The organism is Geomicrobium sp. JCM 19037, assembly GCF_000698105.1.
Classification (GTDB): Bacteria; Bacillota; Bacilli; order Bacillales; family Marinococcaceae; genus Geomicrobium_A.
Genome location: NZ_BAWZ01000020.1, coordinates 1 through 56,235 on the forward strand (window position 1 = coordinate 1; position 56,235 = coordinate 56,235).

A 56,235-nucleotide genomic window follows, 5' to 3' on the forward strand; every position below is an offset into this window, starting at 1 on the left:
CCAGAAGCGCCGTCTGAAGGCAACGAAGAAGAGCAACCAGAACCAGAAGCGCCGTCTGAAGGCAACGAAGAAGAGCAACCAGAACCAGAAGCACCATCTGAAGGCAACGAAGAAGAGCAGCCAGAACCAGAAGCACCATCTGAAGGTAACGAAGAAGAAGGAACGAATGATGAGGACACAGAGACAGGCAATGACTCTATGTCTCAGTTTGAGCAAGAAGTTGTAGATTTAACAAACGAAGAGCGTACATCAAGAGGTCTTGAGCCACTTGAAGCGTACACAGACTTAAGCGATGTTGCACGTGTTAAATCAGAAGATATGAGAGATAATAATTATTTCTCACATGATAGCCCTAGATACGGTTCACCTTTTGATATGATGAATGAATTCGGCATTGATTACAGAAGTGCAGGAGAAAACATCGCAGCAGGGCAGACGAGTCCTGAACAAGTGGTGAACGGCTGGATGAATTCCGATGGACACCGCGCGAACATTCTTGATCCACAGTATACGCATATCGGTGTCGGACACGCTGAAGGCGGAAGCTATGGACAATACTGGACGCAAATGTTTATGTCTCGCTAAAACGATTAGAATATGAAAAAAGGCGTAAGGATTATCAACCAATCCTTACGCCTTTTTTAGAAGTAGATTAAACGTTGTCCGTGTACCCGTAAGACCGCAAATCATTCCATAGAGCAGGCTATCGCATGATTTGCGGTCCATTAAGTAGGTGAGTCGGTAAAATCTTGCCATAGAAGCTAGAAATTCTCCCATAGAACGGCAAAAAAGCATCTCGATTATTTTAAAAATGGACCATAGCTAGGCGCGTCATCAGCGTAAACGACTTCAGCGCATATGTATTACCCTTCAATTAGCGCTTGATAAATGAGCGTTCTGCCTGCCACTTCCGCGATGACAAAATATTGCACTGAACCTGTGTTCTCTGTCTCGTAGATTGGGGTCCCTTCTGGAAGTTGTGTGGCCGACAACTCTTCAAAACGACTCGGATCATCTGTCGTTTGTACAATTTCTCCGATAAAGGAACCTTTCTCGTACGTATTCAAATCAATGTGTTCATAATCTGTTACATTGCTAAAAATTGTGGAGTCGTACTCAAAAATATCGGCGCTTTGAGATTGCCGCAAAACATCTTCAGCAGTCGGGTTAGGATCTTCACAACCGATGAGCAATAACACTACCAAAAATAACACAATACGCTTCACGACGTTTACCTCGCTTTCGCACTTAGGTTATGGATTCAGAAGTGAGAGTTTTTCTACATACCAATAATATCTCTACGTTTAGCCTCATAAACCTGAAAAACCAGCTACCCGCAGGCACCGTGGTGCTGACAAATAGCTGGTTCGTTTTTGGCACGGGTTGAAGCTACGATCTTAAAGCGGCAATACATACCGAAACACAGCAAAGAAATGTGCCGCTGAGCCGGCGATAACGAATACGTGCCATACGGCATGATGGTATGGAAAACTCCGCCACACGTAGAATACAGTACCTACTGTGTAGAAAATGCCTCCCGCAAGTAGCAACATCATACCTTCGGGTGGCAATACGAGAGATAGCGGTTGCCACGCGATGACGATAATCCAACCCATACCAATATAGAAAACGGTTGATAACAGAACGAACCGTTTTACAAAAAATGCTTTAAATGTAATGCCAATCGCTGCAATTCCCCAAACGATGCCGAACAGAATCCAGCTTAGGGCACCGTCAAGCGCGAGAAAAAGAAACGGTGTGTACGTCCCAGCAATAAAAAGGTAAATGGACGAGTGGTCAAAGATCTCAAACAAATTCTTAACTTTTCCTGTTGGAAAACTGTGTAACAGTGTAGAGTTAACATAAAGAAGCGTCATTGTCGCCCCGAAGATGGCAGCACTTACGATGTGGAGCGCGGTCCCATAGATCGACGCATATACAATCAGGATAACAAGAGCGGTAACGCTCAGTAATGAACCAACGCCGTGGGTGATGGCATTAGCAAGTTCTTCACGTCTCGAAAACACATGGGTTTCGGATGCCAAGAGTGATCCCCCCAGTACTCATTAAACTACTACTTATTATACGGCATTGACGGCAAAAAGCATACTGCCACAAGTTGCTCGTGTATATATAGAAGAAAAACGACTCAACTCTATTTTTAAGAGTTGAGTCGTTAATATCATACATTATTTTGCAAATACGTGTTGACCGATACGTTTTGTTTCTTCACGAGTCGCATTCCAATGGTTAGTAGCTGTTTCAGGGTTGTAGAAGAAGATTGAGCCTTGACCTTGGCCATCAAATGCTAATGCTTCACGAGCAGCAAGCTTAGACTCTTCAGCAGCCGGTTCATAGATTGTTCCATCTAACACTGGCTAAATGCATAGTATCCGTTTACGACTTCATAGATGACATCGCGGATTGTATCCGGGTAGCGATCATCAGCAACACGGTTAAGAACGACAGTACCTACAGCAACTTTACCTGCATACGGTTCTCCTTGTGCTTCAGAGTGAATGAGGCGTGCTAACAGATCCAACTCTTCGTTCGTTACTGATTCTGGCATTTGCAGACGCTCTCCGATATTTACATTCGAATCGGGCTTGCCGTTTAATTCTTGAATTTCTTGAATAGAAACTCCGTAATCAACACCGATGCTCCAAAGTGATTCTCCTTCAGATACAGTATGCTCAGAGTTGGCTTGCGTAATATTAGTAAACATAAAAAAGAATGCGATAGACATGATTGTCATTTTCAAGCGTTTCATCGTAAAACCTCCTGTGGGATTTGGTACGAGTGTTACCATAACAATCATCCAGGTCGGTTGCATTAGGAAAAAGAATCCAAAGAACTATTGCGGAATTTGTAAGGTTGATATGACAAGGGTTAACGCCTGAAGTTACAATTAGATTACAATGTTGTTATATATGATATATATCCTAATTTATAGGAGATATGAGAAAAAAGTGTTGGTTTTCCGAATTTTAGCATGGGAGTGAATTCGTTGTTACTCATCGTTACATTTATCGTATTTGGGTTTGTAGTTGCTTTACCTGTAGGGCCAGTAACGATTGAAATGATTCGCGTGAATATGCGGAGTGGGTTCCTCAGTGCTTGGATGATTGGGATTGGCGGAATGGTCATCGATGTCGGAATGATTCTACTCATTTATTTTGGGCTGTCTACTGTCTTTGAATTGGACGCGGTTCAGACTACCATGTGGTTTATAGGAGGTGCTTTTCTACTGCATCTTGGAGTGCAGAGTATTCGAGAAGATTCTATGACGTTAGAGCAAACATCAGGAACTAGAGATGGGCGCTTTCAATCATTTCTAAAAGGCGTTGTATTGGCGCTTACACCTGGGAATCTAATGTTTTGGATCGGCGTATTCGGAACAGTTTTGGCTGCAGCATTGCAAGAAAGTGGCTTCGGCAATTCCTCGTGATTGGCGTGAGTATACTTGGAGGGATTCTCCTCCACGATCTATTGCTATTAACCGTTGTCTCCATCGTAAAGCGAAAAATCAACGGAAAATGGTTTAAAGCGATCTCCATCATTGCAGGTGTTTTACTGCTTGTATTTGCAGCGTATTTCTTACTGTCAGGCGTTCGCAATATTATTGAGTTGTAAAAATGTTGAATTTAAAAGAAGTGGATGTTTATTAAAGGCTTCGAATCGTAATTTTGTAATAGTTTCTACATTTATCTAAGGGTAAGGTGTCTCCAGCACTTAAGGTGATACCAGTGTGCTCGCTGCGTCTACCTCACCCAGAGCCAAGGTGTCAAGGGAGAAATCATTCGATGATGACAGGACTTTAAGTGTTTAGCTAGTATTCGAAGAATGCCGGTACCATCTTGGAACGTGCGATCACATAAATGTATGCAGGGAGCAAGCTATAGCACTATGATGTAGAAGATAAAATAAAACGATCCTTGGGGCATCATATGACGACATTTCATAGGTGTTTGCAGCTATAGGATGGTAAACAAGGAGTAAGAGACAATATCTTTGTTAAAGTGACTGCTGTCCGTAATACGTAAATTGAGAGTTCTTATCTTTTATATCTCATCCCTGGCCAAATGCGATTCAGAACAAGGGCATACAAAAATACGCTGTCGCCGCACTGTATGATTAGTGCTGCATCTACTTAATCTGTTCTAGCCACTATCATAAATTTCTTTATCTCCAATAGGTGAAATACTCAAACCTCTCCTATAGTTTGAAGTAAGTCGATCTTTCAATATATAAAGCTCACTTAAACATTTCGTAACAATCCGGTATTAGATTTGCATCGTAGGTAGAAAATCTCTGTTCGGTCATCATCAAGTAGGCACACTTCATGCCATAAACGAATAGACGTCTTATTCTCCTGCTCTTTGAGTAGTTTGAAGTAAGTCCCATAGATGGATAGGTGTGTTTTGTGAGACTTAGACCATTGTTCTAAGTGATCTAATGATTGAAAATATGCAAGTACAGAATGGATGTCTTTTTTATCTCCAGCGGTATTTACTTCTTCTACCCCCTTAATGGCTAGGCAACCCGAGTTGCTATCCGTTGCCAAATGCTGCACACCTCGATGTAAAACAGGGCGAATCATTTCTTCGTACAATTTCTTCTCCTCGGCTGAAACATCAGTCAAGTCTTGAACTGTTCTAATAAAGCAGCTGTTCTTTGGCAGATGAACAAACGTTTTGTCTTCTGTAGTCGAGACAGTGATCTTTTTATTGCTACCGGGGAATGACTGGTGAACAGATGCTGGGATTCTGTCGCGCATTGCCCCCCAATATTCATGTTTCTTTGATACTTCGAGCGGTGTGAAGTGGGAAACTCCGTCTCTCTGACTGTTACTGGAGTGTGTTGTTTCAAATTCATCAATGAAAATTCGAAACGCCTCAAAGGATAAGCCGAAACGTCCTGAAATAGTATGATTTCCATTTAGAAATGTCATGATCTTTGGAGAGTTGCGCCATTCGTCGTATACTTTAATGTCTTTAAAGTAACAGAGAAACAATACGTTCACAGTATCCTTATCTTCAGAATGTATGGCAGTATCTATATGGGTTGGGTATTTATCTATCAGAGCATTTACTTGTGAGATTACGGGTGATGTGTCTGTGGAGCTAGGTATTTGAATACCCATTTGAATAAACATAATTGATTCAATATCCAATGGAAAGACAGCAGTATAAGAATCATGTGTGGTCTTATGGTTTTCAGGCATGTTTGTCATTTTTTTACACTCCTTGAATTGATTTCGATTCAATGACCCGGATTCGAATCAAATATTGTGTTGTTTGATTCGAATTCGGGTCAGGAATTCCGTGGGTTAGCGCTTGTGAAGCTAAATTCCTTTCATAAACTCTACCATTTCTTCCTTTCTATAAAAGTATCCTGTAAGATTATCTAGCAAAAATGTGCCAATTTTCTGCACCTTTAGCTATTAAAGTCAATATTATTCAACAAGTAGTATGACAATCTCATATAAATTGGCATGCCTTTTGCAATGAAATTAAGAAATCGAAAAAAGGAGAGAATGATATGCCAGCAGCTAGAAAAGTAAATGCAGCAGTTGCCCAGATCTCACAAGAGTTCTTTGATACAACTGCGAATTTAAAAAAAGCAGTAGAAGCCATTCATGAAGCGGGGAGGAATGGCGCAGATATTATTGTTTTTAGCGAATGCTTTCTAGGTCAATACCCGTATTGGGCACAATACCATAACGCGCCCCAAGCCGGATTTCGTAAGACGTGGACTGCTTTGTTTGAAGGTGCGGTCCAAGTTGGTGGTGAGGAGTGTGCGACCATTGGGAGGGCGGCAAAAGAAGCGAACATCTATGTAGTCATGGGATGTAACGAGTTGTCCGACGAAAAGGGCAGTGAGACGATCTATAATTCAATGTTGTTTTTTGATCGTCATGGCCATTATATGGGAAGACACCGTAAACTAATGCCTACTTATCACGAGCGAATGGTTCATGGACAAGGTGATGGCCGTGATCTGCGTGTGTACGATACAGATATTGGTATGCTAGGAGGCTTAATATGTTGGGAACATCACATGACATTATCTAAATATGCAATGGCTTCGATGGGAGAGGAGATTCATGTTGCAAATTGGCCTGGGAATTGGAGACAGGTATTCCTGCTGAGGGTGAAAGGGTCATGGAACCAGAAGTTAAACGCCCTTATACGTGTGATGTGCAGCATGGTATTTTAGAATATGCCACAGAAACAGGAAATTTTGTATTAAGTGCCAGCGGTTATATGGATCCAGACACAATCTCTGATGAGTGGAAAGAAGCAATTCCTTCTTTACAAGCAGACTGGGCCGTAGGCGGGAGTGCAATTGTAGCTCCAGGGGGAAAATACCTTGTAGAACCCGTTATTAACCAAGAGAAAATTTTATATGCTGAATTGGACTTTAATGAACGAAGGTTATGGAAATCATGGTTTGACCCGATTGGCCATTATAGCCGAAGAGATGTATACAACCTACAATTAAATCAACCAAATGGACGAGAATTTAGTTACATCAATGATAGAAATAACGATGCAATTGGGGACTCAATCCAGTATTTAACCAACAAATATGGTCTATCATTTGACGAAATTGAGTCACTTATCAAGTCGACACACAAAATGATATAGATAGCGGAGCGGCTGCTGCCGCTATTTACATAAAAGGAGTGAATCGTATTGAGAAAAAGCCTAGCCTTCACTCTTCCTCTGATGATCGTTGCTTTTGTGTTAACTGCTTGCGGTTCTTTTGAAGGAAGCATAATGGATAGTGGAGAAGAGAAGGTATTAATTATTGGGATGGACTCTGAAGCAGATACCTTAGATCCGATGCGTTTTAATGGTTGGGTATCATACAGGGTAACCAGAACAATTCATGAATCACTCGTAACAGAAGACCTCCTCTCACCTGAAGACCAGGTGCCAAGTATTCAGCCAGAGTTAGCGAAAGAATGGGATGTTTCCGAAGATGGGATGACATATACGTTTTACTTAGAAGAGGATGTATATTTTCATGACGGCACACCCTTTAATGCAGATGCTGTTGAATTTAATGTTAGACGAGCATGGGATGAAAGTTTTGAATATTTCGACCCTAACAGTGCGGCGAATTTAACACAAGTATATGGACATGTAAAAGGTGTGCGAGCGATTGATGAGCATAGTGTGGAGTTTACGCTCAATCAGCCGTATTCGCCATTTATAAGAATGCTGGCAATTGGTGGCATGGGCTCTACTGGAATCGCCAGTCCAAAAGCAATTAGAACATACGGGAATGATGGATACGCAGAAAACCCTTCAGGAACAGGACCGTTCAAGTATGATGCACGTGTGATGAGTGAACGTATTGAAGTCGTTGCCAATGACCAATATTGGAGAGAGATACCCGAGCTTGACCGGGTAATCTTTCGCCCAATTCCGGACGACTCTGCTCGTACGATGGCGTTGCAATCAGGAGCTGTTGACTCATATTCGGACCATTACCAGACAGTATTTCACGGTTAGAGGATCAAGGGTTTGAGTTAGTCCAGAGTGCTCCGCCTCATGGATGGTACTTGAACTTTAATTTTAATAATCCAGATATTCAAGATGTGCGAGTGAGGCAGGCGATTATAAAATCAATCAACCGAGAGGAAATTGCCCAGGATTTAATGCAGGGAACAGCCACACCTGCAACAAGTATGCAAACACCAGGAAATACTGGCTACGATCCAGAATTCATTGATTATGAATACGATCCACAAGCGGCCCGAGAACTGCTTGTGGAGGCGGGGTACGATGAGGGAATTGAAATGGTATTTCAAACATCAGTAGATGGTTCTGGACAGTTAATACCGGTTCCGATTGCAGAGCGTATTCAAAGTGACCTAGCAGCATCGGAATCACTGTATATTTAGATACATCCGAATGGATTTCATATCTAGCAACAGCGTTTGATCCGATGGATGAAGCGATTGGTTTTAACCAGATGTCGTGGGGATTTTCGACGCCATATTTTCTTGGGATGGTCGGTATGACGGGAGCTCCTGCGAATGCTGGACAGTATAGCAATGCCCAATTTGATGATGTTGCTAACCGAGCAGTTCAAGAAACTGATGACGAAAAAGCGAATAAACTTTGGCAGGAAGCCAATCAGATATTAGCAGATGACGCAGCCTTTGCACCGATAATTAATGATTCATCTCCTTATTTGATGGCGCCCTATGTAGAAGGCTTCATTGCTCCAAATCAAATGTGGTTTGATTTAAGGCAAGTTAGCATAAATAACGAGAAGCTAGAGGAGGTGAGGTAACGTTGTTTGCGTATATTGTAAAACGAATACTAGCTATCTTCCCGATACTACTAGGCGCTTCATTTCTCGTCTTTTCGATGGTATACATGATACCTGGTGATCCAGCACAAATCATTTTAGGGCAAGGCGCAACAGAAGAGGCCATTGAAAGCATGCGGGCAGAGCTCGGGCTTAATGAGCCATTTATCGCTCAATATGGTATTTGGTTGTTCGGTGTTCTTCAGGGTGATTTAGGTATGTCCATTGCAATGAGAATACCCGTGACTGACTTTTTATTTCCGAAGCTGATTAACACGCTAATTTTAACCGGAGGTGCACTAGCCATCTGTCTATTAGGTGGGGTGCTAGTCGGCGTTGTTGCAGCTCTTCGGAAGTACACCCTCTTTGATCGCATAGCAATGTTCATTGCGCAATTCGGCGCGAATACTCCCGTTTTTTGGCTAGCTATACTATTAATGTGGCTATTCTCTTTACAACTTGGGTGGTTCCCGACAATTGGTATGTACGATTATCGTGAAGGGTTTAGTGTCATAGGGTTGTTAGAGCATCTCTTGCTACCTGCATTTGCTACAGCGTGTGTGAGTTTGGCTGTCATAGCGCGTTTAACAAGAAGCAGTATGATTGATGTTCTAAATAAAGAATTTATGCAGACATTTAGAGCCAACGGCATATCTGAATCTAGAATCGTAGCTAAGCATGGCTTTAGAAATATATTAGCACCCCTTTTAAATATGACTGGTTTGCAAATTGGTTATTTGCTTGGTGGGGCGATATTTGTAGAGGTAGTCTTTTCGTGGCCGGGTATTGGTAGTCAATTATTTACTTCTATTAATGCCCAAGATATTCCTATGATTCAAGCTGGGATACTCTTTATAGCGATTACCTTTGTCGTCATAAATCTCATTATGGATATCGTGGTGACAACATTAAATCCAAGAATGCGCCAATAATGGGGGAGGAGAAGAAGTGACACAATCAATTCAAATAAAAGCAGCTCGTTCACAAGCAGCTCAAGGCTGGCATGTGTTTAAGAAGGATAAATTAGCAATTGCTGGAGCAACAATTATTATCCTTGTTACACTCATTTCTATATTTGCTCCAATTATTGCTCCTTACGACCCCAACGTCACCCAAGGTCCGCGTTTACAGCCAATTGGAACCTCTGGACATCCTCTAGGTCTTGATGGTCAAGGTAGGGACATTCTTAGTCGCCTGATTTGGGGAGGTCGATTATCTCTTGTTTCTGCGATCATTCCGTTACTTTTCATGTTCTTCATTAGTCTATTTATCGGACTATTAGCTGGCTTTTTCCCGAAGTTAGGCGAAGTTGTCATGAGAGTGCTTGATATTTTGTTCGCTTTTCCAATGGTTCTTATTGCAGTAGGGATTGCTTCAATCGTCGGGGCGGGATTGTTTGCAATTATGCTATCTATAAGTCTCGTGCTTCTTCCTTATATGAGTAGAGTTGTTTACACCGCGACGGTTGAAGAAAGAGATAAGGAGTATGTTGAAGCAGCTCGAGCTCTTGGCTCCAGTCAAAGTGACATTATGTTTAGAGAGCTTCTTCCAAATGTTATATCTGCATTAATCGTCTATGCAACAACACTTGCTGGCGTAATGATTGTATTTTCTGCAGGACTCAGTTTCTTAGGGCTCGGGATTCAACCTCCTGATGCGGATTGGGGGCGAATGACAGCAACAGGCCTTACGGTTATGACACAAGGGGCTCCACACGTAGCAACACTTCCTGGGGTCATAATATTGATTGTGGCAACGGCATTTAATTGGCTTGGAGATGGTTTGCAAGATGTGTTTAACCCTTATAAACGAACGGAATAGAGAAGGGAGGAACAGTAATGGCTTTATTAGAGATTGAGAAATTGTCCGTTCAATTTCACACACAGAGAGGGATTGTTCATGCGGTTAATGGTGTTGATTTGAAAATTGAACATGGAGAGGTTGTTGCGCTTGTCGGTGAGTCAGGTTCTGGAAAAAGTATGACAGGTCTTTCAATACTTGGACTGCTACCGAAGCCTCATGGACGCATTGTGGAGGAAGCATTCGCTACAGAGATGATGAACTGACAAAAATGAAAAAGAAAGAGTATAGGGAACTTCGTGGTCATGAAATTGCGATGATTTTTCAAAATCCGCTTTCTGCAATGGACCTTCGTTTAAGATTGGCAATCAACTCATTGAAATTATCCGTGCCCAGCAAGGGCTGAAAAAGAAAGAAGCATTAGCTGAGGCCCGTAAACTTCTTACATTAGTTGGTATTCCTGACTTAGATAGGGTGTTGATTTCATACCCCCACGCATTAAGTGGAGGGATGCGTCAACGTGTAATTATTGCTATGGCTCTGAGTTGTAAGCCTAAACTTTTAATTGCAGATGAACCTACAACTGCGTTAGATGCAACAGTACAAAAGCAGATTTTAGGATTGCTGAAAAGAATAAATAAAGAATTGGGAACTAGCATTCTATTTATTACGCATGACTTAGGTGTGGTTGCTAATTTATGCGATCGAGTGGCTGTGATGTATGCAGGCAAGGTTGTTGAGTATGGAAAGACAGTTCAAACGTTAAAAACACCGCAACACCCATACACTCGCGGCCTACTTGCCGCCATGCCCGAGAGTATAGAGAACAATGAACAAAAAAGACTATATGAGATTGTCGGTTCTCCACCGGACATGCTCCATCCTCCCTCTGGTTGCAGCTTTTTTAACCGTTGTTCAAGAGCCACTAGAGAGTGTTCAAAGACCTTTCCAGAAAGAAGCTATACCGATAATGAACGCTGGGTTCGGTGTTTTCATAGAGAGGTGTATTCTGATGAGTAATATCCTAACCATTCAAGGATTGAGTAAAGAATTCCCTATAAAAAAAGGGTGGTTTGGCCAAGGGAAGGAAAGTTTTCGCGCTGTTGATGATGTTGGTTTCACGGTAGAGAGGGGGAAAACACTCGGATTAATTGGGGAATCAGGATCGGGTAAATCAACAATTGGAAGAATGATTTTAAGGTTAATGGAACCGACGGAAGGAAAGATTTATTTTCACGACAAAGACATTACTGACGTGAAGAACGCTTCATTGAGGACTTATTATTCTAAAGTCCAAATTATCTTTCAAGATAGCGCTTCAACGTTCAACCACGACGTTTCGTAGGGGATCAAATGGTGAAACCGATGATACGACTAGGGGTAGTGAAGACGGAAGAAGAAGCAAATATTGAAGTTTGTAAAATGTTAGAGCGTGTAGGGTTGAAGGCCGAGCATTTTAATCGCTATCCTCATGAATTTTCTGGGGGACAAAGACAACGATTAGGGATTGCACGGGCACTCGTTTTAAAACCTGAATTAATCGTTCTTGATGAACCGACATCTGCACTTGATGTGTCTGTGCAAGCACAGATTTTGAATCTATTGCTAGATCTGCAAGAAGAGTTTGAGCTCACATATGTGTTTATCGGACATGACTTAGGGGTCATCCATTTCTTTTGTGACCAAATTGCCGTCTTGTATAGAGGGAAGCTCGTTGAAATTGGAGATGCGAAGAACATCTACGTTGCTCCAAAACATCCAGTTTCGGAACTGCTTCTTGAATCAGTTTTAACATTAGATAAAAGAGATTTGCCAATGAGGGGTAGGGCAGCGGAAAACCGAGCTTCTACACAAGGATGTGTATTCTCTGCAACATGCACATACGCTAGAAAAGAATGTTTTGCGTCTGTACCACCTCTTATTCATGAAGGGGATGGACATTATCACGCATGTTTTTATCCCCTTCAAGCAAAGAAATTGTCCTAATGTAAGTTGTATTTCTGGGTTCGGCGTACAAAGGCTGATTGGGAGATGCCTAGTGACTGAGCAGCTTGTCTTGTTGTTTTATGTTCGTGAATTGCAGAATGCAAATATTCTTTCTCAATCTTAGCCAGATGGTCTCGAAGAGAGAATGGGTGGTTCAATTCTGGAATATTCGGTATCTTTACCGGGGTGATAGATGAAAATGGGGCAGGTAAATCTTTTCTGTAGATCTGTGTGGAATTTGCTGTGATTACAAGTCGCTCCACAAGATTCTCTAACTCCCTGATATTCCCAGGCCAATCATAGGATTGTAAGTATGACAGGCAATCTGTACTCAATGATACGTCTTTTTTGTAACGCTGATTGTAGATCGTTAGATAATGTTGGATGAGTTGACCAATATCTTCGCTTCGCTCCCGAAGTGGAGATATCTCAATAGGTATGACGTGAAGTCGGTAATATAAATCTTCCCTAAATTTTCTTGCTTTAACTAGTTCGCTTAATTGTTGGTTAGTTGCTGCGATCACTCGTGCATCGGAGAAGTAGGGCTCATTAGATCCAATAGGAAAGAACTGTTTTTCTTGGAGAAATTGCAGCAATTTAGGTTGTAACTCAATGGGGAGTTCACCTACTTCATCCAAGAATATAGTTCCTCCACCAGCTTTTTCAATGAGGCCAATTTTTCCGCTAGTATTTGCACCTGAGAAGCTCCTCTCATGTAGCCGAACAATTCAGATTCAATTAAATTTGCAGGTAAGGCACCACAGTTTACTTGTATGAATGGCTCATTCTTCCTCAAGCTTCTGTGATGAATTTCATGAGCGTATTTACTTTTGCCAACGCCAGTTTCACCTTGTAATAATACAGTGGCATCAAACATGGCGACTTGATGTATCGCATCAATTGTTTGTTGATGTTTATGACTTGAGCCAATAAGTTGATTGGGATTTTTCCTGTCTGATATTTTCAATGATTGAATTTGCTTCCAATATTGATTGATCAGTTCTTCCGCTTTTTCAAGACGTAAAGAAGATCTAACTGTCTCGGAGATGTCTTTCACCTGAACAAGTATATAAGCATCTCCTTGAGGCATCTCAATTCTACGTCCAACAGCTAAGAATTGCCCACCATTGGATGCCTGAACTCGGGATACGGATTGCTTTTTTTCAATAACTAGTTTTGTTATTGAGGGTGTGAAAACACCTGCTTCTTCAAGCTGATCTGCTGACTTACCAATAATTTCCTCTCTTTTATATCCAAGTTGCTGTTCGCTTGTATCATTTAACCAGAGTGTGACGCCACGCTCATCTGCAAGGTATAGACCATCTTTAATTGTGTTTAAAATTGTTTTCATTTCGTTCGTTAAAAACGCGAGCATATCTTTCTCCTTTTCATTATCAATATTTTGTTAATCGTAAGTGATTGGAGAAAAGGAATCAACAAAAGCATCGTTGTTTTGGAAGGAGAATATAATGCATATAAATCGTAATCGACTATTAGAGACAATTGCAACGAGTGCCTCCATAGGACGAGGGGAAAACGGAGGAATACAACGGTTAGCACTAACGGCAGAAGATCAACAAATGCGTAACCAACTAAAAATGTGGATGGAAGAGGAACAATTGAACGTACGAATTGATGATTTCGGTAATATGTATGGCCGCAGAAAGGGACGTGATAATCATCCTGCAATTCTTATAGGCTCTCATTTGGACACGCAGCCTCATGGTGGCAAGTACGATGGAATCATCGGAGTGCTTGGAGCATTAGAGGTAATCCGTACTTTAAATGAGCATGGTGTAGTTACTAATACACCTATAGAAATTGTTAATTTTACAAATGAAGAAGGTGCTCGTTTTGCTCCGCCTTTACTTGGTTCTAGTGGCTTAACAGCAAACTCTAATAAAGAAAGAATATATCAAATAAGAGATCGTAATGGTACGACTTTTCATGATGCATTGGCAGAAATAGGCTACATAGGTGACGAAAAAATCGAATAAAATCAGCTGAATTGAAGTATTTTATCGAATTACACATTGAGCAAGGTCCTAGACTGGATCAACAAAATAAATCTATAGGTATTGTTCGAGGGATTGAAGGAATTTCCTGGTTAAAAGTAACAGTTGAAGGTGAAATGAACCACGCAGGACCTACGCCCATGGAAGCTAGAAAAGATGCGTTAGTTGCAAGTAGTAAAATGGTGTTGGCTGTCAATGAATTAGCTAAAAACGTTAGTGGATTAAAAGTAACAGTTGGGGAATTGAATGTAATGCCGAATGTACCCAATGTAATCCCTGGTATGGTAACATTTATAATTGATGTACGTCATGAGAGCGATGGTCATAGACTTGCTGCTGAAGAGAATATGCGTGAGAAACTTAGCGCAATTGCAGCATTGATGGAGATAGGGGTGACAATTGAAACGTTATGGGAGGAGCCTACGATTCAGTTTCATTCCAGAATCATTGAAGAAATTACAACTAGCACTAAAAATCGCAAACTATCGACTATGGAGATGTATAGCGGACCGAGTCATGACGCTAAAAATATGGCAAAGCTGTGTAAGGCAGGGATGATTTTTGTGCCGAGTGTAAACGGTGTTAGTCATAATGAAGCTGAATTTACGCATAACGAAGACATTGTAAATGGTGTTAATACACTTTTAGATGTTACTTGTGCACTTTCTAATGCTAAAACCTAAAACCTAAAACCGTAGTCCCCTTTCAAGTGCTAAATACAAGTTGGTTTGAAGCATTTCTTTAACCGATTAGAGGGGACTGAATACCGACTGCTTAAGCTCGTCGTTTAACACTCTTGAAGATTTAAAGAGCTATATAATTTGAATTAGAGAATTTCTTGAAAAACTAATGGTATACCAAGGGGACTGTGGCAAAGAATTAACGGTGGCAGATGTCTAGCCACCGTTATTGTCCTTATACTTTGGACTGTAAAGTAGACATAGTGAGTACAAGTGAAGTGCATTGAAAATTGATGTCGCCCTAATAGTCTGGAGAATAAATTTTCACCTTAATCAAAGATCAAGAATTTGAGATAAGTTTAAACTAAACATATAGATATGTCTGTGTGCATTTCCTATTGAAACATAAACAACCCTGGTGCTTTTAACCAGGTTGAGTTAATTCTCTAATACTATATGGTTTAATTACATTTCTTCATAGTCTTCTAAGCTCGTTTCAGGTTCATGAGGTGTTGAGCTGTCGACGTGACCGAACAATGTGTCGGCGCTTTCCCCGTCAATGAGGACGAGTACAGAGTCAAAACCTGCTTGTTGTACGAGATAGGCAATTTGGTCCATGATGCCAATCTCAAATCCTGAGCCGACGTTAATGTCAGCAAATTCTGGTGAGAAGGACACGTGTGCAACACCGTCATGGTCCTCGACGTACTGAACAGAGACGTTATCTTCTTCAATAATGGAAATGAGCTCGTCTGAGTTAGGTCCTTCAATCCATTGCTCGATGGCACTTTGGGCAAGGCCTTCTTGTCCAGCACCCGAGATGGTATGTGTTTCACGATACATGTCGAGGACTTGATCATCATAAAAGACGATGTCAATAGACTCTTCCATCATTTCAGGCTCATCAGCAGCTGCCGTATCTTCATCTGCATCTGCGTTTTCAGTTTCATCGGTTTCGTCATTGCCGTCTTCGTCTAAGTCTTCATCATCTTCTTCATCAATATCGTCTTCTTCTTCGTCTATGTCTTCGACTTCCTCATCGCTCGTTGTATCCACGTCTCCATTTTCAGTTGGAGCTGGGTCATCTTCAGAACAAGCGGCAAGCATACTTACACCTAGCAGCGTGGCTGCGCAAAATTTGACAGGACGTTTCATTAGGTATCCTCCCTCATTGTAAAAGCTTGTAGATTTTTAATGTTATTCCTTGTCAAAGACTACCTTTATATGTAAAAGAGGTCAAGTGAAAGAAAGATTCAAAATTTAATAATTAACATAGGCCGACACCTGCTCAATGTATTCTTTACATCCAAAGTTCTCATGAGCTTCATAAAATACATAGGTTTTTCATTTTTTTAGCCACGTGTGAAAAAAGAAACGTGATATAATGTTTTCGACTGGACGTAAAAGAAGGTGACAGAAATGAATCAACGTCGTTCAAATCTAAAATGGTTAGCCGGCATTCTCATTTTCATTTTGTTATATGCCGTCGCTTATTGGGCATTTATCTTTTTTGCCTCTTGATAGAATTGCCAACAGGAGCACGTTATGCCGTGATAACCGGATAACGTGCTTTACTTCATACAAATTAGGAATAAATCTAAAAAATCGTGTAACGCACTGAATTTAATAACGACTACAAAGGGGAACGGTACTTGTGTATGATACGTTCGACCGCCTTTATGAACAATACCACCAATCGTTGTTTCAGTTCATATACTATATGGTGCGTGATCGCCATATTGCTGAAGAACTTGTACAAGATGTCTATATAAAAGTTTTGCATTCATATGATCGTTTCGATGGACGAAGCAATGAAAAGACCTGGCTCTTCTCAATCGCAAAGCATGTGACAATTGATTATATCCGTAAGGAAAATCGACAAAAAAGGAAATGGTTCGGTATGGTTGTCTCTGATGAAAAATTGATATTCAAGATGAACAGCCGCTTCCGGAGCATCACATGCTTGTAAAAGAAGAGCTGGAGACGATCTATAAAGCATTGAAGAAATGCTCCATTGATCAACAGCAAGTGCTCATACTCCGATTTATTGAATCGTTCTCAGTCAAAGAAACAGCGGAGACGCTGGGCTGGTCTGAGAGTAAGGTGAAGACGACACAGCACCGGGCAATCCAAAAGCTAAAGAAAACGTTAGGAGAGGAGGAGAATCATGAGCAATAACAACACCGATGAGAAGATCATCAAGAAGCTTCATGAACTAAATGGCGTAGAAGACCACCGTTCAAAAGATGAGATCTACATGAACGTAAAAGCCGGAATGAAGCGTAGTGGTAAGAAGCCTCAACCAGAGCGGTTTAAGAAGCCGGTAATTATTGGTCTATCCTCGGCGGCGGTTCTCATTTTATCCGTTGTTGTTGTATCACAAATTTCTCCACCTGGCGGAAACCAAGAGTTTAGCTCAGATGCACCCCGTGAATCTGCACTTGATGAGTCAGATTATGAGGAAGATGCTGATCAAGATCAAGCGGACGACTGGGAAGGAACGGAAAACAACGAGGAAGACCAATCCCTTTATGTACAAGATGAAGATCAACATACAGAGACGGATGATGAAGACCAGCCCGTCGTGGAAGAAGAAGAACTAACGCTTGATGAAGAACGTAGTGAGCGCATTGCGAGCTTTGAATACTACTCTGCAACGATCGATGCTGGTGAGCGTTTGTTTACACTCCCATTTATGGCTCCAGATGATCAAACGGTGGTGAATGTGACATTGCAAAGCCCAGAAATTGATACGGGGCAGTTGGAGCAAGTGCTGGCCGCATTTCACCCAGAGAATTATGGTTTGAAAGAATCACCTATGAGAGAGTTCATTGAAGAAGGATTAACAGACGAGAAGTTTTTTGAAGGTTTAGCAGAGATCTCGAGGTTTGAGACATTTGCGACAGCTGAATGGCCGAACCAAGTGGAAGAAGTGTTAAGTGAAATCAGCAACCAATCCACGGAAGCAAACGGTTACTTTTTATTACCAGTAGAAGATCAATATGCTTATCTTGTGAGCGGCAATAGCTTGGACCTTAATGGCGGTGTAAGCGATTCACTAGAAGAGACCTTGAAATTCATGGAGAATGATGCCGATGAAGATCGTTACTTTTCAATCATTCCTGATGAAGTTGATTTGGAGTCTGTCAGTGAAGCGGGCGAAACGCGAGTGATTTTGACGTATGATGGGTTTGAAGATGTTACGCGTGAAGAGGAATTACTCATGTTTATTGAAGGCGTTCTTCTCGCCGCCGCTGATTTTGGCTACCAAGAAATTGAGTTTGATGGCGCAGAGCGAAGTGACTTTTCTCAAGTTGGGCCATACCAGCTAAGTAGAACACTCCAACCCCCGGCAGCTCCGAACTATTTAGGAGAAGTCGAAGTTACGAATTAGATTCGAATAAGCAATCAAAAAAACCTTCGACCTTTACGGGATCGGTCGAAGGTTTCGTTTCATATAGGGAAGTGAAACCGAAGTTTTTTTCCCGTTACAATTTCGACGGGTGGTTTGCCGCCATCCTCCCCGTCAACGTCGATATTTCCTTTCGGATTCACGTTTAAGGTGAGGTGCTGAACCTTACGATAAATGAGGTTCTCTCCTTCTTGAAATTCTTCATCTAATCGGGCTTCACGCCAAGCATTAATCAGCGAGAGACCGGCTTCTTTTACGATATACATATGAAGATACCCATCATTAATATCGTGTTCTCTTGGCAACGTGACAGAGCCAATGTAATTTCCGTTGGCAACAAGAATGAGCACGGCTTCGCCTTCGAGCTTTTCTGATTCGGTGGCAATTTCGTATGAATATTGCACCGGTTGCAGCGTCGTTTGCAAGGCACTCCAGAAATAACTGAGTCGACCTGTTGCTCGCTTGAGGTCGGCGTCGATGTTCTCCGACGTATCGGCAATTAGACCGACGGCGAGGAAGTTTAAGAAATGATTGTCGTTGATTTTAGGGACATCAACGTTTCGTGTAGATCCTGAACAGAGTGCATCCACAGCTTCAATGAGGTCGAGGGGGATGCCGAGCGTTCTAGCAAAATCGTTGCACGTTCCCCCAGGTAAGATCGCGGCAGACGGGGGCTGTTCTTGCTTTTGTTCAGCGAGCCCGTTAATGCATTCATGAACGGTGCCGTCTCCGCCGAGAATGAAGACTGTATCCATGTCAGTTGCCTCCCGGCTCAGACGCTTGCCGTCACCGGGTTGTTCTGTGGGAGCTAATTCAACACTGAACCCATGTTTTTCGATGGCTTCGCGAATTTCTTCTATGGAGGGCTCACGATTGTCCTTCGACTCGCCAGCTTTTTGATTGTATATTAGTCGTGCCTTCTTCATCACATTCACTCCTATAACTATACATGCCCGTTAAAACGAGAAGATTGAGGACAGAAGTCCGATGACGATCAAAATGACAAAGCCGATTCCGAGTATATTGTAGATGGTTTTGCTTTTAAATGGCATGCGTCGCTTTTTGTTCCAGCGATTAGGATCAAAACCGATATCATCGTTTTCTTCTCTGTACCGAGTTGGCGCGTATCTTGGAATTGAAAAAAAGTTCTTTGCTTTCCTCAAGAAAGGTGCAGCAATCGCCATTCCAGCAACCAAACCGATAATGTGTGCGAGAATGTTAATTCGTGGATTGAGGAAGGTCATAATAATGCCGATGACAACCATGACTGTGACAACTTGCCGGCTTGCAGCATCAATGAGTTCTTTTCTAAAGATCATCATGTACACGTACATACCGAGTAAACCGTAGATGGCACCGGATGCACCTACATGTCTATACCCGAGTGGTTGCAAATAAAATGTGACGATATTGGCAATTACTGCGGTTAGGAGATAGAATAGCACAAATCGATACTTGCCGACCATTTTTTCTATAGGCGGCCCGAATAGAAAGAGGGCAAATGAGTTAAACAGCATATGGAATAAATCCGCATGTAAAAACACAGGTGTGATCAAACGCCACCATTCACCAGCGGCGATAGCCACATTCCACCCTACGCCGAGAACGTACAGCCATTGACCCGGTGGAAAGATTCCTAAGTTCCCAAGGAACGTAAAAGCATATAAGATGATGTGAATGGCAATTAGTATGGTAACGATTGGATAGTTACGACGGAATGTATAAAAGTTTTCGTTGCGAACAAACATTTAGCCACCTCATTGTGATTAGATCGTAGTATAGTTTAGCATATTCTCTAACGTTCTATCGAATGTTTAAGTGCTCGGAAAGAAGTGATTCTTTGATTATCGGAAATGGCATCGACATCGTTGAGATCGAGCGAATACGTGCAGTATCAAAAAGACAACCGAAGTTTTATAAACGGATTCTTGTTGCAAAAGAACAAGAACAGTATCTCAAGTTGTCTTCACAGCGAGCGGTTGAATTTTTAGCTGGACGTTTTGCCGCTAAAGAAGCTTATGCAAAAGCGCGGGGCACAGGAATTGGAGAGGCCGTAAGTTTTCAAGATATTCATATTAAAAAACATCAATCTGGACAACCTTATCTAGCGGTTAATGACGATATAGCGAACACCCGCCTTCACTTAACGATTAGTCACTCAAAACAATTCGCCGTTGCGCAAGTGATCATCGAAAACCTTTCATCCCCGTCGTAATTTTCAAAGACGAGCCTGCATAACACGGATGGTTGTCTCATATGATGTAATGCGGTTAAGAGGGACCTGAAATGTGTGCAGTGATCAAATGATAGTGCGAGGGAGAGTCAAGAGTGTTCAACGCGCTTCGGTGTGAACACAATGAACAGGTGGAAAAAAATCTTAGAATGTGAGGTGCTGTCGTGATGAAACAACGGATGAATAGTTCATAAGTCAAGAACGTACATGTTTCAGAAGTCGATGTTTCACACGATAGTGCTCCAGTGCTCACTTAGGTGATCCGATCGTTGTTTCAATTATCGTCTCTATACTGAATGTGCCACTCGTGCTGTGTGATTGCTTAAGTTGAACCTAAACTTCTAAGATGAATGTTCCTGCCCGCGCACATTTCGTAACCAAGTAAGTAGGTTCCTTCTTTGTCGTTACATCTAAGACAAAGGAGATGGAAGTAATGAATAAGAAAATCGGAATCGGTGCTGCACTCTTCCTGTCCATAGGAATGCTTGTTGCATGTGGAGAGAAATCAGAAGATGAGGTTGTCGAAGACCTCAATGAAACATTGCAAACGATGGATGGGTATCAAACAGAAGCGTCTATGACAATGCAGACCGGTCAAGAGCCCCGGGAGTACCACGTGAGCATTGCACATCTTCAAAATGAAGAGAATCGTTACTACAAAGTCGAGTTGCAAAATGAAAATGAAGAACCAAATCAGATGATTCTGAGAAACGACGACGGTGTATTTTTGCTAACGCCTTCGTTAAACAAAAGCTTCCGCTTCCAAAGTGATTGGCCAAGCAACAATAGCCAGATGTATTTGTACGAGTCGTTAATTGCAGATATCTTGTCAGATTCTGAGCGGTCATTTGCAATTGAAGAAGACAAGTATGTGTTCCAAACGAGAACCAATTACCAAAATCAGAACTTGCAGCAACAAGAAATTGTATTGAACGATGACCTAACGCCGCATGCAGTTCGGGTGTTCGATCAGAACTATGAACCCCTCGTCGAAGTGGCTTTCTTAGACTTTGAATTAAGTCCGGCGCTGGACGAGGAAGAATTCAATATGGACCGTAACATGCCAGAGTCAGAAGATGCACCTGCAGCAGTTGAAGAAATGCAAGAAGAGGTCGAAGATGAGGTATTTATGCCTTCGTATGAACCATCCAATACGCAACTCGTTGAAAGTAAAGAAGTTGATACAGAAGACGGAACGCGGATTATCATGAACTACGATGGGGATCAGGCATTTACAATTATTCAACAGCCGATGAGTGTTCCCGCTGCATCAGGTATGACGATGACCGAGCTTGGGGAAGGGAACCCTATTGATCTTGGCGATGTCGTTGGCGTAGAAAGTGGTCAGTCGTTAACGTGGACCGTCGATGGTGTGGAGTTCATTATCGCATCTGACTCCCTTCACATGGACGAGATGGCTGCTGTTGCTCGCTCGATGACAAGAACTTCTGAAAAATAGTATAGGCTTTGTATGACGGTCGCGAGGGTCTCGCGACCGTTTTTAGTACTGTGTGTAACGCGAATCATTGTGAAAGCCGTGGGCAGCTTTGTTCGATATGATTAAGAACAAAAGGGTCTATGTGGCACGAGTGGGGGGCATCATAGGCTTTTTGTTCCGCCAAAGGGTTTGGTGAATCGAGACGATAAAAAATGTGCAACGTTTGGGTCGAGGTAGCAAATCTTTTCTCTTTTCTGCGCCCGTAATAGGAAAATCGGCCGCGGTTTGCGGACGAGTGAAATGAAATAAACAGTAAGCCCCTTGGTTGTCTTAATGGAGGGCACTGAAAAAGTAACGTCTTACTAACTACGTTACTCGTTAACGCAACCTTTCAGGTCAAACCTGTGTTGAATTCCAGCGACATAGAGTGTCACGAACGTAAATAATCGCATCCTAGAACCGTCTAAGAGGGGAGAGCGCATTTCTATATAAGATGAACGAAATAATTTCTTCAAGAACTAGTGGTAAGCTCGGTAAAGTGGAAACTGTGCTCAAGTTGGGGGAAATCCCAGGAAAAGCGGTATATTCTCATAAACGATGGAACAGAATGAGCAAACTCGGTAATAGAATACCGGGTCACGTGCACAAACCCACCCCGACGTACCCACAAGACGTCGCGCGAGCCGCGCCGAACCGAGTCCGATTTGGCTTCAGCCCCGCTGGGGCAGACAGGTTGCTTGCTTATGGGCATTTTTCAGTGACTTCGTCTTAATGGACGAGAGGCGTAATCTTTTCTCCCTTGTTATGTGACGATCCACCACTCAAACGGATCACTTTATTGCATAAACAGCCACATATATTCCGAATTGTGACAATCCACGTTTAATATTCATGATGTCCCGATGCAAATTGCCTCAAAAACCCATATTTGTGACAGGTATTATATAATTTGCATGCAACTATGGGCAGAAACCGAGCGGATGCCATTATACTCTGGAGTGAGTACACCTGCTTGTATTGGAAACAAGCATGAACTGTGCAGTCCGGCAAATCAAAAATTCAACATATTTAGATGAACGTTTTCCTAGCGCCCCGCTTGTTCGTCATTTGCAAAGCGACCGAACATCCCATTGACTTAACCTTTTTTTCGCTCACATAATAGATAAAACGAATGTTGTTGAGGAGAATGCGCAAATGATGTACCGAGAGACGTGGGCAGAAATCGATCTACAAGCAATCCAAAAAAATATCCAAGCACTTAAAAACATACAAGCTTCCGATACACACATTATGGCTGTTGTGAAGGCGGACGGTTACGGTCACGGTGCAGTGAAGACGGCTGAAGCAGCGCTTGACGCTGGAGCGTCTCATCTAGGTACTGCATTAATGGAAGAAGCGGTCTCTCTTCGCGAGGCAGGTATTCGTGCGCCAATTGTGGTGCTCGGGAGAACGTCAGCGAGGGCAGCGACATATGCGAGTGAGCACAACATTGCGCTCACAGCATTTCAGACAGATTGGTTGGCTGAAGCAGAGAAACATGTCCCGACGGATCATACGCTGCAAATCCACGTGAAGTTTGACTCTGGCATGGGAAGGCTTGGCGTTAGAACGGTTGAAGAACTAGAGAATGTTTTGAATCGAGTAGGACAAGCCGATCGGATAGAAATACAAGGGTTGTTTACGCACCTCGCAACGGCGGATGAGCTAGAAGAGCGATACTTCAATGAACAGATGGTTGCGTTTGAAAGAGCAGTAAAAGTGGCGAAACAAAAATTGGGCTACATACCTTATATACATTGCGCAAATAGTGCTGCAGCGATGAGGTTTCCAAATGCTTGTTATAACATGGTTCGTTTCGGCATATCGATGTATGGACTGCTTCCTTCGGAAGAGCTGTGCGGAAAGCTTCCTTTTACGTTGTCACCGTCAATGTCGCTCTACAGTACGTTGACCCACGTGAAAAGAGTAACTAAAGGAAGCGGTATTAGTTATGGCGCGACATTTATTGCCGAGGAAGATACGTGGATCGGTACCGTCCCGGTTGGCTATGGGGATGGTTGGATTCGTGCCAATGCAAAGAAGGGGACGGTGCTCGTTGACGGGGAGCGTATGCCAATTGTTGGAAGAATATGCATGGATCAGTTTATGGTGAAGCTTCCTAGACCAATGGCTGTAGGATCTAAAGTGACATTGATTGGTGGAGATGGTGACGAAGCGATTTCCATTGAAGAAGTGGCAGGACGTTTGGACACAATCACGTATGAAATTCCTTGCCTGTTAAACAGTAGAATTCCTCGAATTTACACGTAGGCTTGCGACAAGAAAGGAAACGGTAGAAATCACGAAGTGATGTTAGCTGCTGATCATATTCGTAATTTCCTTAAAAAATATTGCAGGATTTTAACTATCGGTGGCGAATTCTGTTCGTGTGGTAGTGCAAATGGCATAGGACAACGATCTTGGTTTTGTAGAACAGATTTTGCAAATTCATGTTCTGAATGCTATTATATGTAAAGGAGAACGAATTGGACGTAAAGGGTTGGAGGTGTCTTACCTTGTCTAATGAAGATTGCAGACAGATAACGATTCGCCTTCCTCAATATTTATTGCAAGAGGTGGACAAAATGATCAAACATGATGGTGTGAACCGTAGTGACTTTATCCATCAAGCTGCAACTAAATATTTATTTGAGCGTAAACAGCAGGATGTCATTGAGCATATGCGACAGGGTTATGTGGAAATGGCAAACATTAATTTGAACCTTGCAGCGGAGTCTTTCGTTATTGAAGAGGAATGTGAACTTCAGATTGGCAGAAGATTAGTAAGCGGCGTTTAATACCCCTTTTCTTGCTATTATTATTTCATATGTGTGTAAAAGTTGTCGTATGTTCTTAGCGGCAACTTTTTGTATGTTACAAATTGCTGAGCATTCGCATTGATTAGTTGATTTCACAGGATTAAAGTGAAATAATAAACGAAGTACGTTCATCTTAAAAATGTATGATTGGATTTCCTCGATGATGGTGGTGTAAATAAGGATGAAATCAGTAGTTTTGCAGCACTTAAAAGACAATAAATCCTTGTATATTGAAGAATGGCGAAAGTCATTAGAACAACATGAGTTTACAAAACAAGGAAGCACATTTTCCAGTAAAGATATGCAACAAGAAATGAAAGACGAATTTATCTCTGTCGTCTTCCAATCTATAGAGCTGAGTATTGAAGAGAACAGAGATGCTATGCATCGATTTGCGAATCGCCTCATATATAATGGGTGGGCATTCAGTGAATTTATACGGAGTCTTCAAGCGTTGAGAAGAGTTGTCTTGCATGACGTATCTGCCAACTTTACAAAGGAAGAGTTTGTGGACGTGTCTGTTGTGTTTGAAGATTGGTTAGACGAACAGATCACTCGGTTAGCAGAGGAATTCTCTAAAATTCAAGATGAAGTGATGACGATGCAAAAAACCGCAATGAAAGAATTGTCTGCACCATTAATCCCAGTCTTTGACAAGATTAGTGTGATGCCTATCGTAGGGACAATTGACACAAAGCGGGCAGCGCAAATCATGGAAAACCTTCTTGAAGGGATCATCGAGCATCGCGCTCAAGTCGTTCTCATTGATATTACAGGCGTACCGGTGGTGGATACTATGGTCGCCCACCACATCATTAAGGCGTCCGAGGCTGTCAGGCTTGTTGGTGCAGAATGTTTACTCGTCGGTATTCGCCCAGAAATTGCACAGACGATTGTCAATTTAGGTATTGATCTAGATGCAATCACGACGAAAAGCACGCTAAAAAAAGGAATTGAAGCAGCACTTGAACTTACAAATCGGACAATCGAAACGAACGAGCAGATGCAATCTAATGGAGGGTTGAAACGATGAGAATCCCGATCCTAAAGCTTGGCAGGTATTTGTTAATCTCTGTACAAGTAGAACTTGATGATCAAACGGCACTTCAGTTTCAAGAAGATCTATTAAATAAAATTCACCAAGAAGGCTCATTAGGCGTTGTCATCGACTTGACGTCGGTAGACATGATCGATTCGTTCATTGCTAAAGTGATCGGTGATGTCGTCGAAATGTCAAACCTAATGGGTGCTAAAGTTGTTTTGACAGGCATTCAGCCAGCAGTTGCCATAACATTGATTGACATGGGGGTATCTTTGCAAGAAGTACAGACTGCTCTGGACTTAGAACAAGGCCTTGAAAGATTGCAACAGGAATTGGGGGGTTGACTATATGAATAACCAATCCTGTATTGAAATTGGAAACGAATGGGGGATTGTATCTGCACGTCAGGCCGGAAGAGAGTTATCGAAGAACATCGGTTTTGGCAGTGTGGACCAAGCAAGAATCACGACCGCAATATCTGAACTTGCAAGAAATATATATCTATACACAGAAATTGGACAAATCGAATTGACCTCCGTTGTGAAAGACAACGATGGGCGTGAAGGAATAAAGGTGGTCGCTCGTGACAAAGGGCCGGGCATAGAGAATCTTCGCGATGTTATGGTAGATGGATTTACAACCTCTGGCGGATTAGGTGCAGGATTACCGGGCGTGAAGCGATTAATGGATGAATTTGACATTGAATCTATGCCAGGTGAGGGAACAACCATAACGACCGTGAAGTGGCTCCGTTAGAGGAAGGGATGTTCCGTCATGGACAGCTATGAATTGCTCCAAAACAGTTATAAAAAGATCTTGTTCAATTTCTTACACAAGAAAAACGAACAAAGCTTATACGACGCACAACAATTCAGTAAGAAAGTGTTGGAGGAGAACGTTTCTCCAGAAGAAATTGTAAGTATACATTTGGAGGTCATCCAAGAGCTGTACCCTGACCTCCCTGAAGAAACACAAGAATCGTTTCAATTCCTCTTAGAAGTGATGATCGGGTATGGAATGGCATATCGAGAACATCAAATCCTCCGGAATAAACAACGAGAGCTGGAATCAGAAATTGATATTGCTGCAGATATGCAGCATACTTTTTTGCCTCAGGAGATCCCTCAAGTCGATGACCTTGATATTGGGTCATTACCGTTCCAGCGTCAAAGATGAGTGGCGATTATTATCATGTCATTAAAGATGTGAATGGGTATATTGGGGTGGCTATTGCCGATATTATCGGCAAAGGAATTCCAGCTGCACTTTGCATGTCTATGATTAAATATGCGATGGATAGCATGCCCAATGAGCTACTGCCGCCTTCTGAATTACTCGAAACGCTAAACCGTACAATTGAGCAAAATATTGCTTCTCATATGTTCGTGACGATGATGTATGCGAGTTACAATCATGATGAGCATGTGCTTTATTACGGCGGAGCGGGACACGAGCCTGGGTTTTATTATAATAAGCAAGCGGATCATTTCAGTGAACTTTACGCAAAAGGGGTTGCCCTAGGCATTTCAAGAGATGCCAAATACCGTCAATATGAACAATATCTAGACGAAGGGGACTTTGTCGTCCTATTGTCTGACGGTGTGACCGAATCTCGTACCGAAGAGCGTTTTCTAGAGCGTGAAGAGCTTACGGATCTCATCCGTAAATACGCACACCTTTCTGCTCAAGAAATTGTCGACAACGTCTATCGGGATCTTGAGCGCTGGCAAGGTTTAGAGTTACGTGATGACTTTACATTACTGATTCTTCGCCGGACGTTTACTAAATCAACATAACGGGTAGAGTAACCTAGCGGCCACTGGCCGCTTTGTTTTATAAGTACTCATTTATCATTCATTTATTGGAATGCTATAGATTACAGCAAGAATTTTGGGGAGGGTTTTTTCAGCTATGAAGCTTGATCTAAAGAAAACAACCATTGATAACGGTACGAAATTATTCGTATCAGGAGAGATTGACGCATATACTGCACCACAGCTTAAAGAAGCGCTTGCCCCGTTAACGAGCGAAGAGAACGGTAAAACGGTCGTTGATTTGGCTGGCGTTGATTATATTGACAGTACAGGGCTTGGCATTTTCGTTGGCGCCCTTAAAGAAGCGCATAATCATAATGGAGAACTGAAGATTGTCTCACTCAACCATAGAGTAAAACGGTTGTTCACAATTACCGGCCTGGACGAGGTTATGGACATCGATGAAGAGAAGGAGGAAGCCAAGAGATGAAGGCTAAACTCGACAAAATTGAGATGAAGGTGCCTGCAAAGCCGGAATATGTGAGCATTGTTCGTTTGACCGTTTCTGGAATTGCGAATCGTATGGGATACGCTTACGATACGATTGAAGATATGAAGGTTGCGATCGCAGAAGCATGTACAAATGTAGTGGATCATGCTTATGATGAGGGTCATGGAGATATTAACCTTGCCTTTACAATGTTTGAAGATCGGTTTGAAATGATGGTCTCTGATGAGGGTGGGAAGAATCCGACCCTCAAGAAAGCGAATGGACCAGTTAATGCAAGCACCCCTGTTCAGGAATTGCAGGAAGGAGGCCTTGGGCTGTTTTTAATCGAAACGCTGATGGACGAGGTAGACATTCAGCAAGAAAACGGTGTAACGATTAAAATGAAGAAGTTCTTACAAAGGGATGAGGTGGCTCAAGGTGCCGATGGACTCGAAGCAACAGTCAACGAAAAAGGCTGAGCAACCAATTTACGAATGGATTACCGAGTTTCAGCAGGACCTAATGAGGACGTGCAAACGAAGCTCGTTCTGCATTTCGAATCCCTTGTTCAGTCATTGGCGAGAAAGTTTTCTAGGGGACAAGGTCATGACGACGACTTATATCAAGTCGGGATGATCGGTTTGCTCGCTGCCCTCAGACGTTATGATGCATCGTTTAACCGGTCTTTTGAATCGTTTGCTGTGCCAACCATCGTCGGTGAGATTAAGCGGTTTATTCGCGATAAGACATGGAGTGTGCATGTGCCAAGACGGATCAAAGAACTAGGTCCGAGAATTAAAAAAGCGGTTGAAGAACTGACGACTGAATTGCAACGCTCTCCCCAAGTGAACGAGATTGCCAATCACTTAGAAGTGAGTGAAGAAGAAGTTCTTGAAACGATGGAAATGGGGAAGAGTTACCAAGCATTGTCTGTTGACCGCTCGATTGAAGCGGATGCAGAAGGCAGTGCGGTGACGCTGCTTGATCTTGTCGGTTCAACTGATGAAGGATTTGAGCAGACGGATCAACAACTGCTTCTTGAGAAGGCATTTGCAGTTCTTACAGAGCGTGAGAAAGAGATTTTAAAGTGCACATACTTTGAGAACCTTAGTCAAAAAGAAACAGGAGACTTGTTAGATATATCGCAAATGCACGTATCCCGACTCCAAAGACGCGCGTTGCAGAAGTTGCGCGAATCCATTCGAGTCGAACCATCGGAGTGTTACTAATGGTGCTAAATAAAATCATCGAAGAACAACATTCCAATGCCACAACAGCTGCATTCCAAGCCGGAAAGAATGGGAATGCAGTCTGCGGTGACATGTTTATTACTGTGGAGAATGAACGGTATTTTCTAGCGGCTTTAGCGGATGGTCTTGGAAGTGGCAAAGGGCTCGCAAGTCTTCGGAGATTGCAATGGATATCGTCGAACAGAAATTCGATGCACCGATGGAAGATATATTTGCTCTCGTGAATCGAGCGCTTGCTCACGAACGGGGTGTCGTTCTTACTGTCGTGAGGATTGATTACGTGAATAACCAGATTACGTGCGGGAACATTGGAAACGTTGAATGTCTCTTGCAAATTGACAATAAAGATGTGATGAGACTAATTCCGACTGCAGGCTTCTTATCTGGTCGATCATTCAAAGCAAGGGTGCATCACTTCACTTTTCAATCTAAGGTCGGCTTCGTTCTTCATTCTGATGGAGTAAACCACCTTGGCCAGAAGAGAAACTTAACAGATGTTTATGATCGTCCAGCAGATGTAGTGAAACATTTATCAAAGAAAGTTTCCATAGATAAAGACGATGTAACCATTATATCTGGATATGTGCACTAATCTTCTATACTTTATTCTGTCGAACGCGAAGCTCTCTGGGCTTGCGTTTTTTTTTCGTTTTGAATCATGAAGTAACTATTGAATCTATGATACAGTATGGCTATGAAGCTGGGAGGTTTGTGCATATGGAAATGCTCAATGAAGAAGAGATGCTGGAACTCATCGCCGAAAAAGCTAACGTAAATACGAGTAAAGCGAAGGCGATGATTGACCTGCATAAAGAAGGGAATACCATTCCTTTTATCGCTCGTTATCGTAAAGAGCAAACAGGCAATGCTGATGAGATTGTCATTAAAGAAGTGCTTGATCTTTATCAATATGAAACACAACTTGCTGAACGAAAAAGTGAAGTGTACCGCTTAATCGATGAACAAGGCAAGATGAATGAAGATATTCAAACGAGCATTGTAAATGCAAATAAGCTGCAAACGCTTGAAGACATCTACCGCCCGTACAAACAGAAAAAACGAACGAGGGCGACGACTGCTAAAGAAAAAGGGTTAGAGCCACTCGCTGAAGCCATTTATGCGCTGCCAAAAGAAATGAATGTAGAAAAAGAATCGGAACGTTACTTGAGCGAAGAACTTGGCGTTGATTCAATTGAAGATGCCATTATTGGCGCACAAGATATCATTGCGGAATGGATTTCCGATGACGCGGGCATTCGCCAAGATGTTCGATCCATCACCTATAAGCAAGGGATAATCGAAGCGAGCAAAAAGAAAAATGCTGTTGACGATGAAGGCATCTATGAAATGTACTACGAATTTGAAGAGCGTGTGAACCAAGTTCCGTCATATCGTATTCTTGCGATGAACCGTGGGGAGAAGGAGAACGTACTGCGTGTGTCTGTGAGAATTGACGCCTCTCTTATGAACGACCGCATTGAAAAGCGGATTGTGAAGCGTTTCGGTTCACCCGCCCTCCCCTATGTACAAAGAGCGATTGAGGATGGGTACAAACGGTTAGTTGCTCCTTCTATAGAACGAGAAATCCGAAATGAATGCACAGAAGCAGCAGAAGAAAAAGCCATTCAAGTGTTTGCGTCAAACTTGAAACAGTTGCTTCTTCAACCTCCGTTCAAAGAAAAAGTTGTACTAGGCATTGACCCTGCGTATCGAACAGGCTGTAAGTTTGCTGTCGTCGATGGGATTGGAAAAGTATTAGAAACAGGAGTTATGTACCAACACCGCCTGTGAATGATACGAAAAAAGCGGGTGCTATTGTAAAGCGGCTCGTCGAGACGTACAGTGTGACAGTGATTGCAATTGGTAATGGGACCGCTTCTCGGGAAACAGAGACGTTTGTTGCCGATCTCATAGCTGAGGCTAATCTCGACGTTGCATACCTTATTGTGAATGAGGCTGGAGCAAGTGTATACTCCGCGTCAGAGAAGGCACGCGAAGAATTCCCTGATTTAGAAGTGGAAAAAAGAAGTGCAATCTCGATTGCAAGACGTTTGCAAGACCCACTATCTGAACTCGTGAAAATTGATCCAAAATCTATTGGTGTTGGGCAGTATCAACACGACGTTAGCGCAGGCAAGCTGTCTGACAGCCTTGATTTTGTTGTCGAGTCAGCAGTAAACCTCGTCGGCGTTGATGTGAATACAGCTTCTTCTAGCTTGCTCCAATATGTGGCAGGTCTAAATGGTACGGTTGCGAATTTGATCGTGAAGCACCGCGAAGAGAACGGCAAATACATGTCGAGATCCGATTTGAAGAAGGTACCAAGACTCGGCGCAAAAACGTTTGAGCAAGCTGCAGGCTTTTTACGCATTGTAGAAGGCAAAGACCCACTTGATCAAACACCGATTCACCCAGAAAGCTACAAAGTGACGAAGCAACTGCTCAAAGACATGAACATTAAACCCCAAGAAATCGGATCTGAAGAAACGAAAGAAAGATTACAGATTGCGGAACTCGAACAGTTGAGTAACCAACTCGACGTTGGTAAAATCACGTTGCAAGACATCGTGCAAGCGCTCATGCGCCCAGGCAGAGACCCTCGTGAAGATTTGCCGAAACCGATTCTAAAAACAGGCGTCATGGCGATGGAAGATTTAGATGAAGGGATGGAGCTTACAGGCACAGTCCGAAATGTCGTTGATTTCGGCGCGTTTATTGATATTGGCGTCAAGCAAGACGGGCTTGTCCATATTTCTAAGCTCGCCAATCGTTTTGTAAAGAACCCACAAGATGTCGTCGCTGTTGGCGACATCGTGACTGTCTGGGTTGAAAGCGTAGATGAGCGTAAAGGGAGAATTGCACTGACGATGCTGCAACCGACTAAGAAGAAAGTGACGACCTAACAACACCAATAAAAACCTAAGCGAATTCCATTCGCTTAGGTTTTCTTATGCCAGTGCAATTGCTATGATTGGAAGAGATCTTTATATTCATTTTTACGTAAATACGAATACCAACATTGATTGAGCATGACGATTTCATAATGGTTTTTTTCGTAATACGCCTTTTCCAACTGTTTTCTTAACCAATAAGGCATGCCATCCCCTCCTTGCCGTATAGGATAAGGTACGGAAGGTGTTAGCCTTAGTATATGAGCACACGCTTGTATACGTTTACTAATTAAAAATAAAGTGTGGGTACGAGTATGGAGAATGAACAATTGCAACAATGGACCGAGCAGCTATCAATGCATGCTTTCAATAAACCCTTTCGTCATCAGATCACATTTAATAACCGGTTGCGAACGACCGGTGGCAGATACATGCTCTCAACGCATCATATCGAAATAAATCCGAAACAGTTAGACTATTTCGGGGAAGAAGAATTAAAACGAATCATTTTGCACGAGCTATGTCATTACCACCTTCATTTAGAAGGGAAGGGCTATCAACATAAAGACAGAAGCTTCAAAGAATTGCTAACCCAAGTCGGTGGATCGAGGCACTGTCAGACGATACCAGGGATGCACAAACCCTTGCCATATAAGCATTTGTACGAATGCAAGTCGTGTAGCAGACAGTACAAGCGCAAACGACAAATTAACACGAAACAATACGTTTGCGGTGGGTGCAGAGGACGTCTAAAAAAAATTCAGGAAAACCGTTGACGTTCTCTGAATCGCTATGATATATTATAACAGTCGCTAAGAGAGAGCGCGAAAAACGCACCATAACAGCGATGAAACAAGAAACATTACATAAAAAGTTGTTGACATTGAAACAACTAAGATGTTATCATATTACTTGCCGTCATAAAATGACAGGCACTTCAATTGACAGATTCCACAGTAGCTCAGTGGTAGAGCAACCGGCTGTTAACCGGTAGGTCGCTGGTTCGAATCCTGCCTGTGGAGCCATTCGGAGAAGTACTCAAGTGGCTGAAGAGGCGCCCCTGCTAAGGGTGTAGGTCGCGCAAGCGGCGCGAGGGTTCAAATCCCTCCTTCTCCGCCATTGAATTACCTAGAATATAGACAAGCATGGCCCGTTGGTCAAGGGGTTAAGACACCGCCCTTTCACGGCGGTAACGCGGGTTCGAATCCCGCACGGGTCACCAATATACGGAGGGTTAGCTCAGCTGGGAGAGCATCTGCCTTACAAGCAGGGGGTCGGCGGTTCGATCCCGTCACCCTCCACCATTTTCACCATTGACACCAGACGGTGAAACGAGTACAATGGATGAAGTCTGCACGGCGCAACGAGCAGATGAGATGACAATTAGTGATACGATATTCGTAGCTAATTCATTCAAAATAAGTAATACTTAAAAGAAGCAAGGAATTCGCGGAAGCAACTGACTGAGCGAGTGAGTGTACAATGTACACGACTCGAGTGAGGAAAGGAAGCGACAAAGAAATCCGCCGCTTATTTTAAATAATAGGGGCCTGTGGTGTAGCGGTTAACATGCCTGCCTGTCACGCAGGAGATCGCGGGTTCGATTCCCGTCAGGCCCGCCATTTACATTATTTGAGAAACCAATCCTTGAAAACTACAAAAATGAAATTGGGCCATAGCCAAGCGGTAAGGCATCGGATTTTGATTCCGTGATGCGCTGGTTCGAATCCAGCTGGCCCAGCCATTTTTTTCAAAAACCAGGTCGCTGCCGACCACAGATTTATTACACACATGCGGGTGTGGCGGAATTGGCAGACGCGCTAGACTTAGGATCTAGTGTCCTTGTGACGTGGGGGTTCAAGTCCCTCCACCCGCACCATAATTATTACCATAACGCGGTTGTGGCGGAATGGCAGACGCGCTAGGTTGAGGGCCTAGTGGGAGTTAAATCCCGTGGTGGTTCAAGTCCACTCAACCGCACCATTTATACGAACGAAGCAATACCAACGCAGATGAGCGGGTGGTATTTTTTTGTGTTCATCTCACAATTAAAATGTGGCTTTTTTAGTTCCGTCTACTCCATGTAATTTTATGAGTTGTTAAGTTGAATAAACTTTGGTGATATAAAACCTGTTTCACAAAGTAAGGAATAGGTTAATGATTATTTATGAATGTAAACAGTCTAACTAGTTATTTTCACTGTAAATCCCAACATTGATTCATACCAATGAGTATCAAGAAGTTTCTGTGAATAGAATATAAAATATACATAACTTTTTCAGATGGCTAAGAATAAGTGCTTTTTAGATTCACCAAGGTATTTGATAACCGTAATTTGATATGTATTGGGGACATGTATTGTGAACATAGGTTCTAGTATCCCGGGGAGGTCTTGGTCTTCTCACCCGTAACACAACAAACACAGGCTTACCAAAGATTACAGGCCTTTTGAAAATCTGTGTATTTTTCTTCATTAAAGCTTTGGTATTTCTATTAAACATTTTGTGTCTTCGCCTAATTCTGTATTTGAGGTGGATTATGGTAAAATTAAGTTATCTTGAAATACTTTACCTTGAGTTAGGAGGTTAATATGAAGAAACAATTATTCGCTTTATTAGCTGTATCTTTTACGTTGGCTGGGTGTTTTAACAATGGTGCGGATACAGAAGAAGAGGTTGATGGTGAAGCAGATGACGCCACCTCTGAAGAGGAAGAAGCAGACGAATTATTGATTGAAGAAGAGGAAGAACATTCTCGCGAGTCCGAGAATGACGTTGACAGTGTTGCCCCAGAACCCGTTGTACATACAGAAACATTCGAGCGTGAAGGGGAAGAAGTTGAGGTGGGTGTAACGGTACATCCTATTGAGCGGGAAGATGACCTTGCTATTTTTACCGTTGAGTTTGAAAAAGTCAGTGGTGAGGCAAGGATTGGTTTAGATCACATGTTAAGTCATCCAAGTACAACAAGGACTTCCAATCAATCTACCGCACGGGGAAATCAATATGATCGTCTTGGCTATCAAATACGGTTGTTTGACAGTACAAACGATACGATTTCTCATACGTTATTTTATCAAGAGTACAGAGACGACAGAGGAGATCAATATCTTTCTACACATGCGTTGAAAAGTGAAGAGATTGATAATCGTGAATTCAATGAGGGAGATATCGTCAGTTATTCAGCGGTCTTTGATGCTCCGACAGAAGAGCAAGTTCATGTCATGATGGAAAGTTTTGATCTCATTTTAGATGTTCCCGTTGTCCAATCAGATGAAGTCATTGATACTGCGGAAGAATTTTTATATGAGAGTGTGTTAGACACCACATCTCCTTCATTGGGAGATCTTACGGAACAAACCTATCCAGTACAAACATACAATGAAAGTGTCAACGCTCCAGTAGGAACTTTAGTAGAGGAAGGGCAAGCATCAATTACATTAGATTCCGATGTGTTGTTTGAATTTGATTCTTTCGAGTTGCAAGATGATGCTGAGCATATATTAGAAACAACAGCAGAAGAATTAGAACGTGTAAGCGGTGGAGATCTTATGATTGTAGGTCACACGGATGACCAAGGAGATGAAGCGTATAATCAAGAATTATCTGAAAGTCGTGCGCAGTCAGTCTACGAAGAGTTAGAAACCATCATGGATCTTGAAGTTTTTGATGGCGTAGAAACAGAAGGAATGTCATTTAATGAGCCATTGCTTCTAATGAAGATGAAGAAGGTCAACAACTGAACCGCCGTGTAGAATTTCATTTCTCACAACCTGATGACATGGTGGAAGTGACAGAGGAAGAGTTCGAACTCCCTGACAACTTAGGACCTGTTGCCACATACGAAGATGGTGAAGTCATTGAAGTCGAATACAGTAATAATCCTATGGGGGTATCTATAGATTCTTTAAAGAGGTTAGATGGCTATATTATCGGGCGTGTTCGCTGCATAATACAAGTGACAGATCCAGTCACATTCACAATCCTGTAAATATTGGATATGGTCACGGTGCGAGGAGTCTTCATGTAGAAGGTGATGAACTTACGTCAGGTGGTTTTCTTGATAATTATGACGCGAACGGTGTTACGTTACTTTATGGGGACAAACGCATTTTTCCAATTGATTATTGGGCTCTAACTGCCTATGATGAGGTGGAAAAGGGAACAGAAGAATTGACCCCGTTAACCCATCGTAATGTACGTGAAGGTTCAGGGAATACACTAGGCGAGGGTGGGGCAATGGTCGTCACTATCATATGGCCTGATGTCCCGGGCGAGACGATTACGGTTGATAAAGCCCCAAGCGATAACTATAATTTAGATATTGATCAATGGATAGATTACCTCGTTCCTTGGAGAATTATTGATGTACCGATTGACGGAGAATTTGAGAATAGTGAAAATGAAACAAATCAATAATAGCATTTGCTGCTAGTTGTCCGTAATTACGCATAGTAAATTACACTGTGGAGAGTGGAAGAACGATCTATATGGAATGAACCAAACCTTTACCTGATTAGCACAGTTAGTGGGTGCTTTTCACTGCTGGCGGATGGTTGTACTCCAGAGCATAAGGCAACATCGGTGGTCAAAGTACGCCCACCGTGTTTTCTTGACTCTCTAGAGTACAAGGGCGATACGGTTCACGTTTCTGCTACTGGTTACGGTGTGGAAAAAAGTCCAAATGCCCCATATATTCATTTAAGTGACACTTGGGAAAGAAATAGCATCATTTTAAACGTGGATGCGCACATAAACGGAGTCAACGGTCACAAATAGCGATATATGTGACGTTGAGGGCCGAAAGTGGCTGGTTTGAGGGCTGGATTGTCACATAAGTGACAGGTCAGCACATGCTTGCGCCAGGTGGTGATAATCAATCACATCTTTTTACCCTTCGGCCAACGTTTTCCGTGTTGTCCGCAATCCTTGCAGTGACGAACAACGAACGGCAACGAAGTTGTTGAAGTGAGATGAACATCAACAGACAATAGGTGGGCGTTTGCCTGTAAAGACCGATCTCGGTCATCGGATTCAGTGAATTTCTTTTGTTTAACTTATATAGCATTTTAGAAAAGGATAATCTCTGCGTGCTTACTTTTTTTGGTATTTCAATTCTCAGTGATTGCTATTTAGACTGTTCGCGAGTTAATCAATGGTAGCCAGTGGTATCGGTAGGGGATACTATCGTAACCTTCAAATTTTCGTACTCTTCATCTAGGTTATCAATGAATAGCGAATTAATTATATCCTCAAGTTTGGAGTTGATAGAGAGATGAAGGGAATTTACGACCATGTTGACGATGAGCAGCTGAAAAAGTACGCAACGCTTGCTGTCCGGGCAGGTGTGAATGTGCAAAAGAACCAATTGGTCATCATTCATAGTGACATCAAAGATGCAACGTTTGCTCGTCTAATTCAAACAGAGGCTTATGATGCTGAGGCTTCACATGTGGTTATAAACTGGTCAGATGAACAGGCAACTAAACTTTTTTTTTAAGAATGCAGCGGACGTTCATATCGATTGCATACCTGAGTGGGAGAAGACACGTTTTAAGGAGTGGGATGATGCAGGTGCTGCCCATATCCGGATTATTTCTGAAAACTTAGATGTTTTTAAAGAAGTGCCCGCAGAGCGGATGAGCCGTTTCCAGAAGGCGTTGCGGACTAAGTTGAAGGATCATTACGAAAAAACTAGATCTCACCAGTTACGTTGGTGTCTTCTAGCTGTCCCATCATTTGCTTGGGCAACTCAAGTATTTCCCGATTTAGAACAAGAAGAAGCGATACAAACGTTGTGGCAACTCATCTTACGAGGTGCCCGGGCGGATGGGATAAATCCTATTATCGACTGGACAAATCATGACAGAGTCTTGGCGTCCCGAAAGAAGTATCTAAATGACAGTCAGTTTGAATCCTTACATTTTACGAATAGTCAAGGAACTGATTTAATCGTCGGCTTGCCTAACAATCACATCTATATCGGTGGAGGGGTTAAAGATTCAGAGGGAATTACGTTCTTTCCAAACATCCCAACAGAAGAAATATTTACAGCTCCCCACAAAAATAAGGTGAGTGGAAAACTCGTAGCGACTAAACCACTGATTTATGAGGGAAGTGTTATCAATGATTTCTATTTAATCTTTGAAGATGGGCGGATCACTAACTACCATGCCTCAATTGGGCAAAAGGCGTTACAAAGGCTAATTGAAACGGACGAAGGTTCACATTATTTAGGCGAAATTGCTTTAGTGTCTAACCATTCTCCTCTTGCTCAGACAGACACGCTTTTTTATAACACCTTGTTTGACGAGAATACGGCGTGCCACATTGGAATTGGAAACGCTTCTCCATCCAACCTTCAGGGAGGGAGTAACCGATCGGTAACAGAGTTAGAGGAAGCAGGCTCAATCGTTCCCTCCTATTAGTGAATGTGACCTTTGGTTCTGAAAGTATGAAAGTAACCGGAATGAAAGAAAACGGAGAGGGTGTGTTGCTAATGAAAGAGGGGGAGTTCAAATTTTAAGTTCGTTACGCAGTGGTGTGTTCCTTTTTTATTGAGTTAGATTTGTTCACCTCGAAGAATATTTTAAATGTCAGGCGCTATAGTGCACAGGTTTGTATAATCATTCGGCTGATTTTAGCTTTTGTAGGACTTGTTATGAGTTTTAAAGCTGTACGTGCGATTGATAAAAAGGGTGAAATTGTTGTACTTATTAATAAGGTTTCTGCATTAATTATTTGGGGAGTGGCAAGTTAATTCAGTAATGAGCATTTCAATATCATGTAGCGAGCGTCCATCAGTTGGTCGTGAACCAAGGAAAGCCAAGTGTTTACTACAATTTAGGTGGGGATGTTATGCGAGGTAAGGTCATAGGCATATTTCTTTTCTTATCGTTCGTCTATCTTCAGCATCAATTCGTAGAGAGGACGTATTGGCTAGGTATTGTCCCTGATGCCATCGTGACCGATGTCGTTACACTTTTCATTGTTTATCCAGTAATTATAGGAATATCGGCATTTTTAGCGATGGACGTAGTGAACTTTATGAATCCTCGCCGTACTCGTTGAAAGTTGGTAAGGAATGTTGGATCGCTCCGGATTCAATTCAAGGGGGTTGTGTATGGGCTTCTGGTATTTTTTATTGCTACTTGTCGGAATGGCGTCGGTCATTATAAGTTTGAATATTCGCACTGTATCTCGAGAGGTAAAGTTATTTGTGATCCTCTTTTTTTGCGGAGGTGCATGCACCATCCTCGCTCTCGTTATGTTCTTACCGGGCGCTTCGGAGCTTATTGCGCTCTTGTTGAACGTAGTATAACTGGAACTCATCTAATCCCAGTTAGGAACGGTCCAAAACTTCCGCGCATACCGTAGGGGATATGTGGAAGGAGAGTGGGTGTCATGAAGACATATTGTGCGCTAGTATCTCTAAAAGAAATTCGCTTGGAAAATGTGGATCGAAAACCTGTGGACATTCATGATTTGGCAGAGAGCATTCAAATTACGGGTATTGTTGCTCCGTTGATCGTTGAGCAAATTGATGAGCGAGATTACATTTTACTTGATGGGTTTCGTAGGTATAATGCGCTCACGGAACTTGGGATTGAAGAGACGTATTGTCTCGTACGACCTTGCACATCGAAAGCGAATCGGCTATACGATCAGTTATTATTGGAGATAAACACAAAGCCATTAACGGCGGAGCAAGTCGTTCGCCACGTTGAAAAGTTATTAGACATGGGTGTTTTCAAAGTATTGTCCGAAAGCATTCCTGAAGGTGAGCTCCATAGATTATTGGATACCGTGCCGTTTCATTCAGATTTGAAGCGCCATCTTTTGCACTTGTACAAAAACCATATGATTGAAGAAAAAACGCTCAAGTTTATTGTCACGATCTATGAACTTCCTGGTTTCGAAGACTTAGATGAGCGGACGAAGGTAAAAGTCGTTGAAGCTGTATTGAACAGAACAATGAAGCCATAACTCTTGCTGGAAATGGCAAGACGACACGGGAGTCCTGCCATTTTCATATTCCAGTTTCTGAGTCCAAAATATATGGACCAAAAATGGACAACTCAATCAGTTGTTCAGCCATTTGTTCTGGGGAGTGGGTGTAATGATTTTTTATCCACCAAAGAATACTTTCAACGTAAGCGCCGGTGATGTAGGAGACGAGTAACGTGCGGTCTACACGAAGTCGATCACTATACATCGTGTGCGTAATGCCTTCGTCCACGTATTCTTGAATAATGGTTTTCACGTGATCGAGAAACACCGCATCAACTTGTTGTACGAGCATTGTTTCATAAGTGAGGTGCTGGTCATAAATATGCTCAAATAATGTTGTCAAGTACGTTGCCCGTTCTTCTGCACGTAATTGTGTTAACGGTTTAGGATTATTGATCGTTAATGATTGTTTCAATTCGTGTAAAAGGGTGGAATGAATGTCTTGCCTAAGGGATGCGATATCGTTGAATTGCTTATAAAACGTTGGGCGGGTCACATTCGCCTCTTGGCACACTTGTTGAATGGTTAGTGGTGAAGATTCATTTGCGATTAGCGTGATGTATGCGGTGTGAAGTTTATCCTTTGAACGGGATTGCCTCGGATCGGTTTTTTTCATTGTTATCACCTGCTGTTATAGTCGTACAAATTCTATCATAGCAAGCGGCATAATTATATGTTTCAGGAGCTGTTAAAAAAAGAAATCAGGAGCGTCCTGATTTCTCGATTATTAATTTATAGTGCTGTCCAACCGCCATCGATCACAAGCTCAGAGCCGGTCATGAATTTCGATTCGTTACTCGCTAGGAATAATACACCGTAGGCAACGTCTTCGGGTTCACCGAGGTTTGGTAGTTGTGTGTGCATTTGATAGTATGGCATGGCGTTTTCCATCGTTTCTGCCGTCATAGGAGTGACGATGATACCAGGGTGTACGGAATTCACACGAATGTTGTCTTTCCCATACTCAACCGCTGCTGATTTAGATAAGGAACGCAGTGCGCCTTTTGCAGCTGTATATGGCTCGAGCCGGCCATACCAACAAGTCCACCAATGGAAGAGATGTTAATGACTGACCCTGATCCGCGGTTTTTCATTTCTGGAATTGCATACTTCATACCGAGAATACAGCCGTTTAAATTCACATCCATCACTTGATTCCATTGTTCCATTGATAATTCAGCAAAGCTTTTGTTTATAGAAATCCCCGCATTGTTCACAAGCACATCAACACCGCCGAACGTGTCTAGCGTCTGCTTGATGACAGCCTTCCATTGATCCTCAGAAGCAACATCGTGTTTGATGCCAATAATATCGCCGCCGTTTTCCTGGATGGACGATACAAGTTCTTTTAATACTTCTTCATTAATATCGGTGGCGACAACCTTTGCGCCTTCCGCAGCAAAAAGCTCTGCTTCCTTCGCGCCCATGCCGTTCGCAGCACCTGTAATAATCGCAACTTTATCTTGTAATCTCAAAATGTTCCCCTCCAATTATTGAAGACTTAATTTACAAAATGTAAATTAGTTTACTATTTAGTTATAGCATATAGCTTGTGAACATGCCAACAACTTCACGCCTTATTATTTGATTGAGTTGTAGACAGTGCTCGTTTTTCGTTAAATGCGCACATTGTGGCGAAGTGCACGCATTCGACACTAGAGCGAACACATTCGACACGAAAGTGCACATAATCGACATGAGAGTGCACACTTTTGACAAAGAAGTGCACCCATTCGACACCCTCCTCCTCGACTAAAATTAAAAATGACCCGTGCCATTCAATTTATCTAGCTAAGGAGATCGTGTACACTTGAATTAGTAGTTCTTTGAAGGAGAGGGGCAGTTGCTATGCACATTCAACGAGCAACTATTGACGATGTACCGGGAATTATTCGTGTGTGCACAAAAGGGTACTGGGCAACGTACAGAGAACTTGTGTCTGATGAATACATTGAGCGAATTTGTAATGAATTCTACAACGAAGAGCGAGTCACAAGTGAAGTGACATCCATCGATGAGCGTTGGGTTGGTTACATTGTTGCTATTGAGGACGGACAAGTGATTGGAGCAGGTGGTGGAGGGATGCCATCAGCCAACCGTTCTGAGGTGTACGTGCTTTACTTGGATCCAGACAGAAGAAATGAAGGCATTGGCTCAAAAATCCTTGCAGAAATAACCGCGCAACAAATGAATCTAGGTGCCACTGAGCAGTGGGTGAGTGTACAAGAAGGAAATCAAAAAGGCATTCCCTTTTATGAAGCGAAAGGATTTATTTACGAGTCGCGCGTAAAGGCGTATGCCAATACTGAAGATGAGCGGTACGTGAACCTTAGATACAGACGGACAATTGGGACATGAATTTATGTTGGGGAGGAACAGAAACAATGGAGGCGATTGAAACACCCCGTTTAATTATTCAACAACTGAATGCGGATCATGCGAAAGATGTATTAGAATTTTATGTTCAAAATCAAGATTTCCTACTAGAGTGGGAGGCGAGAAAGAGTGAAGATTTTTACACACTTCAAGCGCAGGAGAAGTTGTTACTAGATGACCAAGTGAACTTTGAAGCAGGGAAAGCTTTGAAGTTATGGATTTATAAGAAAGAAGATGAGAGTCGCATTATTGGTTGCATTCATTTTTCCACAATCATTCGTAGTATTATGCAATCTTGCTTTGTTGGCTACAAGATGGATGGTTCAGAAAACGGGAAAGGATACATCACCGAAGCGTTACATGCTGCTGTTGATTTAATGTTTAGTAAATATAATTTACATCGAATAGAAGCACCCATTATGCCAAGGAACATAGCTTCTATTCGAGTTGTTGAGAAATTAGGATTTGAACAAGATGGACTAACGAAAAAAATGCTATTAGTAAACGGGGTTTGGGAAGACCATTTACGATTCTCATTATTAAACCCGGGTCAGACGTGTTGACATCGTATTAAAAACGAGATAATATATTAACTACCGTTAGTTATCTATGATCGAATAGAACTTTCTAGGGTTCCGCTACTCGGTAGGTCTGGTCCGAGGGAAAGTGCAGCATGTTCTAGTGTTGTTCACGGAGGGAAAAAAGCCCGGGAGATATTGTGTGATGAAGTCACGCAGTATGTCCCGGGCTTTTTCATGTTCTCGAAAGCCTTGGGAATAATAAAACATGAGGTGATTTTATGTGGGTTGTTGTCGTGATTGCCGCGATTTTTGAAATTGGCTGGGCAACGGGGTTGAAATATGCAAATGATGCGTTGACGTGGACATTAACGATTATCGCCATTGTCATTAGTTTTGGTTTGTTAATCCGGGCAGCGTCGACGTTGCTGACGAGTACGGTGTATGCGGTATTCGTTGGATTAGGAACAGTAGGAACGGTAGCTGTTGATATTATATTCTTTGGTACAGCAATCAATATTGGCGTGATCTTTTTCGTTGTGATGCTTCTTTCTGGCGTGTTAGGACTGAAAATGGTAACAGGTGAAAAGGAGGAAGGTCGGTCATGAGTTGGATCATTCTCATTATTGCGGGGTTACTTGAAGTCGTTGGTGTCAATGGAATTCAACGTTATATAAAAGGACAAAAGGTGAGCGGGATTTTGTTCGTTGTGTTTGGGTTTGCGATTAGCCTCACCCTCTTAGCCATTGCGATGGACATATCCCTCTTGGTGTTGCATATGCGGTGTGGACGGGCATGGGGACTGTCGGAAGTGCGGTCATCGGTATGATTTTCTACAACGATTCCAAAGATGTAAAGCGTATTGTATGTCTAGCTGTCATCGTTGTAGCTGTCATTGGTTTGCGTGTGGTATCTAATTAACTATGCTGACCATGGCGATTAACAACACTAGGTAAGCCATCGAAGGCGGAAGTCTGAGAATAAAGACACAGGCACATTTTCTTTAAAATGGTTGAGGTTTGCTTCTTTTTTCCTCTTTTTATATTGAACGACAAAAAAATAGGAAAGGGGAACGAGAAGATGACGAGAGAGGAATTTCTACAAGAAATCCGTGAGACAGTGATGACGTTGTGGGCAGACTTTCAAATTTTACCTTCCATTGCTGCTGCACAAGCGGCACATGAATCAGGGAACGGACAATCTGATTTAGCACAAAATGGGAATGCACTATTTGGTATTAAAGTCGCGAACGGTGTATGCGATGGGCCAGGTGAGCCCGTATCCTTTGATGACCCAAGTTGGACAGGAGGTGTGATTTGTCACTTAACGTGGGAGCATATTGATGGGGAAGATATTCAAGTGTATGATACGTTCCGAATTTACGATTCTTGGGGAGCGTCGATTCAAGATTATGCCGACTATTTGCACGTGCGCGGCTTGTATGATGCTGTCATCGGGGAGACCGACTATCTATCGCTGCACAAGCGCTATTTGATGCAGGCTATGCGACCGACCCTAACTATGTCGAGCGAATTACTACACTCATCGAAGAATATCAACTTACCGATTGGGATGAAGAAGCGCTAAGCGCTAGTGGTGGGTCTGAAGGCGCTACGTCTTGTTAGAGAGGACGTCGCTAGTACAAAAATCTAGTAAACAGACGTGCAATTGAGTTTAAAAATAATTATAAAATAACCCCACCTTTATATGAACTGCTAATAAGCATGTCAATAAAAACCTAACACTAAATACTTGATAAAAATATAGCTATTCAGGCTAGATTATTTTATCGTACAATAAATCTACCCTAATGTACGATGTTCAGATTAAATGCTTTGAAGGAAAGTAGTCAAAAGCTCTTAGTTATCAGGTTAAAAAACGATGATCGAGCCTATTGCAATAATGGGTTTGATCTCCTTGTTTTATGCAGAATAATCCCGAGAATCGTAAGTCGTCACTCTCAGTCGAGTTTAACATTGGCACCTTAATCTTTATAATTAAGGTGCCAATGTTACGATCATACGCAGGTGCTTAATACACACAGCTGTTTAAATAAAAACTAGAATTGAAAGTTGACAAGCCATTGAAAAGGTTTTTATCGTTATTTTATTAACTGCTTGTCAAATTTCAGAAAAACCAACAGCACAAGAACACATTGGAAAAGAAGAGAAAGAACTGATAGCAAGGTTATTTAATGAGGAGACTTTACATGTACTGGGTCACTCTAATTGGTAGAAAATCATGAGAAGCATACTTAAGCTAGTGCTGTAGGATATCACCATAATTGGGGGAAAGATATCGTAATTAAAGTATTAAAAATGGGGGTCCATATTCATAGAATAAGACATCACATATATGGATACATAACGGATTTATAATCGACTTACATATATCGGAGGAGATATTTTGAAAAATGTTCTTATTATTGGAGCTACAGGTGTTCTTGGAAAGCTAGTATGTAATGACATTAAAAACCTCATTCCAGAAGATGTTACCTTAATAATCACTGACTATAATAAGGAAAGAGGCGTAAATTTCGCTACTAGTTTAGGTAATCATACAAAATGGCGGTACCTTGATGTAAAAGAAGATAAAAGTATTGAACAAGCTTTAATTGGAATTGACATGGCAGTTGTTTTAATTAAACAGTTTGAATCAAAGATACAAGAGATAGCTTTAAAAATGAGAATCCCTTCTTTAGATGTAACCCCGTCTTACTCTTTGTATAGCCGAGTAATGAAATACCATGATGATGCTTTAAAACAAGGTACAGGAGTTTTGCTGTTATCGGGGTTCTTGCCTGGTTTGTCTGGATTACTCATCAAAAAGGCAATAGATGATTTCGATTATATAGAATCTGTAGATTTGGGATTTTTACAAAATAAGAATGCGGATGTCGGGATCGCGGGAGTAAAGGACATGCTACGTTTAATAGATGAACCTATCATAAGTGGGGATCAAAAAATAAGTAGTTTCTCCCAGTCAAAAAAGATGTATTTTCTTGGTCATGCTAAATACAAAAAAGTTCGGAATATCGAACATTCAGAAAGGATACTTCTAAGTAATATGTTCCCGGTAAACTTTTGGACTGGATGGAGTAACCGTCCTTTTAATTACATGATATATCTTCTTAAGAAAACTCAGTTGTTACCATTTATATATAATCTCAATTCCGGTGTAATGAAAAGAATCGTTAAGCATAATCCTCAAAAAAAAAGAAGATGCGATGCTTACTGTCGAAGTTAAGGGGCTTGTTCAAGGGGAATACAAAAAGAAAGGCTACTATTTACAGACATTTTCCGATTATCGAACAACTTCACTAGTCATAGCCGCACTAGTAAAAATAATGTTAACAAAGAGAGTGAAAGGAGTAGCGACTCCTTATGACATAACTGAAATAGATGAAATTTTATCTATAATTAATAATGATAATATTAGATTAAAAAACGGAAGTACAGCAGTAAAACTTCAAGAATAACTCAATATCGAAAGTCATCCATATATGCCTAAAAAATAAATCTATTGCTTTTAATAATTCAAATCTAAGAAGCAATTCATTTAAAATAATAGAGAACAGATGTGAAGTGTTGGTTAATTTGCGGAAGCTTGTGTTGCTGCTGCTCCCATTGATGGTATGGTAAAGAATATGAGGTTGTAGTAGAGGAGTAAACGTAGTAGATCACTTAAAGCGAGAGGGCATGTTGTCGCCCTCTCTATAACCAAAATATTATGTTGGTCTAACAACTAGTTCGTTCACATCTACTTCACTCGGTTGCAAAATAGCATAAGAGATTGCATCGGCGATAGCAGATGCTGGAAGAGCAATCTTGCGATACTCTACCATAGCTTCGCTTGCTTCTCCGTCTGTAATATGATCTGTTAATTCTGATTCGGTTACACCTGGTGAAATGAGGGTGGTACGGATGTTGTGTGTCAATTCTTGACGTAACCCATCTGTAATGGCACGGACCGCATATTTGGTTGCACAGTACACAGAGGCAGTTGGGGTGACACTGTACGCGCCGATTGAAGCGATATTAATAATATGACCCCGCTGTTGTACTTTCATTAGAGGTAGCACAGAAGCAATTCCGTGCAAGACTCCCTTTATATTTACATCAATCATTTGATTCCACTCTGTAATCTTTCGTTTTTCTAGCATGGATAAAGGCATGATACCTGCATTGTTTACAAGAACATCTAATTGTCCGTACGCTTCTTTGATCTCTTGTACGACTTGTTCCATCTGTTCAAAATTGGTCACATCCAACTGCTTATAGTCTACTGCATAGTTTTTATTACGAAGTTTTGATGCAAGTTCTTCAAGCTTACCTGTTCTTCTTGCTGCGGCAATAACCGTAAGTCCCTGTTCTGCCAATTTCTCAACAGTAGCTGCCCCAATTCCACTACTCCCACCTGTTACTAGAACAACTTTTTCATGTGTTGTCATGCTTTCTCATCTCCTTAAATAAATGAGTGTAGAATTTAATTTCGTTTGAACTTAGTCACGGTAAAGGACCATACCCGCATGATATAAAATGTTATTGTGAAACTCTCCGTCAGCTGTGAACCCAGTATCATCTTTATAGGCAATATAGTTGCCTGTAATTTGATAGTTCCCCTTATACGCGGCTTCAATAGTACCGCGAGCTTCAACGTATCGGCCATTGGGCAATAATTCATGTCGAATTTTACGATCTTTCGTAATCCAAATACCGACGTAGGGATGGTTATCTTCACTCACTACCTGTTCAACTCCTTTTTGTTATGATCTACTCTAAGTATTCATGAAGAACAAGGTGGAGCGGTAGCCTCTTACTCTTCAATTCTTGCTTTATTCTCTAAAACCCCCTATGCTTTCAAACAAGAGGAGGTGCTGATTATGGCGGAGCAGATGCACGTCAAACATCGAGAAGAAGAACTAATCAAGCTAGTCAATTCATTCGCCAGAGTTGACGGAATACACAATACGAATATAACGGGCCTTTCGATAATTCGATCTTCAACACCTCTTGAGCCAATAAAAACATTACATCAACCGGCATTATGTATGATCATACAAGGTGGTAAGGTTGTCTCGTTGAATGGTGAAGACTATTCATATGGAAATGGCGACTATCTTGTCGTCGCCGTCGACCTTCCAGTTGTTGGAGAAGTCGTGAAGGCAAGTGAGGAAGAGCCATATCTATGTTTACGGTTGGATTTTGATCAACTGCAGTTGGTTAACAGCATTGGCAGTGAGAAACAAAAAAACGATAATCTAAATATCTCAAAAAGAGGACTATTTGTTAGTCAGACAACCGGAGCTTTACTCGACGCCTGGCTACGTCTTTTGACACTATTAAAAACGCCTAATGATAAGGATTTTCTCGCTCCACTAATTACAAAGGAAATCTTATATCGTGTCATGAAAGGAGAGCAAGGGGAGAGGATCCAATTGTTTGCTGCTCGAGGAAGTAAAATGTCAGAAATCGCTAAAGCGATCAACTATTTAAAACAGCACTATGCTACTAAAATCAACATAGAAGAGCTTGCAAAACATGTAAATCTTAGCGCTCCTGCATTCTATCAGCATTTTAAACAGGTGACTGCGATGACGCCGATTCAGTACCAGAAATCCCTTCGACTTCATGAAGCCAGAAGATTAATGATAAGGGAACATTGGCTAGCCTCCGACGCGGCATTTCATGTTGGTTATGAAAGCCCATCTTACTTCTCGCGTGAATATAAGAAAATGTTTAGCCGATCACCAAGAGACGATCTGAAAACTACATTCCAATAACGAGTAATGATGCCCGAATATATGCTCAGAATTGGGCTACGGGGATGTTTTACTTCCCTGTACGTAACGTGCTTATTGATCCGAAAGCGAACACTCAATAAATTAATTTCACATACCGTGATATGCTATGTATGTTTCAGTCCTTGAAACAATAATAAATTGTTGTTTTTTTCAAATAAGGGTGTGCAAGAGTGAACTTTGGTCCATTTGCATGACAAGGCTTAGGTCTTTCTAAAGATGCTACGCAGATGGACCTCCTTCGTGCAACTGGCGGTATCTTAGCAACTGACTCTTATAAATTTGTTGCACCGATTTTCTTTTACAAAGATGAATTCACTTTAGATATGTTGTAGCATGTTGGCATCATGATAACCGAGATGAGATTATAAACAAACTTCAACATGGGGATCATGTTAAGTTCACATATGACAAAGCTAATGGATTTAATGATAAAGCAATATAAATACATTCAACTGAAAATAAAAAGTTAGCATATATCTCTGTAGTTTACAGTGGTTGGATGTACGAAATGATAGTCAAAAACTGCGATTATGAAGCAGTAGTTTGGGAAGTTCACCCTCAGGCGTTCCCTCACCGTAAGGTGAATTTTAATGATTAATGGTCAAGTAAATCCATCAATAAATTTTGATGAATGATTAAGAGTAAAAGAAGATGTAAATATCGTTTTGTCTTAAAAAGCGAAATGATTTACAGATTGTAGAGTGCCCGCCTCAAATAAATCATTTTGGGGAGTGTTTTTAGTTTTCAGAGTAATCTACAGAATATAAAGTTATTACCACACTTTCATCGAAGTCGTCACTGCCTGTTTACAACCTTCACCGTTCTGTCTATCCTAAAAGTAAAGCACAAGGGGAATAAGTTGATGACGATTCTACTCGTAGAGGATGACAAAACGATTGCGCTCGGTCTGGAATATTCACTCCAACAAGAAGGGTTTGAAACGATTCATGCTGTAGATGTTGCTTCTGCGAAATCGATGATTAGTGCATCGATCGAGTCAATTTCACTTTGTTTGCTTGATTTGTCATTGCCCGATGGTTCTGGATATGAGCTTTGTGAGCTCGTAAAAGGCAAGAAGGACATTCCGGTCATTTTCCTTACCGTCGTTGATGATGAGGTGAATGTAGTGATGGGGCTTGATATGGCGCGGACGATTACATTACCAAGCCGTTTCGAATTCGTGAGTTAATCTCCAGAATAAAGTCGGTGTTGCGTCGTTATGAAAAGCAACACGGTCATGAGCAGAATACTCGTGTGGAGCTTTATGATGTTGAGGTTGCTGTTCAAGAGGCAAAGGTGTGGAAGGCCGGGCAGGAAGTCATGTTGACGGCGTTAGAATACCGTTTATTACTTATATTTCTGCAACATAAAGGACAAGTCTTATCCCGAGCTCAATTATTGGAGCAGATTTGGGATGTGGCGGGTGAGTTTGTGAATGACAATACACTTACGGTTTACATTAAACGGTTACGTGAAAAACTTGAAGATCACCCTCAACAACCACAGATCATTCAGACGGTTAGAGGTCTGGGGTATCGGCAGGTGAATGAAGATGTTGCGTAATCGAGAAATACGTCTGCTTTTAGTAAGTCAATTGATCATCTGTCTTGTCGCAATTTCCGGAGTCCTTCTTTTTCCAAGTGCTTCACTCATAATTATGATTAGTTTGTCGGTACTCCTCATAGTGGTTCATCTGTCTTTTACGCACTGGAAATACAAACGATTACAACGGTTGTCGGCATACTTACAACAAATCAATGCTGGAGACTATACGCTAGATGTACGGGATAATGAAGAAGGCGAGTTAAGTATCTTAAAGAATAACATCTATAAAGTGACAACACGGTTAGCAGACTATTCGGCTGGGTTGAAAGGAGATAAAGAGAAGCTCACAGAAGCGATCTCTGACGTGTCTCATCAGTTGAAAACACCCATCACATCAATGATGGTGATGGCGGATTTACTTGAGAGGGATAACCTCGATGTTGCAAAGCGCCAGCAGTTCACAAAGGCCATTCAAGAACAATTGGAACGGTTAGATTGGCTTGTAAGTTCTCTTTTAAAGCTCTCAAAGATGGATGCAGGAACGATTGCGTTTAAGAGAGACCGGTTTGAAATGAATGCGTTGGTCGAAGATGCACTTAAGCCCATGCTCATGTCCATTGATTTAAAAGGTTTAACGATTAACCAGATTGGCAACGATCAAAGTCGACTCGTTGCAGATTACCATTGGACAAAGGAAGCCCTTATTAACATTCTTAAGAATGCAGTAGAACATAGTCATCCAGGAAAGACGTTAACGATTCATTATCACGAGAATGCGTTGTATCAAGAGATTGAGGTTACTGATTATGGAAGTGGCATTCCAAAACATGACTTGCCATATGTTTTTAAACGTTTTTACAAAGGGGAAAATGCTGGTGATAATAGTGTCGGCATAGGTTTGGCGATGGCATATCAGATTGTCACAAGGCAAGGTGGCGACCTTGAAGTGCGAAGTGAAGAGGGTATAGGGACAACGTTTTCAATGAAGTTTTACAAACAGACGATCTAAGAGTAGTCGTTATGCAAAGAAGCATTAACGCTACTCTTATTTGCATTTCATTTTAAGTGACGGTATTGTCACTTGCCGAGTCACGAAGCCGTCACTTTGGACGCTTATGCTTAACGTATACAGATGATCTGGAGGGAACGTTATGGAGATTGTAAAGATAGAACAATTGTCAAAAGTATACGGACAAGCAGATACAGCGGTGAAGGCGTTAGATGACGTTTCATTCTCTGTGAAAAAAGGAGAGTTTGTGGCGATCGTGGGTCCATCCGGCTCTGGGAAGTCGACGCTTCTTCACTTATTGGGAGGCGTGGATCGGCCGAGCAGTGGCAAAGTGTGGGTCGATAATACAGATATTTATCAATTGAATGAAACAAACTTAGCGATTTTTCGTCGCCGACAAATCGGGTTAATTTATCAATTTTATAATCTGTTGCCGATTTTAACGGTTGAAGAGAATATTACGTTGCCGCTTTTGTTAGACGGCCATAAGGTTGACAAGAAACAGTTTCAAGAAACGGTAGAGTTGTTAGGGTTGCAAGAGCGTATTCATCACTTGCCGAATCAGCTGTCTGGGGGGCAGCAACAACGCGTGTCCATTGGTCGAGCGTTAATTAGCAACCCTGCGATTATGTTGCAGATGAGCCAACGGGAAACTTAGACAGTAAAAACAGTAAAGAAATCATTGATCTACTAAAGATGTTCAACCGCACGTACAATCAGACGTTGCTCGTCATTACGCACGATGACCGTATTGCTCTTCAAGCGGATCGAGTCATTTCGATTGAAGACGGGCGCGTGAGTAAGGACGAGGTGATTCGTCCATGAGCATCGTCAACAAAATAACTAGGCGGCATCTTAAAGAGAACAAAAAACGCACGCTCATTACAATCATGGGAACAATTATTTCTGTTGCCATGATCATGGCCGTTGCGACGTTAGGGTCGACGTTTCAAGACGTCTTAAAGCGCAATGCCATTGAAAATGCAGGCGATTGGCATGCTGCATTTGAGCAGGTCAACCAAACCCAACTTCAAGCAATTCGAGAAAGTGATTTGTTTGATGACGTCGCGCTAATACGTGAGTCTGGTTACGCTGAGTACGGGGCGAGTACTGATTCATCAAAGCCCTATGTATATGTCACAAAATTAAATGAAACAGGTTTTGACACGATGCAATTAGAGCTTGTTGAAGGGCGATTTCCGAGCGGACCAGATGAAGTGATTGTGTCGGAACAATTGATGGACATCGGTAGTGAGATTCATCTGGAAATGGGGGAACGTGTCGCAGAAGACATCACGTTTGATGATGAGCGGACACATGCGTATGCTCTACACACCGTTAACGGTGAACGTGCCGAGCGACTAACGAATGTCACGGAAGATTCGTTTAGTGTCGTTGGGGTTGTCCGGGAGCCTCTCTGGCAGCATTCTTGGACACCAGGTTACCCTATTATCGGTCATCTTGATGAAGGAGAAATTGCAGACGACAGCACAGCGATGGCGTACATGTCAGTCAGTGATGTGGACCGTACGATTTATGATCAAGTGAACACGTTTGCCGAGGAGGCAGGCTTAGAGCAACCGTTCTACAATGATTCACTATTACGTGCACATGGGCTGACAGCAAGCGACAATATGCAAACGACGCTGTATGGACTCATGGCCATTGTGATGGTAATTATCGTCATTGGATCAGTGGCTCTCATCTTTAATTCGTTTGCCATCTCTGTATCTGAGCGTTCTCGCTATTTAGGAATGCTCTCAAGTGTTGGTGCGACGAAGCGGCAGAAACGAAATTCGGTCTACTTTGAAGGATTGATCATCGGACTGATTGCGATTCCTATTGGGATTGTAGCTGGAGTTGCAGGAATTGGGGTGACGACTTATTTTATTAATGATCTTCTCTCTAGTGCACTCGATACCGAACTAAGAATGGTCGTTTCTAAAGAATCGGTCTTTATTTCAATTGGCCTTGCAGCGATGACAATTTTCATCTCCACGATTATTCCGGCCTTACGGGCTTCAAGAATTACCGCGGTTGATGCAATCCGGCAATCACAAGACGTCAAGCTTACGAAAAAGAAAGTGAAAACCAATCGTCTCGTGCGAAAGCTGTTTGGGGTAGAAGGAGATTTCGCATTAAAGAATTTGAAGCGAAACAATAAGCGTTATTTCGTTACCGTTTCTTCATTGGTCGTGAGCATCATTTTATTTCTTTCGATATCGTACTTTGCTTCAGCACTTTCGCAATCAATGCACATGTCTTTTGTGAACCAAAACTACGATCTTAGTATTCAAGTTGATCGTAATGACGATGAGTTTGCAGCCATTGTTGATCAAGTACTGAACATGGATTCGGTAAATGAAGGCAGTGTAAACCGCTCCGTGACATTTCGAACGCTTGTAGAACCGGAAAGGTGGCCTGAAGGCTTGACCAATCAGGTCGAGGATAACATGGATTACTTGATTGATGGGAACTATCCTTATCATGTCCAAGTGATCGGTCTCGATGCCGATAGCTTTTCTGAATACGCCACTTCCATCGGTGCAGATACTGAGCGATTTATCGGTGCAGATGAAACGCGGGCCATACTTGTGAGTGAGATACTGTACGAAGATACAGAAGCAGGTAGATATGTAGAAGAGCCTAGTGTACGTGCGAATGAAAATGATACGTTCACAATAGAACAGGAAAATTACGATGAAGAACGAGAATTGTACGAATATGAAGACGTTGTTGATGTTGAGATCGGAGCGATTACGAACGATTACCCACTTGGTTATTTTGAACAATGGTTAGGGTCAATGGTTCTCATCGTTTCACCAGATGTATTTGAAGATATTCAAACGGTAAGCGGTCAACCTTTGTATGATATGCTGTATGTAACGACTGACCAACCGGAGGCTTTACAGCAAGAACTTGAAGATCTTGCGCTCATTGATGAGGCAGCGATTCATAATACGTACGCTCAAGAGCAGCGGGATCAACAAATCACCACCGTCATGTCCATCTTTTTATACGGGTTTATTACGCTCATATCAATGATTGCTATTGCAAACATTATAAACACAATTTCAACGAGTATTGCGCTTAGAAGACGAGAATTTGCGATGTTAAAGTCAATCGGTATGACCCCTCGGTCGTTTAACAAGATGATCTATTTCGAAAGCATCTTTTATGGCCTAAAGGCGTTGTTGTATGGCCTTCCAATTAGTATTGGGATTATGTATAGCATCTATATTACGAATCAAAACGCGTTTGCTTACGCTTTTACACTACCATGGCTGGAGATTATCATTGCCATTGTTGCGGTTTTGGTAATTGTCATCGTCGCGATGATCTATTCCATGTCCAAAATCAAAAAAGACAATATCATTGAGACACTAAAACAAGAAAATGTGTAATAGCAGTGTGGAGCCTCACTTTTGTGGGGCTCTTCTTATTTTAATATTCTAGTGTTTTATTTGACATTTAATAATTTAATAGTATAGTTTTATCTAAATATTTATCATATATAGATAGAGAATAATGTGCGGTACATCGTGCAGCATAGGAGGTAGAAAACATTGAAGACGACACTCCGTGTTGCTGGGGTTTACGTTGGTGCCGTCGTTGGTGCGGGCTATGCTTCAGGACAAGAAATGCTTCAATTCTTTGTGAGTCATGGTGTGTGGGGAATTGTAGGAACGGCGGTTACGATGATTTTGTTGCCGATTCTCGGCTACCATCTCGTGATGCTCGGAGATCAGTTACACGTTCGCAATCATAAAAAGGTGCTGTATCATTTATGTGGAAAATACCTTGGACCGGTCATCGATGTCGCGCTTACTTTTTTCCTGTTTGGCTTAGGAGCGATTATGATTGCAGGAAGTGGTTCATTATTTGAACAATCATTCGGCCTTGCACCGATTTGGGGCTATGTTTTTATGAGTCTCGTACTCATATCCACCTTATTACTCGATACGAATAAAATCATAACGATCATTAGCTCGTTAAGTCCTTACATACTCGTGCTTTTGTTCATTATCGTTGTGTATTCAATCTTTGCGAGCGAAGCGAGCTTCGCGACGTTGGAAAGCATCGCTAGCCAACAATTAACGGTGTCTCCACATTGGACACTCAGTACACTCATTAGTGTTTCGTTTAACTTTATGGTCGGATTTGCCATCATGGTTGTGTTAGGAGCCGTAGAGAAAGATCGGAAAGGATTACGAATGGTGCGATCTTAGGTGGTGTGGCGTTAGGTGTAATTGCTATTATTGTGGCACTTGGTGTGTACTTAAACTTAGACCGGGTTCATGAGGCTGAAATGCCAATCCTGTTATTGGCACATGAGTTTAATCCAATTGTTGGATTCTTCATGGCAATCGGTTTACTCATGATGATCTATAGTACAGCAGCAACGTCGTTATACACGTTCCTAGTACGTTTCTTTGCACCGAACACGAACGCCTACAGAGGAGCAGTTGTTGTTGCTTGCTTACTCGGCTTAGGTTTTGGATTCATCGGTTTTGTTGACCTCGTCAACACCGTTTATCCATTGCTTGGGTACATCGGATTTATCGTCATTGTTAGCCTGATTATTAATATTGTAAGGCGGCCGAAGCAAAAGGTCGTATAAATCAGTAGCCGTGATAAAACCAAACAAAAAAAGCTCGCATTGTTTAACTACAACGCGAGCTTTTTCTTATTTCCTCCGAATGCCCATCAGCACATTTGCGCGTTCTGGCCATTGCTCTGTCTAATTTGGGTAGAGAAGAGAGGCTTTGTTCAATTTCCTCTGGAAATGGTCCAGGGC

62 protein-coding genes, 8 tRNA genes, 9 pseudogenes and 1 riboswitch (1 of these 80 only partly in view) are annotated in these 56,235 nt (G+C 42.0%); of the genes and pseudogenes, 63 read left to right on the forward strand and 16 right to left on the reverse strand.

Going from position 1 to position 56,235, the window contains the following annotated elements; translation table 11 throughout:
* Nucleotides 1–585: CAP domain-containing protein (locus tag JCM19037_RS12200; RefSeq protein ID WP_042401479.1), on the forward strand; the 585-nt coding region annotated here is incomplete at its 5' end.
* A 278-nt stretch (nt 586–863) separates the two neighbouring features.
* Here JCM19037_RS12200 and JCM19037_RS12205 read toward each other — a convergent pair.
* From JCM19037_RS12205 to JCM19037_RS12220, 4 genes are all read right to left on the reverse strand, one after another.
* Nucleotides 864–1,226 carry a hypothetical protein gene (locus JCM19037_RS12205; protein ID WP_042401483.1) on the reverse strand — a complete coding sequence of 121 codons (363 nt, stop codon included), beginning with the start codon at nt 1,224–1,226 and terminating at the stop codon, nt 864–866.
* Nucleotides 1,227–1,397: 171 nt separating this feature from the next.
* Nucleotides 1,398–2,045 (reverse strand): hemolysin III family protein, encoded by a 648-nt coding sequence (locus JCM19037_RS12210; protein ID WP_042401486.1) that lies wholly within the window; start codon nt 2,043–2,045, stop codon nt 1,398–1,400.
* A 144-nt stretch (nt 2,046–2,189) separates the two neighbouring features.
* Entirely contained in the window at nt 2,190–2,375 is a 186-nt protein-coding gene (locus tag JCM19037_RS29385; RefSeq protein WP_042401488.1) for a cell wall hydrolase, read from the reverse strand.
* Nucleotides 2,369–2,770: a cell wall hydrolase gene (locus tag JCM19037_RS12220; protein ID WP_042401490.1), complete on the reverse strand. Its 402-nt coding sequence runs from the start codon at nt 2,768–2,770 to the stop codon at nt 2,369–2,371. The genes JCM19037_RS29385 and JCM19037_RS12220 overlap by 7 nt, the downstream gene beginning before the upstream one ends.
* 237 nt (nt 2,771–3,007) lie before the next feature.
* Between JCM19037_RS12220 and JCM19037_RS12225 the strand changes: the two genes are divergently transcribed.
* Both JCM19037_RS12225 and JCM19037_RS22890 read left to right on the forward strand, forming a co-directional pair.
* The gene (locus JCM19037_RS12225) at nt 3,008–3,448 is read left to right on the forward strand and encodes a LysE family translocator (RefSeq protein ID WP_052363848.1); all 441 of its coding nucleotides are present in this window, start codon (nt 3,008–3,010) and stop codon (nt 3,446–3,448) included.
* A gap of 5 nt (nt 3,449–3,453) precedes the next feature.
* A complete protein-coding gene (locus JCM19037_RS22890) occupies nt 3,454–3,633 on the forward strand; it encodes a hypothetical protein (protein ID WP_152549056.1) in 180 nt (59 codons plus the stop codon).
* A 625-nt stretch (nt 3,634–4,258) separates the two neighbouring features.
* Here JCM19037_RS22890 and JCM19037_RS12230 read toward each other — a convergent pair.
* Nucleotides 4,259–5,233 carry a phenylacetaldoxime dehydratase family protein gene (locus JCM19037_RS12230; protein WP_042401492.1) on the reverse strand — a complete coding sequence of 325 codons (975 nt, stop codon included), beginning with the start codon at nt 5,231–5,233 and terminating at the stop codon, nt 4,259–4,261.
* A 308-nt stretch (nt 5,234–5,541) separates the two neighbouring features.
* On the opposite strand from JCM19037_RS12230, the gene JCM19037_RS22895 reads away from it, so the two are divergent.
* The 11 genes from JCM19037_RS22895 (at nt 5,542) to JCM19037_RS28560 (ending at nt 12,114) form a co-directional block, all read left to right on the forward strand.
* On the forward strand, nt 5,542–6,219 hold the full coding sequence (locus JCM19037_RS22895) for a nitrilase-related carbon-nitrogen hydrolase (protein WP_052363850.1): 678 nt from the start codon (nt 5,542–5,544) through the stop codon (nt 6,217–6,219).
* Nucleotides 6,165–6,650, forward strand: a complete 486-nt coding sequence (locus tag JCM19037_RS22900) for a hypothetical protein (RefSeq protein WP_052363851.1) — start codon at nt 6,165–6,167, stop codon at nt 6,648–6,650. The genes JCM19037_RS22895 and JCM19037_RS22900 overlap by 55 nt, the downstream gene beginning before the upstream one ends.
* A gap of 48 nt (nt 6,651–6,698) precedes the next feature.
* Nucleotides 6,699–7,523, forward strand: coding sequence for an ABC transporter substrate-binding protein (locus JCM19037_RS30115; RefSeq protein ID WP_052363852.1), 825 nt, complete (start codon nt 6,699–6,701; stop codon nt 7,521–7,523).
* On the forward strand, nt 7,511–7,915 hold the full coding sequence (locus JCM19037_RS30120) for an ABC transporter substrate-binding protein (RefSeq protein WP_255357913.1): 405 nt from the start codon (nt 7,511–7,513) through the stop codon (nt 7,913–7,915). The genes JCM19037_RS30115 and JCM19037_RS30120 overlap by 13 nt, the downstream gene beginning before the upstream one ends.
* Nucleotides 7,916–7,959: 44 nt before the next feature.
* Complete coding sequence (locus JCM19037_RS22915; RefSeq protein WP_052363854.1) at nt 7,960–8,310, forward strand: hypothetical protein; 351 nt, start codon at nt 7,960–7,962, stop codon at nt 8,308–8,310.
* 2 nt (nt 8,311–8,312) lie between these two features.
* Nucleotides 8,313–9,260, forward strand: a complete 948-nt coding sequence (locus JCM19037_RS12245) for an ABC transporter permease (protein ID WP_042401495.1) — start codon at nt 8,313–8,315, stop codon at nt 9,258–9,260.
* 16 nt (nt 9,261–9,276) lie between these two features.
* Nucleotides 9,277–10,149, forward strand: a complete 873-nt coding sequence (locus JCM19037_RS12250; protein WP_042401498.1) for an ABC transporter permease — start codon at nt 9,277–9,279, stop codon at nt 10,147–10,149.
* A gap of 17 nt (nt 10,150–10,166) precedes the next feature.
* Nucleotides 10,167–10,394 (forward strand): ATP-binding cassette domain-containing protein, encoded by a 228-nt coding sequence (locus tag JCM19037_RS29015; protein WP_052363855.1) that lies wholly within the window; start codon nt 10,167–10,169, stop codon nt 10,392–10,394.
* Between the two features lie 190 nt (nt 10,395–10,584).
* Entirely contained in the window at nt 10,585–11,148 is a 564-nt protein-coding gene (locus tag JCM19037_RS25120; protein WP_373900870.1) for an ABC transporter ATP-binding protein, read from the forward strand.
* Nucleotides 11,141–11,473, forward strand: coding sequence for an ATP-binding cassette domain-containing protein (locus tag JCM19037_RS22930; RefSeq protein WP_052363857.1), 333 nt, complete (start codon nt 11,141–11,143; stop codon nt 11,471–11,473). The genes JCM19037_RS25120 and JCM19037_RS22930 overlap by 8 nt, the downstream gene beginning before the upstream one ends.
* 8 nt (nt 11,474–11,481) lie before the next feature.
* On the forward strand, nt 11,482–12,114 hold the full coding sequence (locus tag JCM19037_RS28560; RefSeq protein WP_052363858.1) for an ABC transporter ATP-binding protein: 633 nt from the start codon (nt 11,482–11,484) through the stop codon (nt 12,112–12,114).
* Here JCM19037_RS28560 and JCM19037_RS30125 read toward each other — a convergent pair.
* Nucleotides 12,111–12,377 carry a hypothetical protein gene (locus JCM19037_RS30125; protein WP_373900872.1) on the reverse strand — a complete coding sequence of 89 codons (267 nt, stop codon included), beginning with the start codon at nt 12,375–12,377 and terminating at the stop codon, nt 12,111–12,113. The two genes, JCM19037_RS28560 and JCM19037_RS30125, sit on opposite strands and share 4 nt — an antisense overlap.
* A 213-nt stretch (nt 12,378–12,590) precedes the next feature.
* Nucleotides 12,591–13,489 (reverse strand): annotated as a pseudogene (locus tag JCM19037_RS27340) (sigma 54-interacting transcriptional regulator); the annotation flags it as partial.
* 40 nt (nt 13,490–13,529) lie between these two features.
* On the opposite strand from JCM19037_RS27340, the gene JCM19037_RS28565 reads away from it, so the two are divergent.
* Together JCM19037_RS28565 and JCM19037_RS12270 are read left to right on the forward strand one after the other, a co-directional pair.
* On the forward strand, nt 13,530–14,111 hold the full coding sequence (locus JCM19037_RS28565; RefSeq protein ID WP_255357909.1) for a M20/M25/M40 family metallo-hydrolase: 582 nt from the start codon (nt 13,530–13,532) through the stop codon (nt 14,109–14,111).
* Nucleotides 14,112–14,122: 11 nt separating this feature from the next.
* Nucleotides 14,123–14,812, forward strand: coding sequence for a hydantoinase/carbamoylase family amidase (locus JCM19037_RS12270; RefSeq protein ID WP_255357910.1), 690 nt, complete (start codon nt 14,123–14,125; stop codon nt 14,810–14,812).
* A 462-nt stretch (nt 14,813–15,274) separates the two neighbouring features.
* Here JCM19037_RS12270 and JCM19037_RS12275 read toward each other — a convergent pair whose 3' ends face one another.
* Nucleotides 15,275–15,964, reverse strand: coding sequence for a GerMN domain-containing protein (locus JCM19037_RS12275; RefSeq protein WP_052363859.1), 690 nt, complete (start codon nt 15,962–15,964; stop codon nt 15,275–15,277).
* A 499-nt stretch (nt 15,965–16,463) separates the two neighbouring features.
* On the opposite strand from JCM19037_RS12275, the pseudogene JCM19037_RS12280 reads away from it, so the two are divergent.
* Nucleotides 16,464–16,987: pseudogene (locus JCM19037_RS12280) on the forward strand (RNA polymerase sigma factor SigX).
* A complete protein-coding gene (locus JCM19037_RS12285) occupies nt 16,977–18,203 on the forward strand; it encodes a hypothetical protein (protein ID WP_042401501.1) in 1,227 nt (408 codons plus the stop codon). The pseudogene JCM19037_RS12280 and the gene JCM19037_RS12285 overlap by 11 nt, the downstream one beginning before the upstream one ends.
* Before the next feature lie 59 nt (nt 18,204–18,262).
* On the opposite strand, the gene JCM19037_RS12290 is transcribed toward JCM19037_RS12285, so the two are convergent.
* A complete protein-coding gene (locus JCM19037_RS12290) occupies nt 18,263–19,147 on the reverse strand; it encodes a diacylglycerol kinase family protein (protein WP_042401504.1) in 885 nt (294 codons plus the stop codon).
* Nucleotides 19,148–19,177: 30 nt separating this feature from the next.
* Nucleotides 19,178–19,969, reverse strand: a complete 792-nt coding sequence (locus JCM19037_RS12295) for a rhomboid family intramembrane serine protease (RefSeq protein ID WP_042401507.1) — start codon at nt 19,967–19,969, stop codon at nt 19,178–19,180.
* 92 nt (nt 19,970–20,061) lie between these two features.
* Here JCM19037_RS12295 and acpS point away from each other — a divergent pair, with 92 nt between their 5' ends.
* From acpS to JCM19037_RS12365, 14 genes and pseudogenes are all read left to right on the forward strand, one after another.
* Nucleotides 20,062–20,436 carry a holo-ACP synthase gene (gene acpS, locus JCM19037_RS12300; protein ID WP_042401510.1) on the forward strand — a complete coding sequence of 125 codons (375 nt, stop codon included), beginning with the start codon at nt 20,062–20,064 and terminating at the stop codon, nt 20,434–20,436.
* Between the two features lie 451 nt (nt 20,437–20,887).
* Nucleotides 20,888–21,913: an outer membrane lipoprotein carrier protein LolA gene (locus JCM19037_RS12305; protein ID WP_042401513.1), complete on the forward strand. Its 1,026-nt coding sequence runs from the start codon at nt 20,888–20,890 to the stop codon at nt 21,911–21,913.
* Nucleotides 21,914–23,086: 1,173 nt separating this feature from the next.
* The gene (alr, locus tag JCM19037_RS12315; RefSeq protein ID WP_042401518.1) at nt 23,087–24,202 is read left to right on the forward strand and encodes an alanine racemase; all 1,116 of its coding nucleotides are present in this window, start codon (nt 23,087–23,089) and stop codon (nt 24,200–24,202) included.
* Nucleotides 24,203–24,447: 245 nt separating this feature from the next.
* The gene (locus JCM19037_RS12320) at nt 24,448–24,729 is read left to right on the forward strand and encodes a CopG family ribbon-helix-helix protein (protein ID WP_042401613.1); all 282 of its coding nucleotides are present in this window, start codon (nt 24,448–24,450) and stop codon (nt 24,727–24,729) included.
* Between the two features lie 202 nt (nt 24,730–24,931).
* A complete protein-coding gene (locus JCM19037_RS29020; protein ID WP_042401521.1) occupies nt 24,932–25,783 on the forward strand; it encodes an STAS domain-containing protein in 852 nt (283 codons plus the stop codon).
* Nucleotides 25,780–26,136 (forward strand): STAS domain-containing protein, encoded by a 357-nt coding sequence (locus tag JCM19037_RS12330; protein WP_042401523.1) that lies wholly within the window; start codon nt 25,780–25,782, stop codon nt 26,134–26,136. Before JCM19037_RS29020 ends, JCM19037_RS12330 begins: the two co-directional genes overlap by 4 nt.
* A 4-nt stretch (nt 26,137–26,140) precedes the next feature.
* Complete coding sequence (locus JCM19037_RS12335) at nt 26,141–26,548, forward strand: anti-sigma regulatory factor (RefSeq protein WP_042401525.1); 408 nt, start codon at nt 26,141–26,143, stop codon at nt 26,546–26,548.
* Between the two features lie 18 nt (nt 26,549–26,566).
* Nucleotides 26,567–27,588: pseudogene (locus JCM19037_RS12340) on the forward strand (PP2C family protein-serine/threonine phosphatase).
* 115 nt (nt 27,589–27,703) lie between these two features.
* Nucleotides 27,704–28,036: an STAS domain-containing protein gene (locus JCM19037_RS12345; RefSeq protein WP_042401528.1), complete on the forward strand. Its 333-nt coding sequence runs from the start codon at nt 27,704–27,706 to the stop codon at nt 28,034–28,036.
* Nucleotides 28,033–28,515, forward strand: coding sequence for an anti-sigma B factor RsbW (gene rsbW, locus JCM19037_RS12350; protein WP_042401530.1), 483 nt, complete (start codon nt 28,033–28,035; stop codon nt 28,513–28,515). The genes JCM19037_RS12345 and rsbW overlap by 4 nt, the downstream gene beginning before the upstream one ends.
* Nucleotides 28,481–29,265, forward strand: a pseudogene (gene sigB, locus JCM19037_RS12355) (RNA polymerase sigma factor SigB). The gene rsbW and the pseudogene sigB overlap by 35 nt, the downstream one beginning before the upstream one ends.
* On the forward strand, nt 29,265–29,510 hold the full coding sequence (locus JCM19037_RS25125) for a hypothetical protein (RefSeq protein WP_152549057.1): 246 nt from the start codon (nt 29,265–29,267) through the stop codon (nt 29,508–29,510). The pseudogene sigB and the gene JCM19037_RS25125 overlap by 1 nt, the downstream one beginning before the upstream one ends.
* Nucleotides 29,453–29,878, forward strand: coding sequence for a SpoIIE family protein phosphatase (locus JCM19037_RS12360; protein ID WP_042401532.1), 426 nt, complete (start codon nt 29,453–29,455; stop codon nt 29,876–29,878). The genes JCM19037_RS25125 and JCM19037_RS12360 overlap by 58 nt, the downstream gene beginning before the upstream one ends.
* A 131-nt stretch (nt 29,879–30,009) precedes the next feature.
* Nucleotides 30,010–32,189 (forward strand): annotated as a pseudogene (locus JCM19037_RS12365) (Tex family protein).
* A 62-nt stretch (nt 32,190–32,251) separates the two neighbouring features.
* On the opposite strand, the gene cmpA reads toward JCM19037_RS12365, so the two are convergent.
* Nucleotides 32,252–32,383: a cortex morphogenetic protein CmpA gene (gene cmpA / locus JCM19037_RS25130; protein ID WP_152549058.1), complete on the reverse strand. Its 132-nt coding sequence runs from the start codon at nt 32,381–32,383 to the stop codon at nt 32,252–32,254.
* A 108-nt stretch (nt 32,384–32,491) separates the two neighbouring features.
* On the opposite strand from cmpA, the gene JCM19037_RS12370 reads away from it, so the two are divergent.
* The 17 genes from JCM19037_RS12370 to JCM19037_RS12450 all read left to right on the forward strand — a co-directional run bounded on the left by JCM19037_RS12370 (nt 32,492) and on the right by JCM19037_RS12450 (nt 40,162).
* The gene (locus tag JCM19037_RS12370; RefSeq protein WP_042401535.1) at nt 32,492–32,953 is read left to right on the forward strand and encodes a SprT family protein; all 462 of its coding nucleotides are present in this window, start codon (nt 32,492–32,494) and stop codon (nt 32,951–32,953) included.
* 174 nt (nt 32,954–33,127) lie between these two features.
* Nucleotides 33,128–33,202 (forward strand) — tRNA-Asn (locus JCM19037_RS12375).
* 3 nt (nt 33,203–33,205) lie between these two features.
* A tRNA-Ser gene (locus tag JCM19037_RS12380) sits at nt 33,206–33,296 on the forward strand.
* 28 nt (nt 33,297–33,324) lie between these two features.
* Nucleotides 33,325–33,399 (forward strand) — tRNA-Glu (locus tag JCM19037_RS12385).
* A gap of 6 nt (nt 33,400–33,405) precedes the next feature.
* A tRNA-Val gene (locus tag JCM19037_RS12390) sits at nt 33,406–33,481 on the forward strand.
* Nucleotides 33,482–33,723: 242 nt separating this feature from the next.
* A tRNA-Asp gene (locus JCM19037_RS12395) sits at nt 33,724–33,799 on the forward strand.
* A 47-nt stretch (nt 33,800–33,846) separates the two neighbouring features.
* Nucleotides 33,847–33,921: transfer RNA gene (locus JCM19037_RS12400), tRNA-Gln, on the forward strand.
* 49 nt (nt 33,922–33,970) lie between these two features.
* Nucleotides 33,971–34,056, forward strand: a tRNA-Leu gene (locus tag JCM19037_RS12405).
* 16 nt (nt 34,057–34,072) lie between these two features.
* Nucleotides 34,073–34,160 (forward strand) — tRNA-Leu (locus tag JCM19037_RS12410).
* Nucleotides 34,161–34,767: 607 nt separating this feature from the next.
* A complete protein-coding gene (locus JCM19037_RS12415; RefSeq protein ID WP_042401538.1) occupies nt 34,768–35,919 on the forward strand; it encodes an OmpA family protein in 1,152 nt (383 codons plus the stop codon).
* Between the two features lie 47 nt (nt 35,920–35,966).
* Nucleotides 35,967–36,167 (forward strand): hypothetical protein, encoded by a 201-nt coding sequence (locus tag JCM19037_RS12420; protein WP_042401541.1) that lies wholly within the window; start codon nt 35,967–35,969, stop codon nt 36,165–36,167.
* A 161-nt stretch (nt 36,168–36,328) separates the two neighbouring features.
* Nucleotides 36,329–36,595: a hypothetical protein gene (locus tag JCM19037_RS12425; protein ID WP_042401543.1), complete on the forward strand. Its 267-nt coding sequence runs from the start codon at nt 36,329–36,331 to the stop codon at nt 36,593–36,595.
* Nucleotides 36,596–37,451: 856 nt separating this feature from the next.
* A complete protein-coding gene (locus JCM19037_RS28570; RefSeq protein ID WP_255357911.1) occupies nt 37,452–37,676 on the forward strand; it encodes an aminopeptidase in 225 nt (74 codons plus the stop codon).
* Nucleotides 37,648–38,604, forward strand: a complete 957-nt coding sequence (locus JCM19037_RS12430; RefSeq protein WP_307189799.1) for an aminopeptidase — start codon at nt 37,648–37,650, stop codon at nt 38,602–38,604. Before JCM19037_RS28570 ends, JCM19037_RS12430 begins: the two co-directional genes overlap by 29 nt.
* A gap of 430 nt (nt 38,605–39,034) precedes the next feature.
* Entirely contained in the window at nt 39,035–39,247 is a 213-nt protein-coding gene (locus JCM19037_RS12440) for a hypothetical protein (protein WP_042401547.1), read from the forward strand.
* Nucleotides 39,248–39,299: 52 nt separating this feature from the next.
* Nucleotides 39,300–39,497 (forward strand): hypothetical protein, encoded by a 198-nt coding sequence (locus JCM19037_RS12445; protein ID WP_042401549.1) that lies wholly within the window; start codon nt 39,300–39,302, stop codon nt 39,495–39,497.
* A gap of 83 nt (nt 39,498–39,580) precedes the next feature.
* Nucleotides 39,581–40,162 (forward strand): ParB/Srx family N-terminal domain-containing protein, encoded by a 582-nt coding sequence (locus JCM19037_RS12450; protein WP_042401550.1) that lies wholly within the window; start codon nt 39,581–39,583, stop codon nt 40,160–40,162.
* 43 nt (nt 40,163–40,205) lie between these two features.
* On the opposite strand, the gene JCM19037_RS12455 is transcribed toward JCM19037_RS12450, so the two are convergent.
* Nucleotides 40,206–40,802, reverse strand: a complete 597-nt coding sequence (locus tag JCM19037_RS12455) for a TetR/AcrR family transcriptional regulator (protein WP_042401552.1) — start codon at nt 40,800–40,802, stop codon at nt 40,206–40,208.
* Between the two features lie 116 nt (nt 40,803–40,918).
* Nucleotides 40,919–41,664: pseudogene (locus tag JCM19037_RS12460) on the reverse strand (SDR family NAD(P)-dependent oxidoreductase).
* 370 nt (nt 41,665–42,034) lie between these two features.
* Here JCM19037_RS12460 and JCM19037_RS12465 point away from each other — a divergent pair.
* The 7 genes and pseudogenes from JCM19037_RS12465 (at nt 42,035) to JCM19037_RS12495 (ending at nt 46,558) form a co-directional block, all read left to right on the forward strand.
* Nucleotides 42,035–42,544, forward strand: coding sequence for a GNAT family N-acetyltransferase (locus tag JCM19037_RS12465; RefSeq protein ID WP_042401554.1), 510 nt, complete (start codon nt 42,035–42,037; stop codon nt 42,542–42,544).
* Between the two features lie 26 nt (nt 42,545–42,570).
* Nucleotides 42,571–43,125, forward strand: a complete 555-nt coding sequence (locus JCM19037_RS12470) for a GNAT family N-acetyltransferase (protein ID WP_042401557.1) — start codon at nt 42,571–42,573, stop codon at nt 43,123–43,125.
* Nucleotides 43,126–43,178: 53 nt separating this feature from the next.
* Nucleotides 43,179–43,277, forward strand: a riboswitch (guanidine-I (ykkC/yxkD leader).
* A gap of 84 nt (nt 43,278–43,361) precedes the next feature.
* The gene (locus JCM19037_RS12475; RefSeq protein ID WP_042401559.1) at nt 43,362–43,688 is read left to right on the forward strand and encodes a multidrug efflux SMR transporter; all 327 of its coding nucleotides are present in this window, start codon (nt 43,362–43,364) and stop codon (nt 43,686–43,688) included.
* A pseudogene (locus JCM19037_RS12480) lies at nt 43,685–44,001 on the forward strand (multidrug efflux SMR transporter). Before JCM19037_RS12475 ends, JCM19037_RS12480 begins: the two are co-directional and overlap by 4 nt.
* 159 nt (nt 44,002–44,160) lie before the next feature.
* Nucleotides 44,161–44,667: a glycoside hydrolase family 73 protein gene (locus JCM19037_RS12485; protein WP_052363860.1), complete on the forward strand. Its 507-nt coding sequence runs from the start codon at nt 44,161–44,163 to the stop codon at nt 44,665–44,667.
* Nucleotides 44,668–45,486: 819 nt separating this feature from the next.
* On the forward strand, nt 45,487–46,326 hold the full coding sequence (locus JCM19037_RS12490; protein WP_042401561.1) for a hypothetical protein: 840 nt from the start codon (nt 45,487–45,489) through the stop codon (nt 46,324–46,326).
* Nucleotides 46,307–46,558: a hypothetical protein gene (locus tag JCM19037_RS12495; RefSeq protein ID WP_042401565.1), complete on the forward strand. Its 252-nt coding sequence runs from the start codon at nt 46,307–46,309 to the stop codon at nt 46,556–46,558. Before JCM19037_RS12490 ends, JCM19037_RS12495 begins: the two co-directional genes overlap by 20 nt.
* Nucleotides 46,559–46,807: 249 nt before the next feature.
* On the opposite strand, the gene JCM19037_RS12500 is transcribed toward JCM19037_RS12495, so the two are convergent.
* Both JCM19037_RS12500 and JCM19037_RS12505 read right to left on the reverse strand, forming a co-directional pair.
* Nucleotides 46,808–47,530 (reverse strand): SDR family oxidoreductase, encoded by a 723-nt coding sequence (locus tag JCM19037_RS12500; protein WP_042401568.1) that lies wholly within the window; start codon nt 47,528–47,530, stop codon nt 46,808–46,810.
* Nucleotides 47,531–47,581: 51 nt separating this feature from the next.
* Nucleotides 47,582–47,824 carry an Atu4866 domain-containing protein gene (locus JCM19037_RS12505; protein ID WP_042401572.1) on the reverse strand — a complete coding sequence of 81 codons (243 nt, stop codon included), beginning with the start codon at nt 47,822–47,824 and terminating at the stop codon, nt 47,582–47,584.
* Nucleotides 47,825–47,962: 138 nt separating this feature from the next.
* Here JCM19037_RS12505 and JCM19037_RS12510 point away from each other — a divergent pair, with 138 nt between their 5' ends.
* The 7 genes and pseudogenes from JCM19037_RS12510 to JCM19037_RS22945 all read left to right on the forward strand — a co-directional run bounded on the left by JCM19037_RS12510 (nt 47,963) and on the right by JCM19037_RS22945 (nt 56,058).
* On the forward strand, nt 47,963–48,862 hold the full coding sequence (locus JCM19037_RS12510) for an AraC family transcriptional regulator (RefSeq protein WP_042401575.1): 900 nt from the start codon (nt 47,963–47,965) through the stop codon (nt 48,860–48,862).
* 883 nt (nt 48,863–49,745) lie between these two features.
* Nucleotides 49,746–50,446: pseudogene (locus JCM19037_RS12515) on the forward strand (response regulator transcription factor).
* The gene (locus tag JCM19037_RS12520; protein WP_042401578.1) at nt 50,436–51,437 is read left to right on the forward strand and encodes a sensor histidine kinase KdpD; all 1,002 of its coding nucleotides are present in this window, start codon (nt 50,436–50,438) and stop codon (nt 51,435–51,437) included. Before JCM19037_RS12515 ends, JCM19037_RS12520 begins: the two are co-directional and overlap by 11 nt.
* A 142-nt stretch (nt 51,438–51,579) precedes the next feature.
* Nucleotides 51,580–52,262: pseudogene (locus JCM19037_RS12525) on the forward strand (ABC transporter ATP-binding protein).
* Nucleotides 52,259–54,841, forward strand: coding sequence for an ABC transporter permease (locus JCM19037_RS12530; RefSeq protein ID WP_042401581.1), 2,583 nt, complete (start codon nt 52,259–52,261; stop codon nt 54,839–54,841). Before JCM19037_RS12525 ends, JCM19037_RS12530 begins: the two are co-directional and overlap by 4 nt.
* A gap of 162 nt (nt 54,842–55,003) precedes the next feature.
* Nucleotides 55,004–55,666 carry a hypothetical protein gene (locus JCM19037_RS22940; RefSeq protein WP_052363861.1) on the forward strand — a complete coding sequence of 221 codons (663 nt, stop codon included), beginning with the start codon at nt 55,004–55,006 and terminating at the stop codon, nt 55,664–55,666.
* Nucleotides 55,667–55,671: 5 nt separating this feature from the next.
* Nucleotides 55,672–56,058 carry a hypothetical protein gene (locus JCM19037_RS22945; protein WP_052363862.1) on the forward strand — a complete coding sequence of 129 codons (387 nt, stop codon included), beginning with the start codon at nt 55,672–55,674 and terminating at the stop codon, nt 56,056–56,058.
* Between the two features lie 43 nt (nt 56,059–56,101).
* On the opposite strand, the gene JCM19037_RS12540 is transcribed toward JCM19037_RS22945, so the two are convergent.
* A protein-coding gene (locus JCM19037_RS12540; protein WP_238544705.1) for a thioesterase family protein crosses the window boundary here: on the reverse strand, nt 56,102–56,235 show its 3' portion. The gene runs 226 nt beyond the window's last position; only the last 134 of its 360 coding nucleotides appear in the window; the start codon falls outside the window, past its right edge; it ends in the stop codon at nt 56,102–56,104.

Coding starts and splice junctions, on each gene's coding strand:
- JCM19037_RS12220 (WP_042401490.1), bottom strand. CDS start 2,770: ATGAAACGCTTGAAAATGACAATCATGTCTATCGCATTCTTTTTTATG.
- JCM19037_RS12230 (WP_042401492.1), bottom strand. CDS start 5,233: ATGACAAACATGCCTGAAAACCATAAGACCACACATGATTCTTATACT.
- JCM19037_RS22895 (WP_052363850.1), top strand. CDS start 5,542: ATGCCAGCAGCTAGAAAAGTAAATGCAGCAGTTGCCCAGATCTCACAA.
- JCM19037_RS22900 (WP_052363851.1), top strand. CDS start 6,165: ATGGAACCAGAAGTTAAACGCCCTTATACGTGTGATGTGCAGCATGGT.
- JCM19037_RS22915 (WP_052363854.1), top strand. CDS start 7,960: ATGGATGAAGCGATTGGTTTTAACCAGATGTCGTGGGGATTTTCGACG.
- JCM19037_RS29015 (WP_052363855.1), top strand. CDS start 10,167: ATGGCTTTATTAGAGATTGAGAAATTGTCCGTTCAATTTCACACACAG.
- JCM19037_RS22930 (WP_052363857.1), top strand. CDS start 11,141: ATGAGTAATATCCTAACCATTCAAGGATTGAGTAAAGAATTCCCTATA.
- JCM19037_RS28560 (WP_052363858.1), top strand. CDS start 11,482: ATGGTGAAACCGATGATACGACTAGGGGTAGTGAAGACGGAAGAAGAA.
- JCM19037_RS12275 (WP_052363859.1), bottom strand. CDS start 15,964: ATGAAACGTCCTGTCAAATTTTGCGCAGCCACGCTGCTAGGTGTAAGT.
- JCM19037_RS12285 (WP_042401501.1), top strand. CDS start 16,977: ATGAGCAATAACAACACCGATGAGAAGATCATCAAGAAGCTTCATGAA.
- JCM19037_RS12290 (WP_042401504.1), bottom strand. CDS start 19,147: ATGAAGAAGGCACGACTAATATACAATCAAAAAGCTGGCGAGTCGAAG.
- JCM19037_RS12295 (WP_042401507.1), bottom strand. CDS start 19,969: ATGTTTGTTCGCAACGAAAACTTTTATACATTCCGTCGTAACTATCCA.
- JCM19037_RS12305 (WP_042401513.1), top strand. CDS start 20,888: ATGAATAAGAAAATCGGAATCGGTGCTGCACTCTTCCTGTCCATAGGA.
- alr (WP_042401518.1), top strand. CDS start 23,087: ATGATGTACCGAGAGACGTGGGCAGAAATCGATCTACAAGCAATCCAA.
- JCM19037_RS29020 (WP_042401521.1), top strand. CDS start 24,932: ATGAAATCAGTAGTTTTGCAGCACTTAAAAGACAATAAATCCTTGTAT.
- JCM19037_RS12330 (WP_042401523.1), top strand. CDS start 25,780: ATGAGAATCCCGATCCTAAAGCTTGGCAGGTATTTGTTAATCTCTGTA.
- JCM19037_RS12335 (WP_042401525.1), top strand. CDS start 26,141: ATGAATAACCAATCCTGTATTGAAATTGGAAACGAATGGGGGATTGTA.
- JCM19037_RS12345 (WP_042401528.1), top strand. CDS start 27,704: ATGAAGCTTGATCTAAAGAAAACAACCATTGATAACGGTACGAAATTA.
- rsbW (WP_042401530.1), top strand. CDS start 28,033: ATGAAGGCTAAACTCGACAAAATTGAGATGAAGGTGCCTGCAAAGCCG.
- JCM19037_RS25125 (WP_152549057.1), top strand. CDS start 29,265: ATGGTGCTAAATAAAATCATCGAAGAACAACATTCCAATGCCACAACA.
- JCM19037_RS12360 (WP_042401532.1), top strand. CDS start 29,453: ATGGATATCGTCGAACAGAAATTCGATGCACCGATGGAAGATATATTT.
- cmpA (WP_152549058.1), bottom strand. CDS start 32,383: ATGCCTTATTGGTTAAGAAAACAGTTGGAAAAGGCGTATTACGAAAAA.
- JCM19037_RS12370 (WP_042401535.1), top strand. CDS start 32,492: ATGGAGAATGAACAATTGCAACAATGGACCGAGCAGCTATCAATGCAT.
- JCM19037_RS12415 (WP_042401538.1), top strand. CDS start 34,768: ATGAAGAAACAATTATTCGCTTTATTAGCTGTATCTTTTACGTTGGCT.
- JCM19037_RS28570 (WP_255357911.1), top strand. CDS start 37,452: ATGAAGGGAATTTACGACCATGTTGACGATGAGCAGCTGAAAAAGTAC.
- JCM19037_RS12430 (WP_307189799.1), top strand. CDS start 37,648: ATGAACAGGCAACTAAACTTTTTTTTTAAGAATGCAGCGGACGTTCAT.
- JCM19037_RS12440 (WP_042401547.1), top strand. CDS start 39,035: ATGCGAGGTAAGGTCATAGGCATATTTCTTTTCTTATCGTTCGTCTAT.
- JCM19037_RS12445 (WP_042401549.1), top strand. CDS start 39,300: ATGGGCTTCTGGTATTTTTTATTGCTACTTGTCGGAATGGCGTCGGTC.
- JCM19037_RS12450 (WP_042401550.1), top strand. CDS start 39,581: ATGAAGACATATTGTGCGCTAGTATCTCTAAAAGAAATTCGCTTGGAA.
- JCM19037_RS12455 (WP_042401552.1), bottom strand. CDS start 40,802: ATGAAAAAAACCGATCCGAGGCAATCCCGTTCAAAGGATAAACTTCAC.
- JCM19037_RS12465 (WP_042401554.1), top strand. CDS start 42,035: ATGCACATTCAACGAGCAACTATTGACGATGTACCGGGAATTATTCGT.
- JCM19037_RS12470 (WP_042401557.1), top strand. CDS start 42,571: ATGGAGGCGATTGAAACACCCCGTTTAATTATTCAACAACTGAATGCG.
- JCM19037_RS12475 (WP_042401559.1), top strand. CDS start 43,362: ATGTGGGTTGTTGTCGTGATTGCCGCGATTTTTGAAATTGGCTGGGCA.
- JCM19037_RS12485 (WP_052363860.1), top strand. CDS start 44,161: ATGACGAGAGAGGAATTTCTACAAGAAATCCGTGAGACAGTGATGACG.
- JCM19037_RS12495 (WP_042401565.1), top strand. CDS start 46,307: ATGCTTACTGTCGAAGTTAAGGGGCTTGTTCAAGGGGAATACAAAAAG.
- JCM19037_RS12500 (WP_042401568.1), bottom strand. CDS start 47,530: ATGACAACACATGAAAAAGTTGTTCTAGTAACAGGTGGGAGTAGTGGA.
- JCM19037_RS12510 (WP_042401575.1), top strand. CDS start 47,963: ATGGCGGAGCAGATGCACGTCAAACATCGAGAAGAAGAACTAATCAAG.
- JCM19037_RS12520 (WP_042401578.1), top strand. CDS start 50,436: ATGTTGCGTAATCGAGAAATACGTCTGCTTTTAGTAAGTCAATTGATC.
- JCM19037_RS12530 (WP_042401581.1), top strand. CDS start 52,259: ATGAGCATCGTCAACAAAATAACTAGGCGGCATCTTAAAGAGAACAAA.